This is a genomic window from Bradyrhizobium sp. LTSPM299, from assembly GCF_000938235.1.
Taxonomy (GTDB): Bacteria; Pseudomonadota; Alphaproteobacteria; order Rhizobiales; family Xanthobacteraceae; genus Bradyrhizobium.
In genome coordinates this window covers 561,077-618,747 of record NZ_JYMU01000049.1, presented here as the reverse complement: position 1 = coordinate 618,747, position 57,671 = coordinate 561,077, and the positions used below count along the sequence as shown (strand labels likewise).

Here is a 57,671-nt window from a genome sequence, read left to right as displayed (position 1 = left end):
GCACCGGCTGAGTTGCCCGACATTACTGTGGGCGCGCACCATGGCCGAGCTGCACCGGCGCACGCAGCGCCGGCACGAATCCGGCGCGTTCCTGCTCGGACACGACCACGGCAGCCGCCGCGCCGCAGTCGATGTCGTCTATTATGACGATCTCGACCCGGCCGCCTACGCGAGCGGCGTATGCATCCTTCGCGCGGACGCCTTTGCCAAGCTCTGGTCGATGTGCCGCGCGCGCAAGCTCGCCGTGGTCGCGGACATCCATACGCATCCGGGGACGGCCATTCAGAGTGAGTCCGACCGTACGAACCCAATGGTCGCGCAGCCCGGCCATATCGCCATCATCGTTCCCGACTTCGCCGCGCCGCCGGTTCGCTACGAGGATTTGGGCATCTACGAGTACCAAGGCGAGCACCGCTGGGCTGAGCGCAATCACCGCCGCTGCCGCCGATTCGTCTACACCGGATTTTGGAGTTGATCCCATGACCGCTCTTATCGATCACACGCGACTGCACCGCACGGCCAAGTACTTCATGGACAGCGGCCGCGCGGTAACCCACGACGACGCGATGGACATTCTGCGCGGCTTCGGCGCTTCGATCCGCGTCGGCCCGGAGGCCGCCACCTCAATCGCGCACCAAGTCGCGCTTCTCACTTTGGTCAATCTTTCGCGCCGGACCTTGCTCGGCGGCGTCGAAGTGCTCGGCGCGCCGGATGCGCCCTTGCTCATTCCACTTGCGCGCGCGCGCAGCCTCGCAGATGCCGTGGTCGAACTCGGTGGTACGCTGGCCACGACCGGCAATCCGCTTTGGCCGGTCGCGCAGATCGGCACGGTGTTGCCGTCGGGGGACATCACGGCATGGCAACTCACCTGGCAGGGGTGGCGCGGCGGTGTCGTGCCGCGTCATGACACGCGCCGCCTGTCCGACGATACGGCGAACCCACTCGCCGCCGCCGTGGCGGCGGCGGCGACCGCAGCGGAGCTGTTTGCCTGGCACGCAAAAGATCATCCGATGGCCGGCCGGCGGGCCGCCGGCCTCTCTGTCTGGAACCCAGGCGCGGACTGGCTTGGACAAGACGCGAGCGAGCCTGTTCTCTCCTACTTGCCCTCTTCGCTGTGGTTGATCGGCCTTGGAAATCTTGGACAGGCATTCGCATGGTTGCTGACCTGCTTGCCTTATGCCGACCGCAGCAAGGTTGAGCTCACGCTCCAGGACTACGATCTGATCGCGGACTCGAACGACAGCACGTCATTGCTGTCGTCCTTGCCGTTGGTCGGAGCGAAGAAAACCCGCGTCGTCGCGAGCTGGCTGGAGGCGGCGGGATTCAACACCGCGCTTGAAGAGCGTCGCTTTGGACTGTGGACGTTGCGCGGTCCGCACGATCCGGCGGTGGCCTTCTGCGGCGTCGACAACGCGTCGACACGCGCCGATCTCGGCAGCGCGAAATTCGAGCTGGTGGTGGAAACCGGGCTAGGCGCCGGTCCCGGCGGCTTTCGAAATTTCTCGCTGCACACCTTTCCGTCGTCACGGCGGCCCGACCAGATTTGGCGCCGCGAAGATGTTGGAAGCGCACTCGACGTCTCCTCAATGCCCGCGTACAGCGCGTTACGAGAATCCGGGCTCGACACCTGCGGCTTAGCCCAGCTCGCGTCGCGCACTGTCGGCGTGCCGTTCGTAGGCTTGATCGCCGCCGCCCTCGCCCTGTCGGAACCCCTGCGCCGGCTGCATGGCGCCGGCGGGGTCGAGCTTGCCTCGGGATCGGCCCTCAATCTCGATGATATTGAATGTATCCGCCTGCCGTTTTCGGCCTACGCGTTCGGGTACTTGCCAGCATTGTAGCCGGGGCCGACGCCTTATGCGCGTTCACGGACGGCTGTGCGAACACCGATGCCGCGCTCGACGACGTCGAAGTGGTGTCCATGCGCACCGAACCTGACGCGGGAGGCTACGTGCCCGCGCGCTAACGGTACACCTCAGAAAAATGCTTGCCTTCACATGAATCACTCGTCAACTGTAACGTGTTCGATCGACGGAATTCCCGGCCATTTTTGATCCTCGTTGAGTTTATGCCGCAATGTCACGACGCAGCGGCGGAAAGGATTGTCTCGATGTCGGCGTTCGTCTGGCTCGATTATTCAGAGCGCGATCGGCGCAAAATGCTCGACGTGGTCGATCTTTTCAAGGAGCACGATACGCGTGACGAACTCGGTCTCGGCGCTATACGGGACTCATTCGCAGATCAGTTCTTTCCCGGCACAAGCACGATCATGACGCGTGCAAGATACTTTCTCCTCGTCGCCTGGACCTATCAACGGCTGGAGAGGCAACGCGTCACCTCGGCGCGAATGCCGGAGCGTGCCCGGCGGGCCGAAACGGACTTGATAGAGGCTATTGAACAATCGGACGACAAGGAAGGAAATATCGGTAAATACGCAAAGACCGCGCTGAAGCGCCTTCCCAGCAGCGTCTATTGGCACGGGTTGACCGTATGGGGGATTCGGACGTTTGCCGGCGCGCAGTCCCAATATCACCGCAGCCTTGATCGGAGCTATGCGCAGCTCCATCGCCATGGCGGCCGGGTTACGGAGCGCGATGCCGAGCACGATGATCTCATAGCACCGAACTGGCACGCCGGCCTCGTTCTGCCGCCCGAGGCGTTCCCGGACGAATGCTCGCTACGTCTGACGCGCGCCGAAGCTCAGTATCTAAGCGAGCGCATCCGCCTCAGTCCGCAATGTGCGGGTACGCTTCTCGCCGAGCTTGTCGCACGTCACCGCCATCACGAGGATGTCGATTTCGTGTGGCAACTTCCGTATCTTGCCGAAATGCCGTTAAAATTGCGCGAGATGTTGGAGCATGCCCGCAATTTTTCGGAAATTACCCACGGCGCACCGTTGCTCTACAATCTGATCCTTGCCGAGCAGGAGCGCTGGGACGAGGGTATTGAGGAATATAGGGAACGCTTTGCGGCGTGGGCACAACTCGTTACGGGCCGCTCTTCAATCCTGAAGGCATGGAAGCGCGACCGTTTTTGGGAGCTCGCCCGTGCCGGCAATCCTCGAATCAGCGCTCCGACTTATGATTTCAGCAATGCGTGGTGGGATCGCGTATTGGGCGCCGACCCCGCCACCTTGTGCGACAGCCAAGCCGTTCGCACCCTCATCCGTGACCGCGAGCATAAGCTCAAAAAGGACCTCTCCCGGATCGGCAATCCCCGCGCACGGGAGCTTTGGAACGGCGACTCGGGCTCCGCCCAATTAGAATATCGGTGGCTCATCAGCCAGCGGCTCCTTGGAGACATTTTCAAAGGCCTAGAGGCGTCCGATGCTTAGGCCGGATGAACGCGCGCATTTGCTTGAGCTACTCCGGCCGCCTTCGGGCTGCCAGCTCGATCTCGCGGTCGGCACCACCTTCTCGCTCGATCTGATCAGCGCCCTTATGCTTCCATTGTCCTTCGCCTTTTTCGACTGGGAACAGCCGGACGGCGAACTGGCTGCCGATCCGCTGGCTTTGCTCGAAGCGCTGCGACGCTATCGAGATCGCTTCACCATATTTTGCCAGTCGGGTCAGATCCGATTGCCACCAAAGTATCCGCCGCTCCTTACGTTCCTGGAGCCCTGCATCTACGACGTAGAGCCCCCGGATAAAGAGGGCATCTTTCATCCGAAGGTATGGGCGCTTCGCTTCAGGGCCGAGGACGGAAGCATCCGATATCGCGTGCTGTGTCTGAGCCGCAACCTGACCTTCGATCGCTGCTGGGATACAGTTGTCGCGCTTGACGGCGAACTTACGGATCGTTCGAACGCCATAGCGGCTAACCACCCGCTCGGCGAATTCGTTGCCGCGCTCCCGGGTCTTTCGCAGCGTTCTCTCTCGGCCAAGCGCCGGCAAGGTGTGGCAAAGATCGCCGACGAATTACGCCGCGTGCGGTTCACCTGGCCGGACGGCTTCGATGAGGACAAATGCCGTTTCTGGGTGGGAGGGCTCGATGGCCGAGCCGCCGCGCCATTCGGATCACGGAGGGATAAGAGTCTTATCGTCTCGCCGTTCCTCTCGAATAGCGTGGTGCAGGACTTCATCGATTCAGGCGGCGAAACTCATTTGGTGTCGCGTCCCGAAACCTTGCAGGAGCTCAACCCCGCAGCGTTAAACGGTTGCGATAGCCTCCACTTTCTTGCGCCACAGTTGGCCGATGGAACTGATGACGATGTCTCCACGATCGGGCGGGGTGAAGTGCTTGACGGCCTGCACGCCAAGCTTTTTGTGATCGATCATGGTTGGGACGTGAGCCTATTCAGCGGCTCGTTTAACGCGACCGTCCATGCGTTCAAACACAACGTAGAATTCATGATCGAGCTGGTAGGACGAAAAAGCCGCTTCGGTGTTGACCAGTTTCTACGTCAGGCAAAAGGCGAGACGAACTTTGCAGACCTGCTGCAACCCTATGACGCGAACACAGCGTCCGCGCCAATCGACCTCACGGCGCAAAAGCTTGACGATCTGTTCCAGGCTGCCAAGAAGGCCGTCGCGGCAGCCAGCCCTCACCTCGTCGCCACGCCTGCCGACGAGCCGGATCTTTTCGATATGAGCCTTAAGTGGGCCAAGCCATTGCGCTTGCCCGACGCAATCGTTGACATTCTCGCGTGGCCAATCTCCCAACTCGCCAATCGGGCGCTGCCGCTCGGAAGCCCCGTTGTGTTTCCACGACTGTCCTATACAGGACTGACGCCGCTGATCGCCTTCGATGTAACCGCCAGGGTCGGCGAAGCGAAGGCACACTGCACTTTTGTCATGAATCTTACGCTCGACGGCGCACCCGCCGATCGGGAAGATCGCGTTCTCCGATCGCTCATCGAGAGTCGCGACCAGTTGCTGCGCTACATCCTTTTTCTCCTTTCGGCCGGGGATGAAGCAGCCGTGTCGTCCGGAGAGTTAGCGGGTCTTCTTCAACCCGTGAACGGCGCTACGGAGCGCGCGGCCCCATTGCCATCTCTACTCGAAACCATGCTGCGTTCCCTGCATCAGGGACCGGCGCAACTCGAACGGGTCGAATCGCTCCTTGAGGCCCTGCGACGCGGCCCCAACGAATCCGAGTTACTCAGCCCGGAATTTCAGAAAATCTGGGAACCAATTTGGGACGCCGCTCAGCAGGTGAGGTCGAAATGACGGATCGGCCAGATACCGCTGCCGTCCTCGCCGGCCTCAAGGACTTCCAGCGTACGACGGTGGACTACGTTTTCGAACGGTTCTACGGCCAGCAACCGACTCGACGCTTTCTCGTCGCGGACGAGGTGGGATTGGGCAAGACGCTTGTTGCGCGAGGCGTGATTGCGCGAACGATCGACCATCTGTGGAGCACGGTGCCGCGCATTGACATAATCTATATCTGCTCAAACGTTGATATCGCCCGACAGAACGTGCAGCGGCTTGCCATTCCGGGATGCGAGGTCGCGGCGCAGTCAACGCGACTTACCCTGCTGCCGCTTCACATGCACGACCTGCGCCGTCATCGCGTGAATTTCGTTGCGTTGACACCGGCCACTTCGTTTGAGCAAACCGGCGGTGGCGGGCGCATCGATGAGCGGGTCCTGCTTTACTGGCTGCTGGACCGCGCGTGGGGCATTCACGGGACGCGGGCTTCGCTTTACGTAATGCAAGACTATGCATCGACGGCTTCATTTGAGCGGGCAGTAGACGCATTTGATCCTGCGATGGTCAACGAACAGATCGCTGCCGAGTTTGTATCCCGCCTTGCCGAGCAGGTGAAGGAAGAACAGACGGCCAAGAACCCTGACATGCGGCAGCGATTCGAGGCCCTGTGCCGCATCTTCTGCCGCAGCGACGCCAGGCCTGAGCCGGGCGCTACGAAGCTGCGCACGCAGTGGATCGGCGAGTTGAGGCGGATGCTCGCCCGCGTATGCCTCGCAACGCTGGAGCCTGACCTGATCATACTGGATGAATTTCAAAGGTTTAAACATCTGCTCGAAGAAGAGTCGGAGGCAGGGGAGCTGGTGCGCGATTTGTTTGACTCGCAGTCCGAATACGGCGCGCGCGCCCTACTGCTCTCGGCGACTCCGTATCGCGGGCTTAGCTTGCATCACGAGACCGACGACGATCACTATGGCGATTTTCTCACCCTCCTGCGTTTCCTTGAAAACGGCGATGCTGCGGGCTGTAAGCAGGTGCTCGCAGACTATAGGGCCGCCCTACCCGCGATCATGACCCCGGAGGGTTTGGCACAGCTTCGGAACGCGAAGGAAGCGCTGGAACAGCGGCTCCGACGCGTAATGGCGCGCACGGAGCGATTGGCGACCGCGAGCCAGCGCGGCGGGATGTTGCTGGATTCGCCGCCGACGGACGGATCGCTCCATACCGTCGACGTTCGCGCGTTTCTCGGCGCGCAGCGCATCGCCGACTCGATCGGACAGGGAGACCTCGTCGAGTATTGGAAATCATCACCCTACCTGTTTAATTTCATGGATTCCTACGCGCTAAAGGACGCGTTCAAGAAAGCGGCAGACACAAGCGAGATCGTGAAGTTCGTTCGGGAGTTCCCAGACACCTTTCTCGATTTGGAGAAAGCCCGCTCATATCAGCCGCTGGAGCCCGCAAATCCGCGCTTGCGCGGGTTGCTTGCAGAGACCGTCGATCGCGGAATGTGGCGGCTCCTCTGGATACCGCCATCACTTAGCTACTATGCCCTGGCGGGGCCTTTCGCCTCGCCGGAGTTGGCGAAGCTCACCAAACGCCTCGTGTTTTCTGCCTGGCACATGGTGCCGCGGGCCGTGGCGTCGCTTGTCTCTTACGAAGCCGAACGAAGGATGATGCGTGCACCACATCCCCGGGCCCGAATGACACAAGAGGATTGGAAGAAACAGCGGGGACTCCTGCGCTTTGGAACATCCGCCGACCGCCTCACCGGGATGCCGCTCTTATTGTTGGTGTACCCATGCCTGACGTTCGCGCGCCATTGCGATCCTAGAGATCTGGCGCGGGGCCGTTCCCTCACCGCTTCCGAGGCACGCTTGGAGCTAGCTGCGCGCCTCGGCGAAATGGTCGAAAGGTTGGGAATCGCCTACGAGACCGGCGGCAACGCCGACGAGCGTTGGTATTGGCTGGCGCCGATGTTGCTGGACTTCGCGGAATTTCCCGCCGCTGCGCAAGCCTGGTGGGAGCGAACCGAGCTTGCGCAACTCTGGGCCGGCGCCGACGCTGGCGAGGAGGATGCCGGCTGGTCGCGCCATGTGGACGAGGCGCGAGAGACGCTCAATACCATCCGGGACGGTAAGCATCGTCTCGGGTCGCCGCCAGAAGACCTTTTTGATGTGCTTTCGCTTGCCGCCTCTGCGGCCCCGGCGACGGCAGCTCTTCGTGCTTATGTTCGGACAGGCGAGAACGACGCCGCGCTTAGCCTCTCCCTTCGTGACACCGCCGCGCGGTCGGGAAGGGCTTTCCTGTCGCTCTTCAACCACGCCGAAGTGATCGAGACGATACGGGCAGAATTTCGAGGCGAACCCTACTGGCTGCGTGTCTTGGAATACGCCCACAATGGCGGACTTCAGGCCGTACTGGACGAATATACGCACCTCCTTCGCGAATCGCTTGGTTGCGCCGACGCGCCGGTTAGCGCGATGGCCGAGAAGGTTGCCGCCGAACTCATCGGGGCACTTACGCTTCGCACTGCATCGCTGCGCGTTGATGAAATCTCGGCACCGCCTTACGCGCGCGAGGCAAAGATCAAAAGCGAACCGATGCACATTCGCTTTGCCATGCGCTTTGGTGACGAACGTTACGATGAAGAGGTTGAACCCGGCGGCCTGCTTGCTACTGCCGGAACGCGCAAAGAACGCGTGCGAGCGGCATTCAACTCACCTTTCTGGCCATTTGTCTTGGTCTCGACCTCGGTAGGACAGGAGGGGCTTGATTTTCATCATTATTGCCACGCGATCACGCACTGGAACCTGCCGTCAAACCCTGTAGACTTGGAGCAGCGCGAGGGCCGGGTACATCGCTACAAGGGGCACGCGGTCCGGAAAAACGTCGCCGCAGCTTTTGCGACGGAAGCTTTAGACCGCCCGGCCTCGGACGTTTGGGAGACGGTGTTTGCAATTGGCCGGGCTAACCGGCCGAGCCAGGAAAATGACCTTGTCCCCTACTGGCTTTTTCCGGGCGATGCAAAGATCGAACGCCATGTGCCCGCGCTACCGTTCAGTCGTGAAGCCGAGCGTATCCATGGACTCCGCCGTTCGCTCGCGATCTACCGCATGGTTTTTGGCCAGAGCCGACAAGAAGACCTGATCGCCTATCTCCTGGCGCATATCCCCGAGCAAGACCGGGCCGGGATCATGGCCGAACTTCAAATAGACTTGAGTCCGCAGAGCCACACACAAGTCAACGAATGAAGCCCAGATTGCCGGCCCTTGACCGCCTATGAGGGCTTTTGCTCCGCGAGCGCCGCTGCGATATCGCGATAGAGACTCTCGTCCGTGACATACGCGCCGAGATTATCCAGCACATATTGCTCAGCCCGCCGCAATACATCCGCGTCGAAGCTGACGAATCCGAGAGGGACCGCAAAACCGCGCGGCGTCTCGACGGGCGCGTGCGCGATTGCGGCGACCGCCACGTGCGGCACGATCAGGATTTCGAGCGGACCCGGAAACCGTCGGTGGTCGCTCGTAGCGACGATCTCAAACGCCTTCTCCATATAGCGTGGCGGACGCGGCGCGGTGAGACATATCGATTTTAGCGCGTCCGTCTGGCCGTCAGCGCGCTGGCCGCTCCAGCGCGTGCGGATGCCGGCGACCGTTTCATCGAGAAGTGTCGTCGCATTCCACGACGGCACCTGCGGCACGAGCCACAAGAGAAAGCGCGGCGCCCCGGAATGCTGGCGGGACCCGTAGTCGAGCACATCGAGAAGGCGCTTCCGGTTTTCCGACAGGAGCAGCGAACCGGCGATCGGCGCCGTCTTGCGGTCCGCCCGCACGTCGCCCGCGCGTGTAATCGCCTCGCGATAATAGCGCTCGACCGCGAGCCCGTCGCGCCGGGTGAAGTCCTTCAGGAATTCCGGCGCGAGGTTGATAAGGATATTGTAGGCTTCGGCGTCGCCTTCGCTTCGCGACTGTTTCAGCCCGTCGACAAACGACGCCACGGCGCTCACGATTTCCGGCCGGTCCGCTTGCTCGTGCTCGGGACGCCAGAGGATGAGGTCGCTTTCTTCCGAACTCGGGTAGGAGGCCTGAGCGCGCACGACGGTGCGCACCGTGCTCAAAAAGCGGTTCTTGGACGTGACCGGATCGACCGAATAGAGGTCCTTCTTCTCGCCCTTGCTCCGCTCCCGACGGTCGGCGATCTCGGAAAAGAACCTTCGGAACGCCTGCGGAATGCGGGACGCTGCGGACCCGGCGGCCTCTTCGTCAAGGATCGCAAGCTCCGGAAGTCCGAGTTCAAACTCGGTGAGAAACCGGGGATGCTGGGGCGCAAGCGATATGAGATCGAACCCAACCTCCCGGCGCCGCGGCTCGACCGCAAAGATCTCCGGTTCGGAGCTTCCGTCCCGGAACAAGCCGTCGCCGGCCACGGTCAGCCAGAGCCGTCCGTCACGCCGCTCAACGTAGCCCGGCGCTTCCGCTTCAGCGAGCACAAACGACGTCTCGCGCACATTGAAGCCGAAGAAGGCGGCGGCATCATTCTCTGAGATTCCGGGGACCGCTTTCACAAGCCGCAGCAGGAACTCGGTCGTCAGCGACGTGCGTCCGAGCACCGCGACCTTGTGATCAATGAGGAAGTTCCGGCACGGAAGGAGGACATCGTAGACCGCGAGTTCGATCGGACGGTCATCCTCCGGATCGACCAGTCCTTGGCTCTTCAGATGAAGTACGGGATTTTTTCGCACAGCCATCCTTAGCCTCGCTCACTTTTCTTGGCGCGCGGCGCCTTCTTGGCGCTGAGGAGGTCGGAGGCGTGAACTAGCGCCGCTTCGCCGCCGCCGAGCGCCTTGCCGAAATTGTCCGCGAGGCGGCGCATAGGCCCTCCTTGCGGCCATCGCGCGTTGCACCCCACAATCACCAGCCGATCCATAGCCCGGCTGATGGAGACGTTGATTCGATTGCTGCGCGACAGAAATCCCTCCCGCACCGTCGCCACGCCCGACCGCTGAGGTCCGTCCGCGTTATTGCGCACAAGTGAGAGGATGACGATCGGATTCTCTTTGCCCTGGTAACTGTCGACCGTATCGACCTTCACATGCCGCAGCAGCGTGTCGCCGTGTGGCGCCTTCAAAAGTCTGTTTCTCAAATGATCGCGTTGCGCGGCGTACATGCAAATGACACCGACGCCATGCGGATACTGCGTCTGGGTCGTCAGCCATTCGCGGAACGGCTCATGCTCGTACCACTGCGTGAGAAGAGTGAGGAGGCAGTCCGCTTCGACCCGGTTGATGCGGCTGGTTCCTCCCGCCTCCAAGCTCTCGAAACCTTGTTCGCCGAAGCTGTCGGTCGCGATCCAAGTGAGCGGAACGCCAAGATCGCTCGGGAGCACCGAAGGATCGATCTCCGGCTTATCGCGCCCGTGCTCGAGCTTGATCTCCGGGTAAAACGTGTCCGACACAAGCCGTCCGATGGCCGGCAGCATGCGGTACTGCGTTTTCAGCTTCATGCCGGCGACAGACCCGTAGGCGGTCGCGAAGACACGGTCGAAGTCGCTCCGGATAATCTCGCCTTTGGCGAATCCGGTCCTCGCTCCCACCTGCTGCACGACTTCCGGCTTGTGCTGGGGCTCCAATTGCGCCTGATCCCCCACAAGAATAATCCATCGCCCCGCCTGGAGCGGGACCGAGAGTTCGCTCGCCGTGCAGCGCGCGGCCTCGTCCACGACGACGAGATCGAACGGCGTGCTGGTGAGCCCCAGGGACGGGCGGCCGAGTCCGACACAAGTGCCGGCCACAATCTGCCGCGTGCCGGCGAGAAACGGCTCAAAGCTCCGTTGCGCCGTCGATGCGCTCGTCACAAAGTCGCGCGCAATCTTGCCTGCGGTGCGCAGCCTGGCCGCATTGGCCGCATTGACGCCTGGCTCACCTTTGCGCCGCTCCACAAGGGCGCCGACGGTTTTATCGATAAAGGCCGTCATATCGCCCTCGATACCGGTTAGATCGTCCGGCAAGCCAAGGTGCGCCAAATGCGCGCGTAACGTCTGGCGAAGGCCGTCAACGCGGCTCGCGTCGGAGCCGGCACTGCCGAGCAACTCCGCGATCCGTTCGCAGACCGGCCGAACGGCGGTCTCGACGAAGAGGAATTCGTCGACGAGGCCGTCGGGCAGGCCGAGGGCGGCCCCGGCGATCCGCAGGCGTTCGGTTTGCTGGGCGCGAAAGCGATCCTTGAACAGAAGCTCGACGCGCTCGGTATGATAGGGCAGCAATCGATCCGACACGACACCCTCGGCGCCGACGCGAAGAATGCTTGGGTCGCCGCCCGATCTCCGAAACAACGCCAGCACGGACTCCGCCGCGTTGTTCACCGCCTCGTGCGACTGGCTCGCAAGCAACACGTTGCGCACAAGCCCCTTCGCCAAGGCATAGTGCGTCAGCGCCGCGATGAATTTCGTCTTGCCCGTACCCGGAGGTCCTTGCAGCAACCCAAGGGGCCGTATGCCGAGAAGCGCGCTCATCGCTTCCTTCTGGCTCGGATTGAGCCCGTAGGCCTCAACCAACGTATCATCCAAGGGGCACGGTGCAGTGACGGGAAGGAGACGTTGGCGCGGGTCGAATACGTCAATGAGCCCCGGCACACGCGCCTGACGCGACAGTACCTTTTCGATCGCGCCTTCGCGCCGGCGAAGGCTCTGAAGTTCGAAGTGGCTGGTGAAACGCAGCCGCTGGTTCTCCTCAATGATGCGCGTCTGGTTCGGGTTGGCGTATTCCGTCGGATCGATCACGACCACGCCGGGCTTTGACCGCGCGGTGTCAAGTTCGCCGACGCGGCGCCATACGCCCTTGGCGTCGAGTTTCTGGACGCCCACCGTATCGGCCCGGTCAAAATCGAACGTTCCGCTGGAGAGCTCGAACGGCACGACGTGGCGTCTGAGATTGCGGTCGAAGAAGCCTTCCGAAAGCGCGAGCCCTTCCGTGGTGAGTTCGGCCTCGACGCCGATGAGGCTACGCCAGAGTTCGGGCACATCGATATCAACCGTTCGGACCGCTGCGGGAGCCGCCACGATCTCTTCGACAAGCACGTCTTCGGCAACGTCCCCCAACTCCTCACGGTCGCCGGGTTCTTCCTCATCCGCCACTTCGGCGCGCTTCGGCTCTTTCGCCCGGCCGAGCGCTTCCCGCACATCCGTATCTTCCAGAATTGCAGCGAGTTCGCTGAAGTCGTTGAACTCGGAACTCGCGACCGTGAGGTCCGCGGCTATCGATTTGAATTCGTACTTTGAGACGCGCGCGATCCATCCCTGAGTGACGGTCCGGCGGCGTCCCGAGAACGGAACGCCCTTGACGTCAAGACGGATCTCAATTTCCTCGCCGATGCCGCGGATCACGAGCGCGGAGACCTCCCCGCGCGCGCGAAGATAAAGCCGCCCTTCGTCCGGAAAGACGGGACCGGTCTCGGCGCCGCGAAGCGACAATGCAATCGACAGGCGCGGCGCCTCGGCGTCCGGCACCAGCGCGGCATCGAGCGCGTCGACCAGCGGTAAGAGCGTCGCGTTCTGCGGCACGTTGTTCCGGCAGGTCGCGATGGCGCTTGCGATCGCGACCGCAGCGCGCGGATCGATGGGACATTTGGCGAGCACCTCTTCGACGATCTTCGTAACCGCGAAATTGTCACGCTCCTGCCGGCTACCAGCCTCCGGCGCATAGGCGCTCGACGCAATGTCCCCGTCGGACGCAGGCGTAAAATCAATCGTGTCAACCAGAACCGGCTCGCGGGTTTCCCCGTCCCGGACGATAATGTTGTCCGGCTTCAGGTCCCCGTGCGCCGCGCCTCGCGCATGCAGCTCCGTCACGGTCTCGACCAACTGCGCCAGAAACGTCAACGACGTATGCGGATCAAGCCAATTATCCGGTTTTGACGCGAGGCTGCTCGCCAGCGTGTCTCCGCCGATCCAGTCCTGCACCAGAACGATGGCGTCGCCGAGCCACAACACATCCCTGATAGCAGCGCATCCCGGCGCAGGCGACAGCTTCAGGTCCAAGGCGCGATTGAGAAAATCGAGAATGCGGGGACCCTCGCGGCTCGGATCGCCCCAGGCCTGCCGCTTCCACATCTTCACTTTGACGGGCGAATCGTTCTGCTGACTCCGCCAGATTTCGGCGATGTCGGTGGCAGAGATGTCCTCGACGGCAGGATAGGTGCCGAACAGTTGCCGTTGCGACCGGATGCCGCCGCGAAAGCGTTCAAGACCTTCGATCACTTCCTTCGGCGTCGGTCGCGACGCCGTCGCCGCATTGAAGGCTTCGAGCGCAGCAACCGCGTCCGGGAAACGCCGGGTCGGGTCGGTTTCCAAAGCGTTCTCAAACCAGTGATGCAGCGGCTCAAACGCCCGGTCGCCATCGACCGAGGCGTTCCAGTCCGGCGGATTGCCGGGCGAGGAGCTGTCAGGGGCACGCCCGAACAGAATCTCATGAGCCGCGACGGCGGCCAAAAAGACGTCCTTGGCCTTGGCGCTGGAATCGTCGCCGAGAACGTCTTCGGGAGCGGTCACCGTCGAGAGAAACTGATAGCGCGCCTTGCCGAGCGAAGCGACTTCGGGAAACTTCGCCGCGAGCAGATGCGAAATCCGAACGGTCGAAGGCGCTTCGAGCCAGATACTGTGGCTTCCCAAATCCAGATGCGCGGCCTCCGAGGTATGCAGCGCGGCAACGCGCGCGAGTATCTGGCGCGCGAGTTCGATTCGATCCTGGGCCGAAAGGTTGGTCCCTTCGCTGGAGATGAAATCGCGCAGCCGCTTCAGCCGCCGCCGGCGGTCATAGACCTCCCAATAATTGACGCCCTGATTGGGGTCGGCTGCCTTCGGAACGAGAATCCAACTCTCACAATCTTCGTTCCGGTCCCGGAGATAATAGAAGACTTTGCCTTCCCGGCCGGCAATCTCCGCTCGTCCCTCCTCCGTCTGAAATCGCCCGTCCTTGCAGTTCGCGAAATTCCACAGCCTCAAGCTCCCAAGATTTTGGGGCGTGTTCTCTTCTACCGCCTCATATTCTCTGTAAATATCGTTCGGATGCTGGAAGGTGGCCTGATCGGACGTGGCGACATAGCGATCGTAGCGCGAGCGCCCGGGCTTGAACGATCCCGCTTTCACGTTGAAGAACTTGAAGAGGCGATCTTTCCAGACCGCATCGGTTAGCGGGTCCGCCACGATTTGCGGGGCTACGTTGCCGAAGGCCGCGCGGCGAGCTTTCTCCGAGGCGAGCGTCTTCAGGAATTCGTCGATTTCAAAAACGCTGCTTCTTTCCGTGCCGGCGATCTTGGACAAGTTCGCCTTGCCGGTGATGACAACGACCCCGACAATTTTCGGAACCGGGGCGCTTTTGCTGTCCGGTCGCGACTTTAATTGCGTCGTGAGCAAACGCAGAACATCTTTAACGTTGCTGTGAATCTTGGCGACCGGCGACGGCCCGGTATCGCGCCCGTTGTGCAGCCAGTTCCCTGAATCGCTCTCGATCGACCCGGACCAATCCTTGAGGTCGACGAGAAAAATCATGTGATCGGTCACCAGGATCACGTCGAGTTCGCGCGACCGTCCGAGGCCCGTGGCAAGTTCGAGATTCGTAAAGGCATACCAATCTTTCGGCAGGCTTTTGAGGCGCTCGACGCCTTTGACCTCCCGCGCATGAACGCCGCGTCCGCCGTTTGTGACTTGCATCGCCCCCTCCGGCCCGTCTCCCCGGGCGGGAAGGCATGTTGTAAGAAATACACCCTTAGGCTGGATTCGTCTTTGGTTTTCAACCGATATAAGCAGTTACAACCGGGCGGCCCTCACTCCTCTCGGTCACGCTCGGGTTGCTCCCTTAAGTCGCACGTCCATTAGTTCGACATGTTGGTGTCAAGGAGCGCCAGAAGTGAGCGCACCACTACTAGTCGCCGACGTCCGATCGTTGTCGTGACGATACGCCCAGCTCCTATCAACTCGTAAAGCTTCGTGCGTCCCAAGCCGGTCACTTCGCATGCATCGTCAATCGTGCAGGTGAGCCGCTGGGCGAATGGCACCGTGCTCGGTTCTGCGGCTTTCGTAGCGGATAGGCTGACTGGTGGCTGTTGTCCGCCAGTTTTCTCCCGTCGATTGTATCTCACGAGGCCCTCCTATTCGCACAAAGCTCGATGGGACAAGAGTTGTTTGTGGGACGAGCAACGTCAATGCGAACATCCGAGGGCGCTCGCGCACGACAGCGCACGTCAGCGGCGGTTTGAATATTTCCGGACACCAAGGGCGACGAGGAAATTTTTCGCGAATGCGCCAGCCACAGTGAGGCATCGCAACGAGGCCACTCTGCTAATGTCGGCAGCAAATTCCCCAAGCGTTCGCCGCTGTTCACCAGCGTCTTATTCAACCATTATTCAACGAACGCGGCTGATGGCTACCTAAGTGCCTGAGTTTGCTGGCGCTCCCTAGGGGAATCGAACCCCTGTTTCAGCCTTGAGAGGGCCACGTCCTAACCGCTAGACGAAGGGAGCGTTGAGACGGAAGGCAATAGCCTTGAAATCGGCCTCCTGCAAGATGTCTTGTGCGTTGCGGTGGGGGTTTTGTGACCATGCTTTACAGCCTGTAGAGGCCATTCCGGCACGAAAACCGTCCCCCGGCCTCCCACGGTGCCTCTCCCGGCGTATCACGCAGGAATGTCGCGGCACGGATCGCGGCGCGCCCGCTTCGATACGTCACCGCGCCCTCATCGGCGGCCCCGCTTTTGACAAACCAAAATGCGAAACACCTGGCTGTGAAGTCACGCAGCGTCGACGTCTGATAGCATCGCGGCCTCACCATGCAGCGCCATGCCGGGCGCCGAAAAGCAAGAGGAGAGCCTGGAACAGAGCGCAGGCCTTGGCGCACGACAATTCAGCTCACGAACCATCTTGGCAAACAAACATCAGCGCGGCCGCCGGACAATGGAAATGTGTTCCGTCCCTCACACCGCGCACCGGTCAACAGCTTAAACAGAGCGAGGACAGACCATGATCAAGCTTAAAATCAACGGCCAGGACCAGAATTGGGATGGCGACCCGGACCTCTCGCTGCTCTGGTATCTCCGCGACGAGGCAGGAATGACCGGCACCAAATTCGGCTGCGGCCAGGCGCTGTGCGGGGCCTGCACCGTGATCGTCGACAAGCAGGCGGTGCGCGCCTGCATCACATCGGTATCAGACGTGGTCGGCCGCGAGGTCACCACCATCGAGGGTCTGCACCCGACCGGCGATCATCCGGTGCAGAAGGCCTGGCGCCAGGTCAATGTGCCCCAGTGCGGCTACTGCCAGGCCGGCCAGATCATGCAGGCGGCTGCGCTGCTGACCGAGAATCCAAAACCCTCGCACGACCAGATCCGCGAGGCCATGGCGGGCAACATCTGCCGCTGCGGCTGCTATCAGCGGATCGAGAATGCCGTGCATCTCGCATCGACGGGGGTGTGACATGAATATCATCACCAACCCGAAAAAACTCCGCGGCTTCGAGAAGCACATCAAGGTCGAGAACCTTTCGCGCCGCAGCATCCTGAAGGGTCTCGGCATCGCCGGCAGCTTCGTGCTCGCCGCTCCCGTGATGTCGCGGCCTGCCTTCGCCTATGAGACGGGCGCCGGCAAGATGCCGCATGGCGTCGTGGTCGATCCACGCGTGTTCGTGGCGATCGCCCCCGACGGCATCGTCACCATTTTGGCGCACCGTGCCGAGATGGGAACCGGCGTCCGCACCAGCCTGCCGCTGATCGTCGCCGAGGAGATGGAAGCCGACTGGTCGCGCGTCCGCGTCCAGCAGGCGCATGGCGACGAGGTCAAGTTCGGCAACCAGGATACCGACGGCTCCCGCAGCACGCGGCACTATCTGATCCCGATGCGCCAGATCGGCGCGGCGGCACGCGCGATGCTGGAGGCCGCGGCGGCCAAAAAATGGGGCGTGCCGGTCACCGAGGTGAAGGCTGAAAAACATGAGGTCGTCCATAGCGCGAGCGGACGCCGCATCGGCTTCGGCGATCTCGCCGCCGACGCCGCCAAGGAGCCGGTGCCTGATATCGCAGGCCTCAAGCTGAAGGACCCGAAGGACTTCCGCTACCTCGGCAAGGGCGAGGTCTCCATCGTCGACCTCCACGACATCACCACCGGCAAGGCACATTACGGCGCCGATACAAGGCTGCCCGGCCTGAAGTATGCCGTGATCGCACGTCCGCCCGTCACCGGCGGCAAGCTCAAATCGTTCGACGACAGCGCGGCGATGAAAATCTCCGGCGTCGAGAAGGTGATGGAGGTCAAGGGCTGGCCGTGGCCGTCAAAGTTCCAGCCGCTCGGCGGCGTGGCCGTGATCGCGCGCAACACCGGTGCCGCGATCAAGGGCCGCGACGCGCTGAAGATCGTCTGGGACGACGGCGCCAACGGCAAATATGACTCGGCGACCTATCGTGCCTCGCTCGAGGACGCCGCGCGAAAACCCGGCCTCGTCGTGCGCAAGGACGGCGATGCCGATGCGGCGCTCAAGACCGCCGACAAGGTCATAACAGGCGAATATTATCTGCCGCATCTCGCCCATGTCAGCATGGAGCCGCCGGTTGCGGTCGCCAATGTCACCGGCGACAAATGCGAGATCTGGGCGCCGGTGCAGAGCGCCGGCGGCACCCGCGAGGACGTCGCCAAGACGCTCGGCATCCCCGAGGACAATGTCACCGTCAACGTGACGCTGCTCGGCGGCGGTTTCGGACGCAAATCGAAGTGCGATTTCGCGATCGAGGCGGCGCTGCTGTCGAAGGAGCTCGGCGCGCCGGTCAAGGTGCAATGGACGCGTGAGGACGATGTGCATCACGACTTCCTGCACACCGTCTCGGTCGAGCGCATCGAGGCGGGTCTGGACAAGAACGGCAAGGTGATCGCGTGGCGGCACCGCAGCGTGGCGCCGACCATCGCGTCCACCTTTGCGGCCGGCGCCAATCACGAGGCGCCGTTCGAGCTCGGCATGGGTCTGATCGACAACCCGTTCGAGATCGCCAATTTGCAGTGCGAGAATCCGGAAGCCGCCGCGTTCACGCGGATCGGCTGGTTCCGCTCGGTGTCGAACATCCCGCGCGCGTTCGCGGTGCAATCGATGGCAGCCGAGATCGCGCATGCGACGGGCCGCGACCAGAAGGACATGCTGCTGGAGCTGATCGGAAGCCCACGGATCGTCAACCTGGCCTCGGTGAAGGATCCCTGGAACTACGGCGAGCCCTATGACAGCTACCCGATCGACACCGCACGGTTGCGCAAGGTGGTCGAACTGGTCGCCGAGAAGGGCGAGTGGGGACGCAGCGTGCCGAAAGGCCACGGCCTCGGCATCGCGGTGCATCGCTCATTCGTCAGCTACATCGCCACCATCGTCGAGGTGGCGGTCGACGAGAAAGGCAAGCTCACCGTGCCGCGGGTCGACACCGCGATCGATTGCGGCACCTATGTCAACCCGGAGCGCATCCAGTCGCAGATCGAGGGCGCTGCGATCATGGGGCTGAGCCTCGCCAAATATGGCGAGATCAGCTTCAAGGACGGCAAGGTGCAGCAGAGCAATTTCGACGACTTCCCGGTGATCCGGATCGACGAATCCCCTGCCGTAACCAACGTCCACATCGTGCCGCCGGGTCCTGATACGCCGCCGAGCGGCGTCGGCGAGCCCGGCGTGCCGCCATTTGCACCGGCCCTGATCAACGCGATCTTTGCCGCCACCGGCAAGCGCATCCGCGCGCTTCCGATCGGCAAGCAGCTGGAGACGTGACCGAGGAACGTTAGGCGAAACGGGCCGTTCTCATCGATCTGACAGGAGTAGACCGATGAGAACCCCTTCGACGATGTTTTGGACGCTCGCGGCTACCATGGTCGCGGGCGTCTTTCTTTTCAGCGCGCAGGCCGTGTTCGCACAGAGCAATTCGCCGCCAAGCGCGACGGCAACCCGGCCCGCGCGGGTGTTGCCCGACCAGACCTCGGTTCCAGGCAACGGCCCGCCATCGACCACGGGCCAGGCCACCGGCGAGACCAGCCGTGATCCGACCATCAAAAAGATGAATGACGACGAGAAGCAGAAGGTCGACACCAAAGGCAAATAGAAGCGGCCTTGATCAACGCAATCCATTTTCATCATTCCGGGGCTCGCGAAAGCGAGAACCCGGAATCCATCAGGCCCCAATACGTGTGGTGAAATGGATTCCGGGTTCATGCTTCGCATGCCCCGGAATGACAGGTCCCGGACCGGGAAGCAGCGGACTCCCCATCCGCCGCCTTCCGATCGCACTCCCCCATCGTCGCCTTACTTCTTGTCGAGCGCGAAGACCCAGACAACGCCGCCTTGCGGGACGTTGTTCTCGAAGCCCGCAACCTTGCCGGCCAGTGCATCCTGGATGCGCTGCGCGTCGACACCCCAGCCCGACTGGACCGCGATGTATTGCGTGCCGTCGACTTCGTAGGAGATCGGCATCGCCATGATGCCGGAGTTGGTCTTCTGCTCCCACAACAGCTCGCCGGTCTTGGCGTTGAAGATGCGGAAGTTGCGGTCATTGGTGCCGCCGACCATGACGAGGTCGCCGGCCGTCGCGGTCACCGCGCCGAACAATTGCGAGGTCTTGAAGTCGTGCTGCCAGACCTTCTTGCCGGTGGCCGGATCCCATGCCTGCAATTCGCCGAAGTGATCGGCATTGGTGGCAGGTGTCAGCCCGATGTCTTCCGGTTTGGTGCCAAGCCAGAGCTGGCCAGGAACCAGCGGTTGCTTCTCGCCGGTGAAGCCGCCGCAGAAGTTTTCGTTGGCGGGAACGTAGACGAGCTTGGTGTTCTGGCTGTAGGCCGCCGACGGCCAGTCCTTGCCGCCCCATAGCGACGGACAGAACTCGACCCGCTTGCCGAGCACCGGCTTGTGGTCGGGATCGAGAATCGGCCGGCCGGTTTCGGCCTCGATGCCCTTCCAGACATTGGTCTTCACGAACGGCCAGCCGGAGACGTAGTTGATCTTGTCCGGCGTGTTTTCAAGCACCCAGAAGATCGCGTCCCGTCCCGGATGAATCAGGCTCTTGAACGTGCGTCCGTCGCGCTGCAGGTCGACCAGCATCGGCGCATCGACCTCGTCCCAGTCCCAGGAATCGTTCTGGTGATACTGGAAGTGCTTTGTGATCTTGCCGGTCTCGGGATCGAGGCCGATCACCGAACTGGTGTAGAGATTGTCCCCGGCATGCATCGAACCCGGCCAGGGTGCTGCGTTGCCGACACCCCAGAGGACCGTCTTGTTGTCCCTGTCGTAAGTGCCGGTCATCCAGGCCGATCCGCCGCCCGATTTCCAGTCGTCACCGCTCCAGGTCTCGTGGCCCGGCTCGCCTTCGCCGGGAATGGTGAAGGTGCGCCAGAGCTCTTTGCCGCTGTTGGCGTCGTAGGCGACGACATAGCCGCGCACGCCGAACTCACCACCAGAGCCGCCGACGATTACCTTGCCGTCGACCACCAGCGGCATCAGCGTCAAATACTGACCCTTCTTGTAGTCCTGCACCTTGGTGTCCCAGACCACCTTGCCGGTCTTGGCGTCGAGCGCGACGACATGATCGTCCGTGGTGGCGAGATAGAGCTTGTCCTGCCACAGGCCGACACCGCGGCTGGTCGGATGCAACTGGAACAGATCGTCGGGGAGCTGACGCTTGTAGCGCCAATATTCCTCGCCGCTCTTGGCGTTGAGCGCGATCACCTGCCCCATCGGGGTCGCGACGAACATCACGCCGTTATTGACGATCGGCGGCGCTTCGTGACCCTCGAGGACGCCGGTGGAGAAGGTCCAGACCGGCTTGAGGCCCTTGACGTTCGAGGTGTTGATCTGGTCGAGCGGACTGTAACCCTGTCCGTCATAGGTCCGGCGATAGAGCATCCAGTTGCCGGGTTCCGGATTTTCGAGACGCTGAGACGTCACCGGACTGTAGTTTTCGATCGGCCCTGCGACCGCACAAGTCGAGACGATGCACGTGAACGCGACACAGCTCGACAATATCAACTGCTTCCTGGTCATGAGATGCTACCTCCCTGGTCTGTTTTATTTTTTCAGTTTAGGTCGTGCAGAAATCCCGATGCGGCCTCATCCTCCCTGCTGAACACCCACCTTCCCAATGAAATTTGCTGCGACTGATATCGCGCCGTCGGCGACCGTGAGCGGCAGTGCCGCAAGGCGTCGTGGCGCCGGCCCGAATACGACCTGCGCACTCTGCCGCGGGTCGTATTCGGAATTGTGACACATGCATTTGAGAACGGTTTTGTCGCCCTGCTCTTGCTTCACCCAAGCGGTGATCGGGCATCCGGCGTGCGAGCAGATGACGGAGTAGCAGACGACGCCATCAGGTGCGCGGGCGCGCGTGTCGTCGTCGAATTCGCTGGGGTCGAGCTTGACGAGAACGACCTCGTTCAGCCGCGAGCCGTTGCGGATGACGGAGGTTTTCGGGTCCTTCGGCCAGGCACGCACCGGCGGCCCACCGAGTGTCAGGTCAGCGGCCTTGATGACTTCTCCCGCTTTGTCGCCCTCGGCGCGGACCAGCAGATCGGCTTTTTGCGGCCGCTCACTGGCGCCGGGCTGCTGCTCATCGTCCGCGTCAGCGGGTTCGATCGCCGCAAGACAGGCGCAACTTGCCAGCGCCGTCAGCAACAGCGCGCGACGTGTCGGGTCTGCGCACGGAACCGCCGGATCGGATTCTCCGGTCGCTTCGATGGAAACGCTGAGGTTGGACTCCGACATGGCTCAAGCTGAACGTGCAACTCGGCCTAAATGATGGCGGCAAACGTCATCAATTCACGAGCGCTGGTGAAAAAAGCAATCTGCAGCTTTGGGTTGTTTGGCAGTGCAGCGTTCGCGATGGCTGCGGTCAGGGTTCGCTGACGAAGGTCAGCCTGCCGACAGGTTTCAGCGTCTTTGCATCAAATGTGCGTATCTCGGTTGCACCGCCGATATCAAGCGTCACCACCAATCGCTCGCCGGCGACTCCGGTCGAGACGATACGGGCGCCCTTCGGCAGCGCAGCAGTGACGTCGGATACGGAAACGGGGCTTCCCTCGCTGCGATAAAGGCGGTAGCCGATGGCAATCAACAAGACGGCCACCGCCAGTGCCGACGTCAGGCCCGCGACCAGCATCATGCGCCGCACCCGTGCGATCAGCGCGGCCTGGTCGGGGGTCGGTTCGGTCACAGCGGTGTCGGTCATCACAAGGCTCTTCTTTGCAACAGGTCTCTTCGAATAACGGTCGGAAGCTGGAGGTCATCGTCGCCGGCGACGAGGCGTCGGCGCGGCTCGACCGCGTGCTGGCGCAGCGCACCCCCGAGCTGTCGCGGTCCCGGCTGAAGGCGCTGATCCTCGCCGGTTCCGTGACCGTCAAGGACGCCGCAATCCGCGACCCCGCTTATCATGTAGCCCCGGGCGATACGATCATAATCGACGTGCCGGAGGCGGTCGCCGCCGAGCCGCAGGGCGAGGACATCGCGCTCGATATCGTGTTCGAGGACGACGACATCATCGTCATCGACAAGCCGAAGGGCCTCGTCGTGCATCCCGCCGCCGGCCACCCCACGGGAACGCTGGTCAACGCACTGATCGCCCATTGCGGCTCCAGCCTATCCGGCATCGGCGGCGTCAAACGGCCGGGCATCGTGCACCGTCTCGACAAGGACACCACGGGCCTGATGGTCGTCGCCAAGAACGACCAGGCCCACCAGTCGCTGACCGCGCAATTCGCCGATCACGGCCGCACCGGCCCGATGGAGCGCGGCTATATGGCATTCGCCTGGGGTGTGCCGAACCGCCCCCACGGCACGGTCGATGCGCCAATCGATCGCCACCCGCATGCCCGCGAGAAGATGGCGGTGCGCCAGGGCGGCCGCGAGGCCATCACTCATTTCGAGCTGCGGCAAAGCTTCGTCGGCCGCGACGGCAAGCCGGTTGCTTCGCTTTTGGCCTGCCAGCTCGAGACCGGGCGGACCCATCAGATCCGGGTCCACCTCGCCCATATCGGCCATCCGCTGTTGGGCGACAGCGTCTACGGCGCCCATTTCAAAACCAAGGCGGGACAGCTCAGCGCGGTAGGTAAAGAATCACTCACCGCCCTCGGCCGGCAGGCCCTCCATGCCTATCTGCTGGCTTTGGAGCACCCCCGGACCGGGGAACTTTTGCGCTGGGAACGGGCTTTGCCGGAGGATTTGCTTCTCCTGCAACAGGCGCTGACAGCGGCGGTATGACGCACCCATTTCTGGAAAATCCAGTTATGACAACAGGTTATAACTGCCACACGGGGACGTGACGTCAGCAATCCTTCCCTATTCGCGCCCATTTGGTGTATGTTGCACCTGCGTTGAATATCCAACGCGGAACATCGCAGTACGGCCGGCTTTAACACAGCGGCCGCCTGCCGGGCCCGCCGCTATCGGGGGCCTGAACCACTGGAGGGCGCACGAATGGCCCGTACAGCTACGTTACCGGTTCTCAATGGAGAATCCGGTCTTTCCCGATACCTCGCCGAGATCCGCAAGTTCCCCATGCTGGAGCCCCAGCAGGAGTACATGCTCGCCAAGCGTTGGCGCGAGCATGACGATCGCGACGCGGCGCATAAGCTCGTCACCAGCCATCTCAGGCTCGTGGCCAAGATCGCCATGGGCTATCGCGGCTACGGCTTGCCGATCTCCGAGGTCGTCTCGGAAGGCAATGTCGGCCTGATGCAGGCGGTGAAGCGATTCGAGCCCGAGAAGGGCTTCCGTCTCGCCACCTACGCCATGTGGTGGATCAAGGCGTCGATACAAGAGTACATCCTGCGTTCCTGGTCGCTCGTGAAAATGGGCACCACCGCGAACCAGAAGAAGCTGTTCTTCAACCTGCGCAAGGCGAAGAGCAAGATCTCCGCGCTGGAAGAGGGCGATCTCCGCCCCGACCAGGTGAAGCTGATTGCCAAGCGCCTCGGCGTGACCGATCAGGACGTGGTCGACATGAATCGCCGCCTCGGCGGTGACGCGTCGCTCAACGCCCCGATCCGCGACGATGGCGAAGCCGGCGAATGGCAGGACTGGCTGGTCGACAACTCGCCCAACGCCGAAGCCGTGATGGCGGAAAGCGAAGAGTTCGATCACCGCCGGCAGGCTCTCAACGGTGCGATCGGCGTGCTCAACCCGCGCGAACGTCGCATCTTCGAGGCGCGGCGCCTGGCGGATGAGCCGATGACGCTGGAAGACCTCGCCGCCGAGTTCGGCGTGTCGCGCGAGCGCGTGCGGCAGATCGAGGTCCGCGCCTTTGAAAAGGTGCAGTCCGCGGTCAAGGGCACGATCGCACGGCAGGAAGCAGCTTTGGAAGCCGCGCACTAATCTTCGCGGAAACCAGCCAACAGATACGAAAGCCGGCGGCAACGCCGGCTTTTTGTTTTTGTCCGGTGATACACGCACCCCGATCGAAGGCGTGTACTCATAAATCCGCCTGCCGACGAATGTCCGCATTAGCCTCGGGGGCGGACAAAACAGGCGCACTTGGTCATATCGGCTAGGGCCAAAAGCGGAAGCTTTCGCCCACCCTTTGACAAAGCGCTACGGTTGAAAAAGAAGATGGCGGAGTTACGCTGTCGGGACTGGAATAAAGCGAACAGGACCGCGCCGCGTGAACCCCAACGAAATTGACGTCGCCAGAAGGGAAATCGGTGAGCTTGCCCGTCAGATTCTCGATGGCGAGCTTTCCTACATCGAAGGGGCGCGCTCGATCTGGCATCTCGGCCGAGAGGCCAACCTTTCGGAGATGGACGCTGACCTTTTCAAATTCCTGGCTATCGATAGCGAAACCGACGCACTGCCAATTGGTGCAGAGCGCACATTGTGGAACCGTGAGGCGCTCGAAAGACTTCAGCCCGAGATCGAACACGCCGAGACTTGGGCGAAGAAAGCTGGTCAAACGGCCTGCGAAAACCTCGTTAAAAGGTTCGGCGGGAGTCCAACGCTATATAGCGCAGAAATCATCACGCTCTGGCGACCGGTCGGACCGCAGGAGCTTGAACTCATTCGCCAGAGCGGCATGCGTGCGTTTCCGCCGCGGTTGCCCGAGCAGCCGATATTTTATCCGGTGCTAACCGAAGAATACGCCATTAGGATCGCGCGCGATTGGAATGTACCGGCAAGCGGCTCCGGCTTTGTCACGCGCTTCGCCGTGCTGCGGGATTATCTGTCACGCTTCGAGGTGCAGGACGCCGGAGGGCGATCGCATCAGGAATACTGGATTCCGGCCGAACATCTTGACGCCTTCAATGCGGCTATTGTCGGCGAGATCGAAGTGGTGGCGAGCTTTCCGTAACGGTTGTCAGCAAGAGCTTGGCCAAGTCCGCTTTGAGTCAGACGACGATATCCCTGAGGTCGGGTCGGGTTCGTCCTCGAAAGCGGGCGTCCCGGATTTTAATGAGTACGTGCTCTACTCCCCCACTCCCGCGCCATCGTCGCAAGCGCGCGGCCCTCGCAATAGCGGCGTCCTTGACGTCGATCCAGTCTGCAGGATGGGTGGAGCGCAGCGATACCCATCATCCCACCGCGCGGCAACAAGGTTGATGGGTATCGCTTTGCTCCACCCATCCTACGAAGCTGCGTGTACCCACAAATCCGCCTGCAGTTGTCGACCAGGACAGAGGGATCGAGTCACTCGGCCTCGGCCATCTTCGGTCGAGATGATTGCACCTGCGCGTTGGTTGCCGGCGGCCGGTTCGACGACGGCGCCGGATCCGGTGATCGGAAGGCAGCGTCGGGCGGCGCTCCCTGGGACGGATTGGCAGCGGGGGCCGGAAGCACGATCACTTTGGCTCCGACTTTCACCCGCTCATAAAGGTCCGTGACGTCCTCATTGGTCAGCCGGATACAGCCGGACGAAACCCGCTTCCCGATCGTATCGGGCTTGTTGGTGCCGTGAATTCGATATTCGGTCTCGCCCAGATACATCGCCCGAGCGCCGAGCGGATTACCGGGACCGCCTGCCATGAACCGCGGCAAATAAGGCTGGCGCGAAAGCATGTCCGCAGGCGGACGCCAATCCGGCCATTCTGTCTTGCGCGCCACGGTCTGTTCACCGGACCATGCGAAACCTGCGCGGCCGACACCGATGCCGTAGCGCATCGCTTGCTGGTCGTTCAGAACGAGATAAAGGAATGTGTTTCCGGTATCGATGACGACGGTGCCTGGCGTCTGGTGGCTGACGTAGTCAACCACATGCCGAACAAATCGTCCGGGACCCTCAGCGGCTTTTGGTGTTTCAACCTGAGGCTTCGGAACCGGGATTGGAACCGGAGGCGGCGCTGAAGCAAGAACCGGAGTCGCTACGTGGGCTGGAGCCGACGGGGCCAGAACCTGGTGCACGGACGGTTTCGGTATCGATTGAACATTCGCCGGGTGCGACAGCAAACCGTAGCCCAATGCGGCGGCGGCCACGGCGCCAATTGCCACTCTTCCCGCCACTGGTACTGCGAGCGTCGCTGTCTTTCCACGTTTGGCCCGCTTGCCCATATCTTCTCTTCCCTTCGTCCCTTGCTTGGAAGAGGTACCCAGCAAATTTTAACAAGCTTCGAAGGGATTTGGCTCAGGCTGGAAATCGTTGAGCGTCGTTAACGCGCCAGGTCGGCTAAGGGGCCAACAGGCGACATTCGCAACCGGACGGTCAGAAGCACATCGATGCACCAATCGGCTTCTCGCAGTGTCTCGAGGCCTTGCATCCGGTTATTGTTCAAGCGAGATAGGCTTTGGAGGTCCGCCAATGCTGCTCGAAACCGGGTTCCGAGGCGGCGCATTGGCGCTGCTCGGCTTACTTGCGATCATTGGTCTTCCTGGCACACTTCGATCACCGATCGGTCGCGCCACACTGCTGTTCGACCTGTGCGTAATAGCGTTCCTCATCGAAACAGCTCCCGGAATACACGAAGGGCTGGTCTGGTGGGTCATTCCACTGCGGATTCTCAGCAACTCAATCGCCGGCGTTTTCGTTGCGTGGGCCGAGACAATCTTCGGTGATGCATCCCAGTCGACGCGATCGCGGTGGGCGGTCTTCGTTGCTCTTTTGCCGCTCGCAGGCGTGGCAACCTTGTCAGGCTCAAGCTTGGCGTGGAATGCGACGCATGCTGCGGCGCTCATCGTGGTCGTCGTCGAAACCGCTCGGGTACTTGCAGGACGTAAAGCAGACCTGGTTGAGGGGCGACGACGCTTCAGGATCATTTTCGCCTGCGCTGTGGGTCTGGTCATTCTGGCAACAACGATGCTCGACGCAGCCGGCGTCAGCTGGCTCCCCGGTCTCTCGGCCGTGCTGGGCCTGGCCATCGTCGCCGCTATGATACGTCTGCGTGCCGTCATGCCTGAGCCAACGCTTGAACCGGCGCCGGCCGCGCGAGGGGGCCTTGCGATCCCCATCGCGGCACCGGAAATGAGCGCGGAGGAGCGCCAACTGGCGGAGCGGCTGCGGCGGGCGATGGGGCAAGACCGCGCCTACCGCGACTCGGACCTCTCGGTGGATCGACTGGCCGAGCAGTTGGGCGTTCCTGAATATCGTCTCCGGCGAACGATCAACCAGCGCCTCGGCTATCGGAATTTCACTGATTTCGTGAACGAGCACAGGTTGAAAGAGGCGCGGGAGGCGTTGTCTGATCCTGCGCAATCGCGCGTGCCGGTCCTCACCATCGCCCTCGATGCCGGTTGGGGATCGATCGGTCCGTTTAACCGCGCCTTCAAGGGTCAAACCGGCCAAACGCCCACTGAGTTCCGCCGTCGCGCACTGGCCGATTCCGCAATCGGCCATATTTTGCCAGAATCAGCCAGGTCGGACGCGACTTCTGGCAAGACCCCGACCTCGGCATAAGGCCTGATCCCGGCGCAAACCGGAGGACAGGTCATGCCTGGAGAGAGGCCGAGCCATCGCCTTTTATACATCGACAACCTGCGTTGGTCAGCGATCAGCATGGTCGTCGTCATGCACGCGGCCGTGACCTACTCGCCTTTTGGCGCGTGGTACTACCGTGAGCATCCCGAACTGGGTATCGGAGCGAAGATTGCCTTCGCTGCCTATCAATCCTTCCAGCACGCGGTGGCAATGGGTTTGCTTTTCGGCATAGCAGGCTTCTTTTCGGCCGGCGCCGTTGCACGCAATGGCGTCCGCAGCTTCATCCGCGAGCGGCTAAAGAGACTTGGCCTGCCATTGCTGCTTTATATGACCTTGATCGGTCCGCTGACCGAATATTTCGTCGCAGGGTCGTGGCGGTCGAACCCACTGCGAACGTTCATCCAGGACTGGTGGCTGCACCTTCGTTCAGGGGAACTACTCCACGGCTCGGGACCCCTATGGTTCTGCCTTGTACTTCTCCTGTTCTCGGCCGCCTACGCCGTGCTGTGCCAGGCGCGCCCGATACAGTTCGCTCCGCAGCATCCGCCTTCGGCAAGGGCCGTGTTAGGTTACGCGGCCCTGATTGCCATCGTGACCTTTATCGTCGGCGCTACTTTTCCGAACGCGACGACTGTTCTCAACATCGATGTACACGACTTTCCGCAATACCCGCTCATGTATGCTGCCGGAATTGCCGCATGGAAAGGTGACTGGTTGCGCCAGATACCATCATGTGTCGGAAGGCGTTGGTTGTGGAGTGGCCTTTGGGTTGGTGGTGCGATGTGGATCGTCCTGGTCGCTGCGGGCGGTGCCATGAGCGGCGACGTGTCCCCCTATGGCGGCGGCTGGCACTGGCAGGCTGCCGGCATCGACGCCTGGCGCTCATTCACCTGTCTTGCTCTCTCGTTAGGAGCAATCGTCCTCTACCGAGACCGCTTTGACGGCCAAGGACCCATCGCTCGCTTCCTCACGCGCAATGCGTTTGGCGTCTACGTCTTGCACGCGCCGATCTTGGTCGCGACTACGCGTTTGCTGCACTTTTTACCTGCTTCCATCGGCCTCAAATTCGCGCTCGCCAGTCTGGGCGGCATCCTGGCAAGCTTTCTCATTGTCGGCTTTGTGGCCCAGCGAACACCTGGTTTGCGCGCTGTTCTCTGAACGTCGGCTATGGGTCAGACGACGATATCCCTGAGGTCGGGTCGGGTTTCCGCTTCGTCACCCGAAAGCGGGCGTCCCGGATCTTAGTGAGTACGCGCCCTACTCGCCCCACTGCCGCGCCATGGTCGCGAGCGCGCAGCCCTCGCAATAGCGGGCGTCCTTGAAGTCGATCCAGTTGTGGGCATAGACGCGGTCGAGCGGGATGCCGTAGCGCGCGCGCAGCACCTTCACCAGCACCCGCCACGCGGCGATCTGCGCCTCGGTCGGGCCGCGGGTGACGTCGGGAAAATTACCGGCGAACTCGACGCCGATCGAGGTGTCCTTGTTCACCTGGTGATAGGTCTTGCTGTTGTCGATGTACTTGTTGTCGTTGCGATCGGCGCCGTCGGTGTGGGTCGGAACCAGGTTTTCCGCGACCGCCCAATAGACCGTACCGTCGGTTTCGACCCAGACCATGACGCCGCGCCGGGTCGGATTCTTGTGCTGCTCCGCGGCACCAAAGCGCGCCGAGCCGGCCGGGCCCTCGGTCTGGTGCACGATGATGTTGCGCCAGGTGTGGGATTTGGCGACGTCGCCCCAAGGCGATAGCCACACCATCTTCAGCCCGGGAATGTCGGGCGTTCCTTTCGCGCGCGCAATGCTGGCGAGATCGGGCGTTTCAGCAGAGGCTGGCGCAGACAGGCCGAACACGAAGAGCGCGGCGACGAGGCGAAGCGTCATGCGGACAGATCCGGTGCCGCCACGCCATAGCACGCTCACGCGCGCCTGCGCAGCAGATCGACCATGTCCGGCGCCAGCGTCGGCGCTGTTGGCTCGAAGGTCGCGTAGCCGTTCTTGCCGCCCTTCTTGGCGTCGTAGAGCGCGTGGTCGGCGGCGGCCATCAGCCGGTCGGGATGCAGGCCGATCTCGCGGCTCCATTGTGCGACGCCGATCGAGATCGCGATCGGAATGTCCTTACCGGTGCACTGCTCGGCGTCGGCGCGGACGACTTCCAGCACGCGACGGGCGATCATTCCGCCCTCGCGTAGCGTCGAGGACGGCAGCACGATGCAGAACTCGTCGCCGCCGGTGCGGGCCAGCATGTCGCCCGGCCGGAGCCGGGTCTGCGCCATCAAGGTGAAATGCTGCAGGCAGGCGTCGCCGGCGGCGTGGCCATGGGTATCGTTGACGGCCTTGAAGCCGTCGAGATCGATCACCAGCAGTGCGAACGTCTCGCCGCTGCGCTCGGAGCGCGCGCATTCCTCGGAGAGCCGCTGCAGCAGATGGCGGCGGTTGCCGACGCCGGTGAGGTCGTCGAGCAGCGCGAGGTCGGCGACCTCGTTGCGCAGCCGGTCCATCGCCATCAGCAGGAAACCGAAATTCAGCGCCATCGACAGGAACACCAGCACCAGGATGGCGAGCGCCTGACTGGCATTGAAACGAACGTAAGAGAATTCACCCGGCTGCACCAGGGCGCCGACCAGGCGTAGGCCATAGGTGGCGATGATCACGGTGGCAACGATCGCAGCCAGCCGGGCACCCGGGGAGACGCGTCCGTTCTCCGGCGCCAGCAGCAACTTCACCGCCAGCGCCATCGGTGCGACCTGCGCGGCCGTATAGACGACGATGCGCATCGGCATGCTGTCATAGGCGAAGATGAAGATACCGAGGCCGGCGAAGGCGAGAGCGCTGATCAACACGGTCGCGTGCCAGCTCACAAGCCGGCCGTAGAAGCACCTGACACCCATCTCGGCAAGGCAGGCGGCAAGGACCAGGAGCGTACCCGCGACAAGCAGCGGCAGCAGCGAGTCCGTCATGACCACGCGGAGCATTGCGCAGGCGGCGCCGCCGGCCGCGGCGAAAGCCGACGCCGTCCAAAACCGGGCCGCGCCGAATGCGGGATAGCTGCGCGTCACATAGGCCCAGATCAGGCCGAGCGCGAGAAAATTGATGACGAACACCGTCCAAAGCGTCGGAACGCTCAACATCGCTTTCGTGCGAGCCCTTTGGGCTTCGCCTCCCCTGTTATCGACCCGCCCGCCCTTGAGGCGCTCCTCCGACGACAATCCCCGTTGTCTTGGCGACAAGATGCGGCCGCGCCGCTTAACGGACTCTGACCCGCCGCCCGCCAATCCATGCTGTGGTTTTGAATTGATGAAGACCGCGCACGCGACGTTTGCGCAACGTTAAGCATGACGCGGACGCTCAAGCTTTTGCTGGTGTCGTGACGAACTTCGCGAAAAAGGTCCCGAAAACGCATAACAGCTGTGGATAACGTGATGACAGCGGCGTGACAGCACGCGGCAGCAGCCTGCGAATCTGCTGAGTTTGTTATTGAGGATGTTGCGAGGCTGGCCCTCCGCCAAGCATGCCTCGGAGTCGCGTTCAATCCATTAAACCCTGAGAGGATACTATGGCTAAGAAAGCGAAGAAGGCGAAGAAGGCGAAGAAGGCCACCAAGAAGAAGAAGGCCAAGAAGTAAACCGACATCGCCCGGGTAGCGGCTTTTGCCCTGCCCGGGCACCCAGTCCGGAAAATGAGATCTCGAAAGCAGCAGGCGCAATGCCTGCTTTTTTATTGCCTGCTTTTCATTGCTTGCGTCCCCCGCACGGTACGCGGTCAGCGCTCCGCAAAGGCGAGCTTGGCGCCGAGCAGGGCGAACCCGGCGGCAAAGCTGCGCCGCAGCCACGCCATCGCCTTCGGCCGTGTGATGACGCGATCGCGCACCGAGGCCGCGAACAGCCCGTAGATGGCGAACACCGCAAAGGTCATCGCCATGAACACCCCGGACAACTCGGCCATCCGCGCCAGCGGATGGGCCTCGTCGACCGCGATGAACTGCGGCAGGAAGGCCAGAAAGAACATCGACAGTTTCGGGTTGAGGATGTTGATCAGGATGGCGGTGACGATCACCCGCCCGCTCGAGCGCGGCTTGACCTCGGTATCGACCGACAGCGCCCCGCGCTCGCGCAGCGCCTGCCAGGCCATGTAGAGCAGATAGACCACGCCGCACCATTTCAGCGCCGCGAAGGCCACCGCGCTGGTGTGCAGGATGGCGGCAAGCCCGAGCATCGCCGCGACCATCTGCGGCACGATCCCGAGCGTGCAGCCGAATGCCGCCGCCGCCACGCTCGCCTTCGAGCCCCGCGTCAGCGCCACCGCCAGTGTGTAGAGCACCCCGGTGCCGGGCGAGGCGACCACGATCAGCGTCGTCAGCAGGAAGGACAGAGTCATCTCAAGATCCCCTGTGCGTTCAGTCCAGATGTTGCTTCAGATAGTCCAGCACGCGCGGAAACGCATCCTTGCGCGCCTCGGGGTCGGTCCCGATCACCGGAATCGCGCCGTTGCGCATCTGATACTCCGGCAGCTCCTTACGCGGCAGATTGGGCGCATCGAAGGCGTGGACGGCACCGGGATAGCTCTTCAGCTCGACCGGATTGCCGCGCGCCTTTGCCGTCGCGATGAAGTCGGAACACGGTTTGTAGGGCGTCCACACATCGGCCTCACCGATCAACACCAGCAGCGGCACTTTGGTGGTCCAGCTGTTCGGCTCGACGTCCGTGTACGGCTTTGATTGATACTGATCGGCGCAGGCGCCGGGATAGAACGACACCGCCACCCTGAAGTTCTGGACCCCGAAATCCTGCGCCAGCGTGGCGGGACGGCCGATGCTCTTGTCGTTGATGGTGAGCAGCGTCACGCCGCCGCCCTGGGACCAGCCCATCAGAGCGATGTGGTCGGCCTTCACGAAGGGCTGCGCTTGCAGATATTGCAACGCGCCATAGGCATCCTTGGGACGGTCGCGCCACATCCTGCGGCTGTCGGGCCCGCGCGAGCAGGTCTGGCCGAGGCCGCGCGGCGTCGCGCTGTCGACGATCAGGGTGACATAGCCTTGCACCGCGAGCGCCCGCGCCCAGGCGCGGTAGAGGCCAAGGATGCGGCCCTTCTTGTCGTTGAGGCCGGAGCAGCCGTGCATCAGCACCACCGCCGGCCTTGGCGTGTCCCTTGGCGCATCGCCTTCGGGGCGGGTGAGATAGCCGATCAGGTCGGTCGCGCCGTTGAGTGAGGGGAAATTGACCGTCGTCTGCGCTGTCGCGGCGGAGGCCGCGAACGCCAGGATGACCATAACAAGCGCGATGAGCGACCACAGGCGGGACATCAGCCGGAAATATCACGCCGTCCCCGCTGGAGGAAGCGGCGCACCGGCACTCCGCCGTTGGCCTGCGCTGACAACTTCGTTATGAGGAACTGCTGTTCAGATGGAGGGGCCTTCCCATGACCGCGATCCGTGGATCCGCCGCCGCTGTGACCGGAGCCGCCAGCGGCATCGGCCGCGCGCTTGCGCTTGAACTGTCGCTGCGCGGCTGCGACCTCGCGCTGGCCGATCGCGACGAGGCCGGCCTGCAGGCGCTCGCCGCCGAGATCGGAAAAGCGAGCCAGCGCAAGGTCAGCGTGCACCGCGCCGATGTCAGCGAGCCCGCGGAGATCGCGGCGTTCGCGGCAACCGCTGTGACGGCGCATCCAGCGCTGAACATCGTCATCAACAATGCCGGCGTCGCCCTGCTCGGCCAGTTCGGCGAAATCGAGCAGGCGCAGATGGAGTGGCTGTTCAACATCAATTTCTGGGGCGTGGTGCACGGCACGCGCGCCTTCCTGCCGCAGCTGGCGCGGCAGCGCGAGGCCCATATCGTCAACATCTCCTCGATCTTCGGCATCGTCGCGCCGCCCGGCCAGAGCGCCTATTGCGCGGCGAAATTCGCCGTCCGCGGCTTCTCCGAGAGCCTGCGGCATGAGTTGGCGATAACGGGCAGCCCGGTCAAGCTCTCGGTCGTGCATCCCGGCGGCGTCGCCACCAACATCGTGCGCAACTCGCGCACCGGCGCAGGCGTCACCGACAACGCCCGCCGCGTGCAATCGATCGAGCGGTTCGACGCGCTGGCCAGGACCACGCCGACCGCGGCCGCACTGCGCATCATCGCCGGCATCGAGAAGAACCAGCCGCGCATCCTGATCGGCAACGACGCAAGATTCATGGACCTGCTGCAACGCTTCCGTCCCGGCACGTATTGGAAGGTGATGCAGCGGCAGATCGAGAAGGCGACGGCGAAGGTGGCGGCGGTTGTAGCCAAGTAACCAGTGTCGTCACCCGCGAAGGCGGGGACAAGGGCGATTTCTATCCCTCGTCATTCCGGGGCTCGCGTAGCGAGAGCCCGGAATCCATTCATCCACAAACTATGCGGCCCGATGGATTCCGGGCTCGCGCCAAGAGGCGCGCCCCGGAATGACGACGGTGGAGATGGCCCGCCCGCCCTCACCGCCCCATCAACTGATCCGCAAAATACCCGATCGTCTTGCGATAGATCACCGCCCGGTTCCACTCGCGCATCGCCTCGAAATTGGGGGTGCCTTCGCCGTAGGGCGCGCCCATCTTGAAGCCGCTGGTGTGGAGCAGGTTCGCGGTCGAGGCCAGCACATCTGGCACCGAGTGGCGCAAATCGACGCGACCGTCGCCGTCGAAATCGACGCCATACTTGATGTAGGACGACGGCAGGAATTGCGTCTGGCCGATCTCGCCGGCATAGGCGCCGATCATGTCGTTGAGGCGGAGGTCACCACGCTGCAGGATCTTGAGCGCGGCGAGCAATTCACCCTGGAACAGTTCGGTGCGGCGGCAATCGTGCGACATGGTGGCGAGCACACGGAACACCGGCAGTTTGCCCATGTCGCCCTTGCCGAAATCGGTCTCCAGTCCCCAGATCGCGACCAGGATCTGGCGCGGCACGCCATACTGCGCCTCGATCTTCGCCAGCAGCGCGGCGTGGCGCTGCAACAGCGCGCGACCGCCATTGATGCGGCCGGGCCCGACACGGGTCGAGACATACTGCTCAAACGTCTTGTTGAAGGTGTAGCGCTGTCGCCGGTCGAAGGCGAGCACGCTGCCATCCTCCGTCACGCCGCCGAGCGCCTGCGAAATCACGTCCTGCGAGATGCCGGCCCCAGCGGCTTCCTGCGAGATGGACTGGACAAAGGTGCCGAAATTGCCGCCGCAGCGGGCGGCGTAGGAGGGTGTGGCGAGCAGCAAGGCGCCGAGTACAACCGCCGAACGACACCTGAGCATACAAAATTCCCCCTGCTTCGCGTCGCCGATCATGCCACGGGGGAAACGATGCAGTCAAAGCGTCGGGACACGTGCCGCACCCGGTGTATCCGCGGCATCCCGCCGCCGCAGATCGGCTCGGTCATTACAGACCGCCCGCTCCCTCGGCGCATTGACCAGGCTGACCAACTTGTAGCTGATGATCAGGAGCAGAAACCAGGAGCCGAGCTTGTCGAGCGACACCATCGACCAGCCGAGCCGCTGCGACGGATAGAGCCAGGTTTTTGTGAAGGTTCCGATGTTCTCGGAAAACCAGATGAACAGCGACACCAGCACGAGCCCGAGCAGCAGCGGCATCGAACGATCCGCGTGGCAGACCTTAAAATAGATTTGGGTGCGAAAAAACAGGATCGCCGCCGCGGCGAACAGCAGCCAGCAGCGGCAGATGTAGCTGCCGATACAGGAATACATGAAGCCGGAGAACAGCGGCACGCCGCCGATCCGGAAAAAATTCGGCTCCGGGTAAATCCACGAGCCGACCGAGGTCTTGAAGATCTCCATCGCGGTGCCGACGAGGTGATAGATCAGGATGATTTTCGCCTCCTCCCAGGTCTCGAGCCGTCCCGCGAGCAGCGTGATCTGGACGGCGAGCATGCAGAGAAACAGGAAATCGTAGCGCGCGAGCGCCGCGTTCGCTGGATAGTAGCGCCAGCTGCCGATCATCAGCGCCACCGCGATGCCGCCGAACAGGCAGGCCCAGGCCTGCTTCACGCCGAAGCGCAGGAATTCGTAAAGCACCGATGTCCAGCGCCGCCGGGCCATGACCAGGCCAAGACGATGTTCGCCGGCGATGAAGCGACGCAGCGGCGGCCAATTGGCCGCAGCGCTCGGGATGCGTTCGGGACGTTCGGTCTGCCGTGTAAGGGGTGATGCACGCGACCGAAGGTGGCGGCAGATCACGGTCGCAGCGGGGCGGAGTTTTGCAGATTTTGCTCAGGTCGTGAGCTGTCGCTCCGCCTCCGCAAAATCGATCTCCGCCCACCGCTCGCAAATCCTACCGTCGCGGACACGCCAGAACGTCATGCCGCGGAATTCGACGTGCCTGCCGGTCCGCGCGATGCCGCGCCACGGGCCGCGGTGGATGCCGCGCCAGATGAAGCGGCCGGCGACGATGTCGCGCTCGGCGACCAGGCATTCGGCGACGACGGACAGGTTGGCGAAGCTCTCATGCAGCAGCGCCGAATGCGCGCTCACCTCGTCGGCGCTCATCATCTTGCCCGAGGCGTGGTCGAAAAAGTCGGGCGTGAGCTGGGTGCGGATCGCGTCGGGATCGTGGCGGTTGGTCACGGCCTCGCAATGCGCGAGCACCAGCGCCTTGTTGGCGTCGAGGGTGGCGTTGGACATCGGATGATTGCTTCTCAAAATGTGAGTTGCAGAAATGGCAGGATGCGCCTCATACGCGAATCGCAGGTCGCCGCGCAAGTGACGATGGTCAGAAAGTCAGGGACTTTCGCTGCGGCAAAGTGGAAGGAGCGGCAGGCTTTCGTGGGTCGTTCGGATCGCACCCGATGCGAAACCGGGCTGGGACAGGACAAGTGGTCCGTCGGTGGCATGCAAGCGCATCGGGCCGCCGCCGCTTCGAAACGGACCGGCCGTTGCCGCCGCCACCTCGCAAGAGCCTTCCGTGCAGGGCAGATCGGCGCCAAAACCCGCGTAATTTGCTTTGACAGCGCCGCCGCTATCGGGGACAAGCCCGCATGCCGAAAAAACCCGGGACCAATCCCAAAGGCGAGTTCGCCTTCTTCAACGTCTTCTATGAAGACGGTTCGCAGCGGTCCAACCGCCGCGTGCCCTCTGAGCTGCTCGGCGGGCTCGACGGCGACGAGCCGGCGCGCGCGTTCATTCATGAGCAGGACCGCGAAATCGCCGAGAAATCCGGCCGCCCGCCGCTCGAGATCAAGAGCCTGGAGCGGGTCGGGGCGAAGAAGAAGTAGCGGGCGGGTCTCGCCGTCAGACCGAACCACTCTGCCACGCCACATCTCTCCTTCGTCATTCCGGGGCGCGCGCAGCGTCGAGCCCGGAATCCATCAGGCCGCGCATTTTGCGGTCAAATGGATTCCGGGCTCGACGCTGCGCGCCGCCCCGGAATGACGAGGGATTGGTGGCGATCCGGCAAAACAAAAACGGCGGGCATTTGCCCGCCGTTTTGATTTGAATGGACGCCCGTGAGCTTAGTTATCCAGGAACGACCGCAGCTTCCGCGACCGTGACGGGTGCTTCAGCTTGCGCAGCGCTTTCGCTTCGATCTGTCGGATGCGCTCTCTGGTCACCGAGAACTGCTGGCCGACTTCTTCCAGCGTGTGGTCGGTGTTCATGCCGATGCCGAAGCGCATGCGGAGTACGCGTTCTTCGCGGGGGGTCAGCGAGGCCAGCACGCGCGTGGTGGTCTCGCGCAGGTTCGACTGGATCGCTGCATCGATGGGCAGGATCGCGTTCTTGTCCTCGATGAAATCGCCGAGGTGCGAGTCCTCTTCGTCGCCCACAGGCGTCTCGAGCGACAGCGGCTCCTTGGCGATCTTGAGGACCTTGCGGACCTTCTCCAAGGGCATGCCGAGTTTCTCGGCGAGCTCTTCCGGGGTCGGCTCGCGACCGATCTCGTTCAGCATCTGGCGCGAGGTGCGGACGATCTTGTTGATCGTCTCGATCATGTGCACGGGGATGCGGATGGTGCGGGCCTGGTCGGCGATCGAGCGGGTGATCGCCTGCCGGATCCACCAGGTGGCGTAAGTCGAGAACTTGTAGCCGCGGCGGTATTCGAACTTATCGACCGCCTTCATCAGGCCGATATTGCCTTCCTGGATCAGGTCGAGGAACTGCAGGCCGCGGTTGGTGTACTTCTTGGCGATCGAGATCACGAGACGGAGGTTGGCTTCCACCATCTCCTTCTTGGCCTGACGGGCTTCGCGCTCGCCCTTCTGCACGCCGTGCACGATCTTGCGGAATTCGCCGATCTCGAGGCCGGTGAGCGCGGCCAGCGACTGGATCTCGTGACGCAGATCCTTGATGCGGTCCTTCTCGTGATGGACGAAGTTCTTCCAGCCTTTGGCCGAAAGTTTCGAGACACGGTTGAGCCAGCGCGGATCGAGCTCCGAGCCCTGATAGTTGCGTAGGAAATCCTCGCGCGCGACGCCGTGGCTGTCACCGAGGCGCAAAAGGCGGCCCTCGAACGAGACCAGCTTCTTGTTGATGTCGTAGAGCTGCTCGACCAGCGAATCGATGCGGGCCTGGTTGAGGCGCAGCGACTTCACCTCGACGATGATCTCGTCCTTCAGCTTCTTGTACTTGCGCTCCTGCGAGGGCGACAGCGATTCGCTCTGCAGCTGGTTGGCAATGTCCTGCTCCTGCAGGCGGCGCAGCTTCTTGTACTCGGATGCGATCTTGTCGAAGGTCTCGACCACCTTCGGCTTCAGCTCGGCCTCGATGGCGGCGAGCGACATCTGGTTCTCGAACTCGTCGTCGTCCATGTCGGCTTCGGCGGCGGCCTCGGCCGGATCCTTCTCCTCGCCCTCAGGCGCAGCACCTGGAGGCACGGCGCGGAACGGGGTCGGCGACGGCGGCGCAGCGGGCGGCGCGACATGCGCGGGCGCGGCGGAGTCAGCACCGTTGCCATTGGCTTCGGCAGTTGCACCATCGGCACCGGGACCGGCGATCAGGTTCGGATTGATGCCGCCCTTGGATTCGGGGCCGGCATAGGTCGCTTCGAGATCGATGATGTCGCGAAGGAATATCTTTCCTTCGTTCAACTCATCGCGCCAGATGATGATGGCCTGGAAGGTCAGCGGGCTTTCGCAGAGGCCCGCGATCATCGCCTCGCGGCCGGCCTCGATGCGCTTGGCAATCGCGATTTCACCTTCGCGGGACAGCAATTCCACGGTGCCCATCTCGCGCAGATACATCCGCACGGGATCGTCGGTGCGCTCGCCCGGCTCCGACTTCTTGACCTCGGTGACGGCCTTCTGCGTGACCTCGACAAGCTCGTTGTCGGTCTCGTCGTCGGCGTCGTCCTTGTCGTCCTCGCCTTCGGTGTCCTCGGCCTCGGTGACATTGATGCCCATGTCCGAGAGCATCGACATGATGTCCTCGATCTGTTCGGGCGAGGTGGTGTCGGAGGGCAGCACTTCGTTGAGCTGATCGAAGGTCACGAAGCCGCGCTTCTTGGCCTGCTTGATCATCTTCTTCACCGCGGCATCCGACAGGTCGAGCAACGGCGACGGCGCGTCGGCGGAATCCTTTTCAGGCGTATCCGCTGCCTTGTCGTCTTTTTCCTTGTCCTTAACCTGCAGCGTCTTTGCCTTGGTGGCCATTCACTAAGCTCCCGAAACGCGGTCGTGCAAAATGGCGCCACGCACGCACATCCGCACAAAATCTAGAATTTGCTCTCGACGCACAAAGGGCGGCGCAGATATCGCCACCCCCGTCATCCGTCTCGATGGTTTCCATCTGCAAATAGCCGCGAGGCTATTAAGTTTCGCTTAACCCTGTTTTTGCAGCCAAACCATGGTATTGGCGAGTCTTTTCGCAGGTTTGGTTCACGCCGTCCGCATCATTTTTTCATCAGACACTGCGCTGGAACCGGCCTGACAATTCCCCGAACCCCTCAATCAGGGCCTCGGTCCCATCGGCTTCTGCCATCCGGGCCTGGATATCCTGCAACCATGCCAGATTGGCTTCGCTGGAATCTTCAGCCAAAGCCACTTCCGCGTCCTTCATTTCCCTAAGTAAGGCGTGGGTTTTCTGATGCAAGGCAACGAGTTGGCGCCAGGTCGATAAAACATCCTCGCGCGCCGCGCCGGTTCTTGCGCCCCACACCGCCTGGGTCGTGATCGCCCGCTCAACCCTTTGAAGAACTTGAGAAAATCCACCCGCCTCAAGGTCGGCGCGCATTTTCTCGGCCTGTTCGTCCTCGTCGGGGGAATGGTGATGGTCGTTGGCAAAGGCCGCGATGATGCCGGCGCGCAGCTTGTGGGCCTCGGGATGGGCCAATTCGAGGGCGGCCACCTCCTCCAGATGGTCGTGCAGCAGCCAGGGGTGGTTGATCAAGGATTCCAGGATCAACGCCTCACGGCGGGAGATCGCACTGCGCTGGCCGCGCATGATCGGGCTGTTGGCGAGCTGGGCGCTCGCCGCCTGGTAGGGACCGCCGGCCAGCCCTGACGCGGTGCTCTTTTGGGCAAAACGGCCGCCCTGGCCGGAGCCGCGGGGGACGAATTGGCGGGGTGATTCGCGGCCAGAGCCGCCCCCGAAATTGCCTCTGTTGTTGCCGCTGTAATTGCCCCTGTTATTTCCTCCGTTATTTCCTTGGCCATAGAAGCCGCGCCCGCTCTCGGGAGCAAAGGTGCGCTTCAGGCGCTCCTGCATATCCTGGCGGTAGTAGCGGCGCAGCACCTCGTCGCGGATACCGTTGGTCATCTCGCCGATCCGGGCCTCCAGCGCGGCGCGGCGTTCCGGCGTGCTGAAACCACCGCCCTCGATCTCGCGCGACCAGATCATGTCGGCGAGCGGACGCGCCGCGCCAATCACCTCCTCGATCGCGCCGCGGCCGCCGGAGCGGGCGAGATCGTCGGGGTCCTGCCCTTCCGGCAGCAGCGCGAAGCGCAGGCTCTTGCCGGGCTTAAGCTGCGGCAGCGCAAGGTCCGCCGCACGATAGGCCGCCTTCTGGCCGGCGCGGTCGCCGTCGAAGCAGAGGATCGGCTCGTCCGCCATCTTCCACAGCAGCACGAGCTGGTTTTCGGTCAGCGCCGTGCCGAGCGGCGCGACGGCGCCGGGGAAACCCGCGGTGACCATCGCGATGACGTCGACATAGCCCTCGACCACGATCAAGGGCGAGCCGTCATGCGCAGCCTGGCGCGCGGTGAAGAGGTTGTAGAGATTGTCGCCCTTGTGAAACAGCGGGGTTTCCGGCGAGTTGAGGTATTTGGCCGGAACGTCCTTCTCCAGCGCGCGGCCACCGAAGGCGATGACGCGGCCGCGGACGTCCGTGATCGGAAACATCACGCGGTCGCGGAAGCGATCGAACGGCACCGGCTTGTCCTCGCCGGACACCAAAAGCCCAGCCTCCACCATGTCTTCGGTCGAGATGCCTTGTGCGCCGAGATGCTCCTTCAGCGCAAAGCGATCCGTCGGCGCGTAGCCGATGCGGAACTGAAGCTGCGTTGCCGGCGTGATGCTGCGATCGGCCAGATAGCCGCGCGCTTTCGCACCGTTGCGCGAGGCCAGCGTGTCGGCAAAGAATTTCGCGGCGAGTTCCATCACGTCGTGCAGCGTGCGGCGGCGCTGCTCGTGGCGCGCGGCATCGGGGGTCGCCGCCGGCAGCGGCAAGCCCGCGATCGCCGCCAGCCGCTCGACCGCCTCGGGAAACGAGACACCCTCGGTTATCATCAGGAAGTCGAAGATGTTGCCGTTCTTCCCGGACGAGAAGTCGAACCACGCCTGCTTGTGATCGTTGACAAAGAAGGAGGGCGTCTTCTCCTGCTGGAACGGCGACAGGCCCTTATATTCGCGCCCCGCCTTCTTGAGCTTGACGCGCCTGCCCACGACTTCCGAAACCGGAAGCCGGGCACGCAGCTCGTCGAGGAATTCGGGCGTAAAGCGCATGGGGCTCAAGTCAGGGCGAATCGGTCATCGATATATTGAAGCGTTGTTCAACGTATCAAGATTCTCCGGCTTCTCCCGGCTATTCACACCCCCGTCATTCCGGGGCGATGCGAAGCGTCGAGCCCGGAATCCATTCATCCACATCGTTGGTCCATGGATTCGGGGGCTCAGCCCTTACGGGCTGCCCCGGAATGACAGAGACGGCTTGCCCCGTCCCCGGTTCCGCGCTTGGATGGGGCCATGTTCACGACATTCAGGGGCGGACAGAGCGGCGGCTGGAAGGTCACTTCGGTCGCGCGGATTAAAGGCGAGACGCTGCCGAAGGTAGCGGCGCTCTCGATCGTTGCGAGCGAGGCGATCGCGCTGCCGCTGTTGCCGTCGCAGACCTCGTGGCGGCTGGCCGGCGTCGCCAGCCATCTGCGCTACACCGAGAAAGCCGAGAAAGAGCAGCTTGCCGCCGTGCAGGCCGAGCTCGGCCGCAGCGAGGCGACGCATGCGGCGCTGATCCCGATCAAGAAATCGGCGGCTTGGTGGGATCGGACCCAGGAGGAGCGGCGCAAGATTTTTGAAGACAAGTCGCGCCATATCGCCGGCACAATGAAGTATCTGCCGGCGATCGCGCGCCAGCTCTATCATTCGCGCGACCTCGGGATGCCCTTCGACTTCCTGACCTGGTTCGAATTCGCGCCCGAGCAGGCGAGCCTGTTCGAGGAGTTGGTCGGCCAGCTGCGCGCCACCGAAGAGTGGACTTATGTCGAGCGCGAGGTCGATATCCGTGTGGTCAGGGAAGATTGACGACCATCGTTGTCATGCCCAGGCATCCACGTCTTTCCTCAACGGGCTGTGCATTGCAAAGGCAGCACGAGCGATAGGGCGGGCTCGTTAAAAGCCAATCTGTATAACGAGCCGTTCGGCAACCGGGGGAGATGGTCCATTGAATTCATTCATTGGCAGCGCAATCATAACTGCCATCTCAATCGTCGTACTCACCATCGCTTTTGGAGGTTCTAAAGACTGGCATTCGTTCAGCACGATCGGAAGCCTTCTAGCCATATTTTGGGGCATCCCGCTCTTTGTCGTGTTAGCGGTCTGCCACTTGGTCTACAAAGCACTCAGGCGTCCCCGCGCGACACCACCACCGCACGAGTCAAAATAATTCATGAGCGCATCGTGCTGTACGCGCGGTGGTTAATGCTCGAGAAATTTCCCCGATGCTATCAGCGGCAGCTGTGCCACCGGCCAATTGTAAATATAGGTCCATGCCTCGCCGGTGCTGCCGTCGGCGAGCGTGACCGGCAGCATCTCACGGACATACTCGGTCGGCGGCGCAAAACCCTCGCCGCAGGCTTCATACATGTCGAACTCGCGCAGCAGGATGTCGGGCGCGCGCAGGCGGAATAACTCGCCATGCACGACATCGGCTGTGACGTCCGACGTCACCAGGCCGGGATAGTGCTTCACCAGATAGAGCCGGCCGCGGCACTGCGCCTCGCCGAGGAAATCGGAATTGGCGGCGAGCAGCTTCGCCATCGGATGGTCGAAGCCGCGCATCAGCGTGCCGTAGACGAAGAGCAGGTCGGAGATCATGGCTTACCAAGTCATTCCGGGGCGATACGAAGTATCGAACCCGGAATCTCGAGATTCCGGGTCTGGTGCTAACGCACCATCCCGGAATGACAGAAAAATCCGGGACACGCTAGGCCGCCAGTTCATCGGTGACGACGACGAATTTCGCCAGCGTCATGCGGCCAAAACTCGTGGTGAGCGCGACGTCGGCGGCGTCGCGGCCGGTGCCCATCAGGATGCGGCCGATCCGCGGGTGATTGTGGCGGGCGTCGAAAGTGTACCACTGGCCGGAGAGGTAGACCTCGAACCAGCCAGAGAAATCCATCGGCGCGGGATCGGGCGGCACGCCGATATCGCCGAGATAGCCGGTGCAGTAGCGCGCCGGAATGCCCATGCAGCGGCACAGCGTGAGCGCCAGATGCGCGAAGTCGCGGCAGACGCCGGCGCGCTGCTCGTAGACATCATGCGCCGACTTCATGTGATGGGCGTGCTCGTAGCCGAAGGTGACGTGGTTGTGCACGAACTCCACGATCGCCTGCACCCGCGCCCAGCCCGGCGGCGTGGTGCCAAACAACGACCAGGCGATGTCGGTCAGCTTGTCGGTCTCGCAATAGCGGCTCGGCATCAGATAGAGCAGCAGTTCGTCGGGCAATTGCTCGATCGGCACCTGCTGCGCGGCCGGATTGACCACGTCAGGCAGGCCGGAATCGCGCACCAGCGCCTCGCCGCGGAAGGTAACGTCGCCGGCTGGCGCAACCAGGCGACCGCAGACATTGCCGAAGCCGTCGCGATAGAAGCCAATCGGCACGCCTGATACGGTGACGATATGCTCGGTGCCGACGATGTCGGCGTAGCGCGACGGATGGATCGACAGCATGATCACCATCGGCGTCGGTTGCGCGGCCGTGTAGGTGATCTCGAAGCCGACCTTGATCTGCATCGTCAGGCGGTCTCCCGCTCCGCGTCCTCGCCGACCGAGACCACGTTGATGTCGACGTCCATGCGCAGGAACGCATCTGCCGGGCCCAGATAGACGCCGTGCAGCGGAACCGCCTGGCGCGGATCGCGGGCGACTGCGACGCGGATCAGGTCGCGGGTGCCGACGATGCCGTTGGTCGGATCGAACTCGATCCAGCCCGCGCTCGGCAGATAGACCTGCACCCAGGCATGGGTCGAGCCCCCACCGACATAGCCATGCGCAGAGTCGCTTGCGCTCGCGAGATAGCCGGAGACGAAGCGCGCGGCGATGCCGAGCCGGCGCAGCGCCTCGATCATGAACAGCGCATAGTCGCGGCAGGTGCCGGACTTGGTCCGTAGCGTGTCGAGCGGATGTTGGGTGCCGTGCTCGAAGCGCTTGCGATAGCTGAACGTCTCGCGAATGCCGTGCGTCATGTCGCTGAGGATATTGAACGTCGGCGTCGGCGCCACGACGTCGAGGAAGCGACGTGCCCAGGCCGACACCTCGCCGTTCGGATCGCCATATTGCGGCGTGATGAACTGCTGCAAGTCGGGGAGTTCTTCATCGCCATAGAGAAACGGGTAGAAATAGGCGGGTTCGTCCGGCGTCAGCGCGAACTCGTGGGCCGGATTGTGCTCCACCGTCGCCGTCGAGACAAAGGACAGCGCGTCGGCGCGCTCGTCGAAATTCGCGATCGCGACACTGTTGCCGAACACGTCATGGATCCAGCGCAGCGACATCGGCTGCGGATCGATCACGAGCTCGCTGCCGAGCACGCGCAGATCATGGCTGTCGCGCGGGCGCAGCATGATGCGGTGCTCGCCAAACGCCACCGGGCGCTTGTAGCGATAAACGGTCTTGTGATGGATCGTCAGTAGCGGCATCGTCGAACAATCATCGTTATTTCGGACACTCTAATCTATAGGGAATGCTGCTCATTTCCAGACCGGCATGCCGCCTGAATAGGCAAAACTGAGGAAAAGCCCCTTGAATCGCGTCGCTGATCCTTCTTTTCCGCTCGCAAAGACCGACCTTCCGCCGGTTCTCGAACGCAATCCCGCCAGCTCCTCGCCGTTCCTGTTCACCTGCGACCATTATGGCCGGCTGATTCCCGCAGCCCTCGGCGATCTCGGCCTGCCCGAAAGCGAGCTCGTGCGGCACATCGCCTGGGACATCGGCATCGCCGGCGTCGCTACGCTGCTCGCCGACCAGCTCGGCGCGCATCTGGTCGCGCAGCGCTATTCGCGGCTCGTGATCGACTGCAACCGCCCGCCGCATGTCGCAAGCTCGATCCCGCTGATCAGCGAAGCCACGACCGTATCAGGCAACGAAGGGCTGTCGCGCGACGACGCGCAAGCGCGCCGCGCGCAGATCTTCGATCCCTATCATAGCCGCATCGATGAGGTCATCGACGCGCGCGCGCAGCTGGGCACGCCGACGGTGCTGGTGTCGCTGCATAGTTTTACGCCCGTCTATGCCGGCATCGCGCGGCCCTGGCACATCGGCACGCTCTATCAACGCGACACGGTGCTGCCGCCGTTGCTCCTGAAACATCTGCGCAACGAGAGCGATCTCGTGGTCGGCGACAACGAGCCCTATGCGGTCAGCGACGAGACCGACTACACGATCCCCGTGCATGGCGAGAAGCGCGGCCTGATGAACTCCGGCATCGAGATCCGCCAGGACCTGATCTCCGACCACGCCGGCGAGACGGCGTGGGCCGATCGGCTGGCGCGGATTCTTGCCGAAATCGAGACGACGCTGCGCAAGGAAGCGTTGATCTAGGCGCCTATCGGAGGATCAGCGGTCATATTCACCTTCCTGGCTTTCGCAGGAAGCGTCAGGCGAAGCCCTTGTTCATCACCCGCAGTCGCTGTGCGAGCGTCCTCATAACCTTGAGCGCGAAATAGGGCGTTTGACTCACGAGGAAGAGAAATTGCTTTTCGGAGATCGGCACAAGCTCGACGTCTGTGATTGCGATGGCAGTCGCGCTCCTTGGCTCGCTGTCGATCAGCGCCATTTCGCCAAAGATGTTGTGAGTCGAAAGCTCGGCGATGGCTCTGTTGCCGACTTGAATGCGAACCTGACCGCTCCTGATGACGAAGAGCTCGTTGGCCGGTTGCCCCTCGCGAAAAATCACGTCGCCTGCTTTTACGCTGCGCGTCTCGACATCATTCCCCGTCAAGACGCTGAAGCTCGCATCGGTCGCCATTTCAACTCCTGTGCTGCGAAGAGCAGATGCTTGAGGTTTCGGGAACGCCCTGGAACCTGGTTGGATCGCCTGCTCCGGTCGATCTCCACATTCATAATTTCGGGCCGGAAGCGATCAACCCATTTCGACGGCCGGGGATCTCGGTGTCGAGGGATGCGATCTGCTAGAACAGATGAGCAAAGACAAAGTACAGCGTGCCCGAAATCAGCATAGCGACCGGCAAGGTCAGCACCCAGGCCATCGCGATATTGCGGATCGTCGACCATTGCAGCCCCGACCCGTTGGCCGTCATGGTGCCTGCGATGCCTGACGATAGAACATGCGTCGTCGACACCGGCAGACCGTAGCCATCCGCCGCCGCAATCGTTGCAGCCGCTGTGATTTCGGCACACGCGCCTTGTGCGTAAGTCAAATGCGTCTTGCCGATTTTCTCGCCGACGGTCACCACGATTCGCTTCCATCCGACCATCGTGCCGAGGCCAAGTGCAATCGCGACCGCGATCTTGACCCAACTCGGGATGAATTTCGTCGCGCTGTCCAGCGATCCTTTGTAGCGCGCAATTGTTGCAACGTCGTCGCCGCTGAGCTTGCTCTCGTCACTCTTCATAAGGAGCCGAAGGGTTTCGGAAACCAGGTACATATCGTTGCGCGTATTGCTGACCGTCTCAGCCGGGAACTTTGCGAGCGACCCGTATTGTGCAACCTCGTCGCTGATCTCCCGCATCAGCTTGACCAGTGACGGGTAGGTGCTTTCGTCGAGCTGGCGAAGCGCGATATAATTGGTCACCGCCGGGCGCGCGTTGCCGGTGACGCGGCGGTCGGCGCTTTTGCTCTCGATGACTTTGCCTGCGGCAGCCGAGTTGTTGGCGAACTGCTCGATCTGGCTGGCGGGCATCGCACGATTCAGCGCGTAAGCCGTCGGGACCGTGCCGATCAGAATGAGCATAATAAGGCCCATGCCTTTTTGACCGTCGTTGGACCCGTGGAAAAAACTGACCAGGGTGCAGGTGAGGATCAGGACGCCTCGTATCCACCAGGGAGGGGGCTGGTCGCCCTTTGGCTCGGCAAACAGTGCTGGCGTCGCGCGCAAGAGAGCGCTTTTGAGCGCAAAGAGCAGAATCGCGGCGAGCGCGAAGCCGAACAATGGCGACAGGAGGAGGGCTTTGGCGATGTTGCCGGCCTGGGACCAGTCCACGCCCGAGGTCCCCTCTCGGCCGTGCATCAACGCGTTGGTGATGCCAACGCCCATGATCGATCCAATCAGGGTGTGCGAGCTCGAAGCCGGCAGCCCGAAATACCAGGTGCCCACGTTCCAGATGATCGCCGCGATCAGCAGCGCGAATACCATCGCGAAGCCGGCACTGCTGCCGACCTGAAGGATCAACTCCACCGGCAACAGCGAAACGACGCCAAAGGCGACTGCGCCACTCGACAGAAGAACACCGATGAGATTGAACACGCCCGACCAAACGACGGCGACATGGGCCGGCATCGAGCGTGTGTAAATGACGGTCGCGACGGCGTTGGCCGTGTCGTGAAAGCCGTTGACGAATTCGAAGCCGAGCGCGATCAGCAATGCGACGAAGAGCAGCAGGAATGCCAGATACGAGGTCTTCCCTGCGCCGGTGGCACCGACATCCGCGTAGATGCTGTACGCGACGAACAAGAGAGCAGCACCGATCACTCCCAGGTAGATAATACCCGTCAGGGGATGAAAGCCTTTTTCAAGATCCGGGCCTCTCCCGAGAGCAGGCTCGATCGAACCGGGCAACGCGACATCGCTCATGAATTCTCTCTGGGAAATGTAATTGGGGGCTATGGCGTGTGACATTAGGACTACGCTTACATGACAGTGATATGACAGTCATGTGATGGCGCCCGTTTGGCGACCGTCGCGGCCACCAAGCGATGCCGCACATCGAACCGGCGGGTCCGCGATTCATCAAGCCGAAACAATGGGTTACATGCGCAACAGAGGCGCCAGTTGGCGCTAGCCGAGCTGGTAAGTCTGCTACGGCCAACAGAAGAAAGTCAGACGTTTGGCTGCACGCGCCGTCACAGCCATTTTGGTACGTCAGTTCGGACAAATTGGCGAAGCCGATCGATCAGCAACGTAGGATTCGGGTCGACGCAGATTGAATGCCGATATCCGAATGCCCTGGAGATCCAGCCGCTCTACCCGACCGCTCGCTCAACGGCCGGCACATTCTCGACGAGGTCACCTCCCGTCGACAGGTGCGCTTCAACGTCGTTGCGGAATCCAACTCGTTCGAGATGCTGCGGGGGTTGGTCTATCGATGTGATCTCGTCTCCTTCCAGATCGAGATCGGTGCACCATCCGCCGATCTGGGCATGGGCCTGGTTGCCTGTCCCATCGACACGCGCGACATCCCCCGCGGGCCGAACTGGTGCTGAGTCAGTTGCGAGGGCGCGGCCTGTCCATCGCAGCGGCGACATTTTCGGAGGTTCTGGCGAAAAGCCTGCACGATTTGGGTACACGCGCCTCATCTCGTCATGAGCGATGATCCGTCAGATCCGAGCGACTTCCGCTTCGGGTCAAACGCCGCAATGGGGATCTACGCGGACCGATGTTCGCTCGGCTGCCGACAACCGACGTCGCCAAAGTTGGGGGTTGTTCGTCCATGTGAGGCGGACGAATCAGAAGTTCGCTTGCATGGCGCATGATGACCGTCAGGGAGGCCATCCAGGGAGGCCATCTCGAAAGACGGCGAAGATTATTTCTACCTGCCCTGCGGTAGAATCATGGTGATCGTCAGAGGTGACTCTCCTCTTGCGGCGCGGACAATCTGGCGGCAATTTTCGCGAGTCGAGTATTTGTTATGGTGGGGTCAGGGTCGCACGCCGGTTGATCGACGATCCATGCCCTGGAGGACGCAACTATTTCGCTTCGCACGCCTCTGGCGCTTCTCCTGATATCCCTGGGTACGATTGCAGCGGTGTGGTGGTGGCTGGCCACCCCCATCAATTTGGTCCGCGCACCGATCGACCCGAATGCCAAGCTGCAATGCATCGCGTACGCGCCGTTCCGCGCTCACCAGACGTCCGAGTCGCCGGCGACGCAAGTGTCGCGGGAACAGATCGCGGAGGATCTCGCCCAGCTTGCCAAAATAACCGATTGCGTCCGTACCTATGCGACCGATCTGGGTCTCGATCAGATCCCGGAGCTAGCGGCCAAGGTGGGGCTGAAAGTCATTCAGGGAATTTGGCTCGGAGGGGACCCGCAAAAGAACGCGACACAGATATCGACGGGCATACGCCTCGCCCGGCAATATCCGGGAACCATCATCGCGCTTGGGGTCGGCAACGAGGTCATGTTGCACCGGGCAATGACTGCTTCCGACCTTGCCGCCATCATTCGCTCGGTCAAGGCGCAGGTGACCGTCCCCGTCACCTATTCCGACGTCTGGGAGTTCTGGCTGCGCTACCGCGAACTTCAAGACGTCGTCGATTTCATCACCATTCATATCCACCCATATTGGGAAAATGATCCGGTCCCGGCGAAATTCGCCGCCGCTCACGTCGACGCCATCCGCATGCGGATGGCGTCGACGTTTCCGGGCAAGGAAGTCCTGATTGGAGAAACGGGTTGGCCGAGCGAGGGGCGGATGCGCCGGTCGGCGCTACCGTCGCGGATCAATCAGGCCCGGGTGATCTCGGAGATCCTCGATCGTGCCCAGCGCGAGAATTTCCGCGTCATCCTGTTCGAGGCCTATGATGAATCGTGGAAGCAAGAGCTCGAGGGCACGGTCGGTGGATCCTGGGGCCTGTTCGATTCCGTGCAGCGCATGCTGAAATATCCGCCCGGCATCCCCGTCAGCAATTATCCGCTCTGGAAGTTGCAACTGAGCAGCGGAATGGCGCTGGCGGTCCTGATCTTCGGTGCGGCATGGCTGACCTTGCGCCGCAAGCCGCGGCAGCCCCGGCTGGTTTCATGGCTTGCGGTCGGAATATCGGCAACCACAGCCGGAATCCTGTTTGGGGTGGCCGCCCAGAAGATGTTCTATGAAAGTTACGGCGCGGGCAGCTGGCTTCTGTGGGGCACGCTTCTGGTGGTGGCAACCGCTTCGCCGGTGTTCGGCGCCAGCGCCCTGGTGTCGGGGCGCGCACCGCCGACATTTCTGGAATTGCTGGGACCGAAGGACGACCAGAGTCTATCACTGCTGACGCTCCTGCACGGACTGGTCTGGATCGTCGCCATCGTGATCACCACGCAGACCGCGGTCGGCTTTGTGTTTGACCCGCGCGAAAAGGATTTTCCTTTCGCGGCCCTCACCATGGTGGCGGTTCCTTTTGCGGCCATGGCGCTGCTCAACCGGCCGAAGAAGGGAATCCGCCCGATGGCGGAATCGATATTTGCCGGTGTGTTTCTGGTGGCAGCTATCTATGCGGGACTTAGCGAAGGGGCGGACAACTGGCAGTCGCTGTGGACTTGTGCTGCCTATATACTGCTCGCGGTTACGCTGTGGCGGGCGCGGGCTTGAGAAAATGTTCGCTCGGGTGCTGATAACCGACGTAACCAAGTTTTGGGCATCAGTCTTGGGCGTCAGTCTTGAGCGTCGTTCGGACGGCCGCTTCCGGACTTAAATACTCGCGGTTATCACGTCGCCGTCGAAAGCCGAGCGGCTGACGACATGGAATGCTTCGCATGCCATTTGGGGCCGGGCCCGCGCATGTAGTGGAGCTCGGGCCGGTAGCGATCGCGAAAGCACTTGATCAAATTCTGCCAACCCGCCGTGATCGCGTTCAAGCCGCGGCGAAGGGGCAGGAATGGTGGCCGCTCCGATGCCATGGCACCCTCTCAGTGCGGCTTGCCGAGAACGGATGCAAAGGACAGGACAACGATCTCGTCGCCGGCCTCGTCGCTGACATGCATGGTCCAGTCGCGCCAATCTTCCAGGCTGATCGTTGCGACGAGCGACCGCATCATGCAGGTGGCCGCCTCGCACGCCTCGGCGAGGCTGGCGGCGGAGCTGCCGCGGCGATCCATCAACACCCCTCGTGTGTTGGCGCAATGGAGATAGACTTGGGCCATGTTCGCGTTCTCCGCCTGAGCAGGCTCGACCCTGCACAATGGAGCATACGCGGCCGCAGCAGGGTCACCCGTGATCCAGCTCACACAAGCGCGCGGCCTGGCAGGCTCCGAGACCGCAGGGCGGCGCGTCGATGCGGACTAGGATGCTCTCCCGGTCACGCGCCCGTCGCGGGCGACCAGCGTCCCCGCCTTGTAGACGGATCGTCCTTGCGGCGGACCAACGACGGCTTCGGGAACATGCGCCGCGTTCAACGTCACGAAATCCGCCTTCGCGCCCACGGAGAGGCCGTAGCCTTCGAGCCGCAATGCCTTGGCGCCTGCCGCCGTGACCATGTCGAAGGCGATCCGCAATTCCTCATCCCTGTAGAAACCCGAGCGGTAACCGATCGTCGTCGCGCGATTGAGCATATCGCCGTCTCCGTAGGGCCACCAGGAATCGCGGATGTTGTCGTTGCCGCTGAACACGGTGACGCCGGCCTGCCTGAGCGCGGCAACCGGAGGGAAGGCCCGACTGCCGGGCGCGTTGGTCATGATGGCGACGCCGGAACGCGCCAGCACATCCGCGACTTTCCCGAACACGTCCGGCGCCACATCGCCGAGCGAATAGGCGTGGCTGACCGCGACATGGCCTTCCATGCCGAGCGCGCGGGTTCTAGCGGCGATCTGCTCGATCTCGAACACGCCGAGTGTGCCGTGGTCGTGCAGGTGAATGTCGACGTCGACGCCGCGCTTCTCGGCGACGCCAAACACGACGTCGAGATGGCGCTCGACGTCGCGGTCGAAGCTTGCGGGATCGAGACCGCCAACCAGATCGGCGCCGATCCCGATCGCCTGATCCAGCAACTCCGGCGTACCCGGGCTCTTCAGGATTCCGCTCTGGGGAAACGCGACGAGCTGAATGTCAATCAGGCCCCTGTACTCCTCGCGAACCCCGAGGATGGTCTCGAGCGATTTGAGGCCGACGGAGCCGTCGACCATCACATGGCTGCGCATCTGCGTGGTGCCGTGCGCGATGCAGAGGTCGAGCTGGTTTCTGGCCCGCACGTCCATCGGCGCGGCCTCGGCCATGTTCTGCGCCTGGAATGCGACCCGCTCATGCACGTCAAAGCCGTTGGTGCACGGCCTGTGCGGCCGCCACACGTCGCCATAGAAGCTGGTGTCGAGGTGGATGTGACCTTCGACAAATCCGGGCACGACGAGTGCGCCGCCGAGGTCGATGGTCCCTGGCGCCACCGGTTGGTCGTCCAAGCCTGTAATAGCCGCGATGCGCCCATCGCGCACGGCAAACGCATGAAGCGCACCGTCGTCGAACCGTGCATTGATGAAGTTCTTGTCGGCCATCATGTCCTCTCCATTCCCGGACGCGTTCGCCCGGCGGACGACCGCGCAAACAGCGCGCACTGCGCCATCTAATGACTCAGACCGCGTAGTTCACGTCTGTGCGGTAGGCACTTTCGCGATGATTGCGCCAATAGAGGTCCTTTATTCTCTCGAAGACAGGCCCTGGCCGGTCATTGCCCAGGATCGTTTGATTGACGCGCACCACCGGAACGATGCCTCCCGCGGTACTCGTCAGGAATATTTCGTCCGCAGCTTCGATGGCTTCGCGGGGAATCGGCTCGATTGAGGCCTTGTATCCGAGTACCCCACAAAACTCGAGCACGGAACGGCGCGTGATGCCTTGAAGACTACCGCGGTCTGACGTGCGAACCTTGCCGTCCTTGACGATGAAGACGTTGAACCCCGGGCCTTCGGTGACGATACTCTCATCGCACAGTACGGCCGTATCAAAATCGTGGTCGTGCGCTTCCATAAGTCCGCTGGTCAGATCGTTCCATTGATAGTTCTTCACCGTCGGATCGACCGCACGGTCCGACACACGAGGAACGGACGATATCCACAGCCGAACCCCGCGCTCCTTGACCTCCTTTGGAACGATATCCACCCATGCAATAGCGTAGGCCAGGAAGTGATTTTCGCAGTCGGACGGACGACGGGAACCCGCGATGCGTGGCAGGCCGCGCAGGGTCACCATTGCAACGTAAGCATCTTTCAGGCGCGACGTGGCCACGCAGCGATGCAGGATTCGCTCGATCTCTTCACGCGACTCGGTTGGTTTCATGCGGCGGGCACGCATCGATCGCTCGAACCGATCGAGATGATCCGCAAGGCGGAAGAAAGCTCCGTCGGACACGTGGACAACATCGTAGACAACGTCGGATCGCGTGAAGGCCCAATCCAGCGGCGAGATCGACGCCTTGGCGACCGGCACAAACGCACCGCGGACGTATGCTGTCCCCTTGCTGAAATCATCATCTGACATGAGTTTGCACCTGCGCTTTCGAGAGAATTATTCCCTCCAAACTCCACCGGAAACTCATGAATGACAATAGCGAGAAGCTGTCCTGTCCAGCTGATCGACGGTCGTGTTCAATAGGTGGGAGGGGTCACAGCCGTGATAATCTCACAAGCCTCGCGACCCGCATTTCGGAAGCGGCGAGGAGGGAGTTGCGGCCACGCCTTAGCCGAGATCGTGCAGATCCTTGCCCAGCGGCGGCGTCAGGCGAAACGACGAGAAGACGACCTTCAGTCCGGCCCGCTCGGGCGTGCAGGCCATCGGCCCGACAAGGTAAGAGCTTGCCTTGGGAAACGGCGCCAGCCGCAGCAGCGGCCAGAGTTTGCCATCGGCCGAGGCCTGCAAGCGCAGCACGCCGTTCGCGACGGTCGCGCGTAGCCGGAAATCGCTGGCGTCGTGCCCATAATGTGCGCTCGCCCAGTCCGATCGTCCGTCGGTCAGAACGCTGCCAAGCATGGCATCGCCGTCCGAGAACTCGATCCCGGCCTTGACCCAATGCTGCGCGTCGATCCGCACCATGATGCCCGCCTGGTCGTACAGCGCGCGAAAGTCGCCCTGGACGCGCAACTCGGCGGTGAACGCCTCGCCGGTCCGGAAGCCGAGGAAATGTCCGTTGTCGCGGTTAAAGCCGTAGTGGGTCTCGCGCCAGAAGTCGGTGGCCTTGTCGGTGACGATCTCGAGGCTGTCGCCCTGCGCCGACCATCGTTCCGGTTCGTTCAGCCATACACCATCGTCTCGGAGCAAGATCGGGCTGTTCATGTTGACCTCGGTTGGCCGTTTCAGGCCGGTCGTACGCCAACATAACTTCTCAATTGAGGCGCGATTGCATGAGCACCCAAGGAGTTCGGTTTTGAACTGACTACCCGCCGCGGGTCGCGGCGAACAGCGCGGCGGCCACGAACAGCGCCGAGACCGCCCATAGCACCCAGGCAAACCGGCCGTCGCCGCGCGCGTCGAGCGCGGCTTCCGCGGGATTGGCGGGATTGACGTGGACCTCGACGGCCGCGCCATCCGGATAGCGCGACAGCAGGCGCTTCAGCATCCTGTCCGAGGCCGAGGCCGAGCCGGCTCCGACGCGGGCGCATTCGTTGGTATAGCTGACATTCTGATAGGCGTAGCTGTAGGACACGCGCCTGCCGAACATCTCGGTCCCGCGCCCGCCGCCTTCAGACGCGGCGCCGCGATACTCCTCCATCTCGGACACATGGATCGTACCTGCCACCACCGGCCAGTGGCTGGCGGCCCAGGCCTGCTTGCGCACGGCAAACCCGAACAGCGCGACGACGAAACCGAACGCGCCGAGACCGATCACCATCCCCGACCGATCGGGGCGCGCCATATGTCGCGAGAGAAGATCGTACAATTTGTTGAAGCCGAAGGCCGAACCGAACACGATCGCGAGCACGATTGCGCTGCCGATGCCGAGACAGCCCCACAGGCCCTTCGGCAGCTCGCGCTCCAGTACTGCCTGGTCCGGATGCCGGGGATTGTAATAGACGGTCACGATGCTGCCGGCCGGGTATTTCGCCAGCGTCTCGGCGACCTCCGAATTGCCGAGGTCTTCACCGATGCTGACGCGGTTGCAGCGCAGCTTCCTGCCGTTCGCCGTATATTCGTAGACGACGTTGGCGAAGTTGCGCTGCTCGAGCCGCTCGCCATCCTCGCGATCATCGTCGGGAACTTTAACCTCGCGCAGTTCGACGGTCGAGGTCACGACGCAGCCGGCAGTCTGCGGCCAGCCCTTGGCCTCGCGCACCTGCCAGGTCTTGACGACGGCCGCAATGACGATCAGCCCGAGCGGCGCGAGCAGCATCGCATAGACAAGCCAAGGCAAATCAGGCACGGGGGATTCCCTTCAGCGGTGGCAGCGCCCGGTTGGACGCAGCCCACGCGCGAAGGGTTCAAGCCGCCGGCGGGATTTATCGCGCCCGGGTCAGCGCCAGCCAGATGCCGCCGCCGATCATGAAGCCGCCGGAGATGCGCGACATCAGCCGCGTCCGCTCCCTGGAGAAGAACTTCCGGGCGCGCCCGGCGAGCAACGCATAGGCCCCGTCGGTCATCGCGGCGGTTGCCATGAAGGTAATGCCGAGCAGCGCGACCTGGGGAATGTGCGGCTTGTCCATGTCCATGAACTGCGGAATGAAGGCGCCGAAGAACACCAGCACCTTCGGGTTCGACAGCAGCACCAGAAAACCCTGCAGGAAGAAGCCGCCGCGCGGCGGTGGCGGCGCCTCATCGGTGCCGACGCCCTCGACCGGCGAGCGGATCAGCTTGATACCGAGCCAGACCAGATAGGCGGCACCGGCAAAGCGCACCCAGTCGAACCAGTAACCCATGGTCGCCATCAGCGAGGTCAGGCCGACCGCGACGATACCGATCACGATCCCGAGCCCGACCTGGGCCCCCAGCACGTTGATCAGCGCGGCGCGCGTGCCGTAGCGCAGGCCATTGGCGATCACCATGGTGACGATCGGACCGGGCAACAGCGCCAGCGCAATGCAGGCGGCGACGAAGGCGAAATAGGCTTGCAGGGACATGGGGACTCTTCTGTGTTTCTCTCGTCATTATGCACGCGAAGGGCGCAGTTGGAAACGGCTGAACTCCCTCGCCCCGCTCTTGCGGGAAGAGGGTTGGGGTGAGGGGCTCCCTCCGCGAGGTGGTGCGAGTAGATAGACCTGTACCCCCTCACCCGGATCGCAAGAGCGATCCGACCTCTCCCCGCAAGCGGAGCGAGGTAAAGAACACTGCACTCAACGACCTTCCATCGCCACGGTCATCCATCGCTTCAACTCAGCGGAGTCCAAAAAGCTCAACGCCGCCCTCTGCACCCGCGTCGCATCGCCCCTGCCCTGCGCGGCCGCCACCAGGAGATCGCAGCGGTGCGACAGCGCGATGCCGATCGCGGTGCGCTTCCCCTCGGGCATCTCGATGTCATACGCCCGCACGCGCCCACGCATGTCGGCGACGTCAACGGCATCGCCTGCCTTTAGCGCCACAAACCGCGCGCTGATCATGTCGATATCGGCGACGCGATCGACCTCATCGTCATCGGCGACGCCGGTTCCGCAGTTGCAGAAGCCGAGCTTGGGCCGAACATAGACCTCGATGCCTTCGCAATCCGTCGTGCCGCAGCGAAACGCGCGGCCCGCCGGCCAGCCGTCGCGCGGGAACGGCCAGGCAATCTCGCGCCACGCGCCGGCGCGTGGCGGCGCCATCTCGTAAGCAGCGACGGCGGAGAAGCCACCGAGCGCCAGACACATCGCCGCAATGACGGGCCACGAGCGCATCATCGCGTCCTCATGGCAGGCCGGCGACGGCGCGCGCTTCACCGGTCAATTCGAGGATATGCAGGCCGGTGTTGGCGCGATCGACCGCGTAGATGTAGCCGCGTTCGTCGGTTTCGAGGTTGTTGGTCTGGATCGCGACCTTGCAGCGGTCCTTGCCGTCGATGGTCACGCAGCGCTTGTCGGTCGCCGCAGTGATCGATGGAATGAAATAGCCGACTTCCCTGGGGTGATAGGGATCGCGGATATCGAGCGCGCGAACGCCGGCATTGAAGAAGGCGATGAAGGCCATCTTCTTGTAGTAGACCGGCGCCATGCT

The 57,671-nt window shown here is 62.6% G+C and carries 48 protein-coding genes and 1 tRNA gene (2 of these 49 running past the window's edge); 19 read left to right on the top strand and 30 right to left on the bottom strand.

Annotation, left to right across the window (positions count from 1 at the left end):
• The 5 genes from UP10_RS26145 to UP10_RS26125 form a co-directional block, all read left to right on the top strand.
• A protein-coding gene (locus tag UP10_RS26145; protein ID WP_044590032.1) for a Mov34/MPN/PAD-1 family protein crosses the window boundary here: on the top strand, window positions 1-475 show its 3' portion. Its footprint begins 35 nt before the window's first position; the window shows 475 of its 510 coding nt (coding positions 36-510); its start codon lies beyond the left edge, outside the window; the stop codon is at window positions 473-475.
• Window positions 476-479: 4 nt separating this feature from the next.
• Window positions 480-1,838 (top strand): BilD N-terminal domain-containing protein, encoded by a 1,359-nt coding sequence (locus tag UP10_RS26140; RefSeq protein ID WP_050043808.1) that lies wholly within the window; start codon window positions 480-482, stop codon window positions 1,836-1,838.
• Window positions 1,839-2,107: 269 nt separating this feature from the next.
• A complete protein-coding gene (locus UP10_RS26135; protein ID WP_044590140.1) occupies window positions 2,108-3,331 on the top strand; it encodes a DUF6361 family protein in 1,224 nt (407 codons plus the stop codon).
• The gene (locus tag UP10_RS26130) at window positions 3,324-5,165 is read left to right on the top strand and encodes a phospholipase D family protein (protein WP_044590031.1); all 1,842 of its coding nucleotides are present in this window, start codon (window positions 3,324-3,326) and stop codon (window positions 5,163-5,165) included. Before UP10_RS26135 ends, UP10_RS26130 begins: the two co-directional genes overlap by 8 nt.
• A complete protein-coding gene (locus tag UP10_RS26125) occupies window positions 5,162-8,401 on the top strand; it encodes a helicase-related protein (protein ID WP_044590030.1) in 3,240 nt (1,079 codons plus the stop codon). The genes UP10_RS26130 and UP10_RS26125 overlap by 4 nt, the downstream gene beginning before the upstream one ends.
• Before the next feature lie 26 nt (window positions 8,402-8,427).
• Here UP10_RS26125 and UP10_RS26120 read toward each other — a convergent pair whose 3' ends face one another.
• The 4 genes from UP10_RS26120 to UP10_RS26105 all read right to left on the bottom strand — a co-directional run bounded on the left by UP10_RS26120 (window position 8,428) and on the right by UP10_RS26105 (window position 15,667).
• Window positions 8,428-9,900, bottom strand: coding sequence for a hypothetical protein (locus UP10_RS26120; protein WP_044590029.1), 1,473 nt, complete (start codon window positions 9,898-9,900; stop codon window positions 8,428-8,430).
• A gap of 2 nt (window positions 9,901-9,902) precedes the next feature.
• Window positions 9,903-14,858 (bottom strand): AAA domain-containing protein, encoded by a 4,956-nt coding sequence (locus tag UP10_RS26115; RefSeq protein ID WP_044590028.1) that lies wholly within the window; start codon window positions 14,856-14,858, stop codon window positions 9,903-9,905.
• 161 nt (window positions 14,859-15,019) lie between these two features.
• Entirely contained in the window at window positions 15,020-15,202 is a 183-nt protein-coding gene (locus UP10_RS46725; protein WP_044590027.1) for a helix-turn-helix domain-containing protein, read from the bottom strand.
• A 390-nt stretch (window positions 15,203-15,592) separates the two neighbouring features.
• Window positions 15,593-15,667 (bottom strand) — tRNA-Glu (locus UP10_RS26105).
• Window positions 15,668-16,162: 495 nt separating this feature from the next.
• Here UP10_RS26105 and UP10_RS26100 point away from each other — a divergent pair.
• From UP10_RS26100 to UP10_RS26090, 3 genes are read left to right on the top strand one after another with little or no spacing between them, the layout of a single operon-like run.
• The gene (locus UP10_RS26100; protein WP_044590026.1) at window positions 16,163-16,615 is read left to right on the top strand and encodes a (2Fe-2S)-binding protein; all 453 of its coding nucleotides are present in this window, start codon (window positions 16,163-16,165) and stop codon (window positions 16,613-16,615) included.
• 1 nt (window position 16,616) lies between these two features.
• On the top strand, window positions 16,617-18,932 hold the full coding sequence (locus tag UP10_RS26095; RefSeq protein ID WP_044590025.1) for a xanthine dehydrogenase family protein molybdopterin-binding subunit: 2,316 nt from the start codon (window positions 16,617-16,619) through the stop codon (window positions 18,930-18,932).
• 55 nt (window positions 18,933-18,987) lie between these two features.
• A complete protein-coding gene (locus UP10_RS26090; RefSeq protein WP_044590024.1) occupies window positions 18,988-19,260 on the top strand; it encodes a hypothetical protein in 273 nt (90 codons plus the stop codon).
• 200 nt (window positions 19,261-19,460) lie between these two features.
• Here UP10_RS26090 and UP10_RS26085 read toward each other — a convergent pair whose 3' ends face one another.
• The 3 genes from UP10_RS26085 to UP10_RS26075 all read right to left on the bottom strand — a co-directional run bounded on the left by UP10_RS26085 (window position 19,461) and on the right by UP10_RS26075 (window position 22,371).
• A complete protein-coding gene (locus UP10_RS26085; RefSeq protein WP_044590023.1) occupies window positions 19,461-21,191 on the bottom strand; it encodes a methanol/ethanol family PQQ-dependent dehydrogenase in 1,731 nt (576 codons plus the stop codon).
• A gap of 66 nt (window positions 21,192-21,257) precedes the next feature.
• Window positions 21,258-21,908: a QcrA and Rieske domain-containing protein gene (locus UP10_RS26080; protein WP_044590022.1), complete on the bottom strand. Its 651-nt coding sequence runs from the start codon at window positions 21,906-21,908 to the stop codon at window positions 21,258-21,260.
• 127 nt (window positions 21,909-22,035) lie between these two features.
• Window positions 22,036-22,371 (bottom strand): hypothetical protein, encoded by a 336-nt coding sequence (locus UP10_RS26075; protein WP_044590021.1) that lies wholly within the window; start codon window positions 22,369-22,371, stop codon window positions 22,036-22,038.
• Between the two features lie 47 nt (window positions 22,372-22,418).
• Here UP10_RS26075 and UP10_RS26070 point away from each other — a divergent pair, with 47 nt between their 5' ends.
• From UP10_RS26070 to UP10_RS26060, 3 genes are all read left to right on the top strand, one after another.
• Window positions 22,419-23,399: an RluA family pseudouridine synthase gene (locus UP10_RS26070; RefSeq protein ID WP_044590139.1), complete on the top strand. Its 981-nt coding sequence runs from the start codon at window positions 22,419-22,421 to the stop codon at window positions 23,397-23,399.
• Window positions 23,400-23,615: 216 nt separating this feature from the next.
• Window positions 23,616-24,512, top strand: coding sequence for an RNA polymerase sigma factor RpoH (rpoH, locus tag UP10_RS26065; protein WP_044539017.1), 897 nt, complete (start codon window positions 23,616-23,618; stop codon window positions 24,510-24,512).
• A gap of 694 nt (window positions 24,513-25,206) precedes the next feature.
• On the top strand, window positions 25,207-25,482 hold the full coding sequence (locus UP10_RS26060; protein ID WP_245321871.1) for a hypothetical protein: 276 nt from the start codon (window positions 25,207-25,209) through the stop codon (window positions 25,480-25,482).
• 335 nt (window positions 25,483-25,817) lie between these two features.
• Here the strand turns inward: UP10_RS26060 and UP10_RS26055 are convergent, their stop codons facing one another.
• Entirely contained in the window at window positions 25,818-26,675 is an 858-nt protein-coding gene (locus tag UP10_RS26055; protein WP_044590020.1) for a L,D-transpeptidase, read from the bottom strand.
• A gap of 247 nt (window positions 26,676-26,922) precedes the next feature.
• Between UP10_RS26055 and UP10_RS26050 the strand changes: the two genes are divergently transcribed.
• Window positions 26,923-28,014 carry a helix-turn-helix domain-containing protein gene (locus UP10_RS26050; RefSeq protein WP_050043806.1) on the top strand — a complete coding sequence of 364 codons (1,092 nt, stop codon included), beginning with the start codon at window positions 26,923-26,925 and terminating at the stop codon, window positions 28,012-28,014.
• 33 nt (window positions 28,015-28,047) lie between these two features.
• Window positions 28,048-29,193 carry an acyltransferase family protein gene (locus UP10_RS26045; RefSeq protein ID WP_082077248.1) on the top strand — a complete coding sequence of 382 codons (1,146 nt, stop codon included), beginning with the start codon at window positions 28,048-28,050 and terminating at the stop codon, window positions 29,191-29,193.
• Window positions 29,194-29,292: 99 nt separating this feature from the next.
• Here UP10_RS26045 and UP10_RS26040 read toward each other — a convergent pair whose 3' ends face one another.
• The 4 genes from UP10_RS26040 to UP10_RS26025 all read right to left on the bottom strand — a co-directional run bounded on the left by UP10_RS26040 (window position 29,293) and on the right by UP10_RS26025 (window position 33,331).
• A complete protein-coding gene (locus UP10_RS26040; RefSeq protein ID WP_044590018.1) occupies window positions 29,293-29,913 on the bottom strand; it encodes a peptidoglycan recognition protein family protein in 621 nt (206 codons plus the stop codon).
• 35 nt (window positions 29,914-29,948) lie between these two features.
• A complete protein-coding gene (locus UP10_RS26035) occupies window positions 29,949-31,160 on the bottom strand; it encodes a GGDEF domain-containing protein (RefSeq protein WP_044590017.1) in 1,212 nt (403 codons plus the stop codon).
• A 631-nt stretch (window positions 31,161-31,791) separates the two neighbouring features.
• Window positions 31,792-32,406, bottom strand: coding sequence for a LysE family translocator (locus UP10_RS26030; protein ID WP_044590016.1), 615 nt, complete (start codon window positions 32,404-32,406; stop codon window positions 31,792-31,794).
• Between the two features lie 19 nt (window positions 32,407-32,425).
• Window positions 32,426-33,331: a dienelactone hydrolase family protein gene (locus UP10_RS26025; RefSeq protein WP_044590015.1), complete on the bottom strand. Its 906-nt coding sequence runs from the start codon at window positions 33,329-33,331 to the stop codon at window positions 32,426-32,428.
• Between the two features lie 116 nt (window positions 33,332-33,447).
• Between UP10_RS26025 and UP10_RS26020 the strand changes: the two genes are divergently transcribed.
• Window positions 33,448-34,305: an SDR family NAD(P)-dependent oxidoreductase gene (locus UP10_RS26020; RefSeq protein WP_044590014.1), complete on the top strand. Its 858-nt coding sequence runs from the start codon at window positions 33,448-33,450 to the stop codon at window positions 34,303-34,305.
• A 178-nt stretch (window positions 34,306-34,483) separates the two neighbouring features.
• On the opposite strand, the gene UP10_RS26015 is transcribed toward UP10_RS26020, so the two are convergent.
• From UP10_RS26015 to UP10_RS26005, 3 genes are read right to left on the bottom strand one after another with little or no spacing between them, the layout of a single operon-like run.
• A complete protein-coding gene (locus UP10_RS26015) occupies window positions 34,484-35,290 on the bottom strand; it encodes a lytic murein transglycosylase (RefSeq protein WP_044590136.1) in 807 nt (268 codons plus the stop codon).
• Window positions 35,291-35,344: 54 nt separating this feature from the next.
• Window positions 35,345-36,229, bottom strand: a complete 885-nt coding sequence (locus tag UP10_RS26010) for a DUF817 domain-containing protein (RefSeq protein WP_245321851.1) — start codon at window positions 36,227-36,229, stop codon at window positions 35,345-35,347.
• A 33-nt stretch (window positions 36,230-36,262) separates the two neighbouring features.
• A complete protein-coding gene (locus UP10_RS26005) occupies window positions 36,263-36,673 on the bottom strand; it encodes an ester cyclase (RefSeq protein ID WP_050043804.1) in 411 nt (136 codons plus the stop codon).
• Between the two features lie 353 nt (window positions 36,674-37,026).
• Between UP10_RS26005 and UP10_RS26000 the strand changes: the two genes are divergently transcribed.
• Complete coding sequence (locus tag UP10_RS26000; RefSeq protein WP_044539007.1) at window positions 37,027-37,263, top strand: hypothetical protein; 237 nt, start codon at window positions 37,027-37,029, stop codon at window positions 37,261-37,263.
• A gap of 237 nt (window positions 37,264-37,500) precedes the next feature.
• On the opposite strand, the gene rpoD is transcribed toward UP10_RS26000, so the two are convergent.
• Together rpoD and dnaG are read right to left on the bottom strand one after the other, a co-directional pair.
• Window positions 37,501-39,633, bottom strand: a complete 2,133-nt coding sequence (gene rpoD / locus UP10_RS25995; protein WP_044590013.1) for an RNA polymerase sigma factor RpoD — start codon at window positions 39,631-39,633, stop codon at window positions 37,501-37,503.
• Between the two features lie 250 nt (window positions 39,634-39,883).
• The gene (gene dnaG / locus UP10_RS25990; RefSeq protein WP_044590012.1) at window positions 39,884-41,923 is read right to left on the bottom strand and encodes a DNA primase; all 2,040 of its coding nucleotides are present in this window, start codon (window positions 41,921-41,923) and stop codon (window positions 39,884-39,886) included.
• 240 nt (window positions 41,924-42,163) lie between these two features.
• Here dnaG and UP10_RS25985 point away from each other — a divergent pair, with 240 nt between their 5' ends.
• Window positions 42,164-42,718, top strand: coding sequence for a chlorite dismutase family protein (locus UP10_RS25985; protein WP_044590011.1), 555 nt, complete (start codon window positions 42,164-42,166; stop codon window positions 42,716-42,718).
• Window positions 42,719-43,111: 393 nt separating this feature from the next.
• Here UP10_RS25985 and UP10_RS25980 read toward each other — a convergent pair whose 3' ends face one another.
• The 3 genes from UP10_RS25980 to UP10_RS25970 form a co-directional block, all read right to left on the bottom strand.
• Complete coding sequence (locus UP10_RS25980) at window positions 43,112-43,510, bottom strand: gamma-glutamylcyclotransferase family protein (protein WP_044590010.1); 399 nt, start codon at window positions 43,508-43,510, stop codon at window positions 43,112-43,114.
• A gap of 109 nt (window positions 43,511-43,619) precedes the next feature.
• Window positions 43,620-44,429 (bottom strand): transglutaminase-like domain-containing protein, encoded by an 810-nt coding sequence (locus UP10_RS25975; RefSeq protein ID WP_044590009.1) that lies wholly within the window; start codon window positions 44,427-44,429, stop codon window positions 43,620-43,622.
• A 2-nt stretch (window positions 44,430-44,431) separates the two neighbouring features.
• Window positions 44,432-45,331, bottom strand: a complete 900-nt coding sequence (locus UP10_RS25970) for a transglutaminase family protein (RefSeq protein ID WP_044590008.1) — start codon at window positions 45,329-45,331, stop codon at window positions 44,432-44,434.
• Between the two features lie 103 nt (window positions 45,332-45,434).
• Between UP10_RS25970 and UP10_RS25965 the strand changes: the two genes are divergently transcribed.
• Window positions 45,435-46,232, top strand: a complete 798-nt coding sequence (locus UP10_RS25965; protein ID WP_044590007.1) for an N-formylglutamate amidohydrolase — start codon at window positions 45,435-45,437, stop codon at window positions 46,230-46,232.
• Window positions 46,233-46,287: 55 nt separating this feature from the next.
• On the opposite strand, the gene UP10_RS25960 is transcribed toward UP10_RS25965, so the two are convergent.
• On the bottom strand, window positions 46,288-46,659 hold the full coding sequence (locus UP10_RS25960; RefSeq protein ID WP_044590006.1) for a Crp/Fnr family transcriptional regulator: 372 nt from the start codon (window positions 46,657-46,659) through the stop codon (window positions 46,288-46,290).
• Window positions 46,660-46,822: 163 nt separating this feature from the next.
• On the bottom strand, window positions 46,823-48,445 hold the full coding sequence (locus UP10_RS25955; protein ID WP_044590005.1) for an inorganic phosphate transporter: 1,623 nt from the start codon (window positions 48,443-48,445) through the stop codon (window positions 46,823-46,825).
• Window positions 48,446-48,798: 353 nt separating this feature from the next.
• Here UP10_RS25955 and UP10_RS25950 point away from each other — a divergent pair, with 353 nt between their 5' ends.
• Entirely contained in the window at window positions 48,799-49,074 is a 276-nt protein-coding gene (locus UP10_RS25950; RefSeq protein WP_044590004.1) for a type 2 periplasmic-binding domain-containing protein, read from the top strand.
• Window positions 49,075-49,616: 542 nt separating this feature from the next.
• Window positions 49,617-51,161 carry a glycoside hydrolase family 17 protein gene (locus UP10_RS25945; protein ID WP_044590003.1) on the top strand — a complete coding sequence of 515 codons (1,545 nt, stop codon included), beginning with the start codon at window positions 49,617-49,619 and terminating at the stop codon, window positions 51,159-51,161.
• A gap of 317 nt (window positions 51,162-51,478) precedes the next feature.
• Here UP10_RS25945 and UP10_RS25935 read toward each other — a convergent pair whose 3' ends face one another.
• The 8 genes from UP10_RS25935 to UP10_RS25900 form a co-directional block, all read right to left on the bottom strand.
• Window positions 51,479-51,712: a DUF6894 family protein gene (locus tag UP10_RS25935; protein ID WP_044590001.1), complete on the bottom strand. Its 234-nt coding sequence runs from the start codon at window positions 51,710-51,712 to the stop codon at window positions 51,479-51,481.
• A 138-nt stretch (window positions 51,713-51,850) separates the two neighbouring features.
• Window positions 51,851-53,056 carry an amidohydrolase family protein gene (locus UP10_RS25930; RefSeq protein ID WP_044590000.1) on the bottom strand — a complete coding sequence of 402 codons (1,206 nt, stop codon included), beginning with the start codon at window positions 53,054-53,056 and terminating at the stop codon, window positions 51,851-51,853.
• Between the two features lie 73 nt (window positions 53,057-53,129).
• Window positions 53,130-54,035, bottom strand: coding sequence for a branched-chain amino acid--2-keto-4-methylthiobutyrate aminotransferase (locus tag UP10_RS25925; protein ID WP_044589999.1), 906 nt, complete (start codon window positions 54,033-54,035; stop codon window positions 53,130-53,132).
• A 198-nt stretch (window positions 54,036-54,233) separates the two neighbouring features.
• Complete coding sequence (locus UP10_RS25920) at window positions 54,234-54,827, bottom strand: DUF1349 domain-containing protein (protein ID WP_044589998.1); 594 nt, start codon at window positions 54,825-54,827, stop codon at window positions 54,234-54,236.
• Window positions 54,828-54,927: 100 nt separating this feature from the next.
• Window positions 54,928-55,911 (bottom strand): DUF3592 domain-containing protein, encoded by a 984-nt coding sequence (locus UP10_RS25915; protein WP_156180245.1) that lies wholly within the window; start codon window positions 55,909-55,911, stop codon window positions 54,928-54,930.
• A 76-nt stretch (window positions 55,912-55,987) separates the two neighbouring features.
• Window positions 55,988-56,605, bottom strand: coding sequence for a LysE family translocator (locus UP10_RS25910; RefSeq protein WP_044589996.1), 618 nt, complete (start codon window positions 56,603-56,605; stop codon window positions 55,988-55,990).
• 213 nt (window positions 56,606-56,818) lie between these two features.
• On the bottom strand, window positions 56,819-57,355 hold the full coding sequence (locus UP10_RS25905; RefSeq protein WP_349643977.1) for a hypothetical protein: 537 nt from the start codon (window positions 57,353-57,355) through the stop codon (window positions 56,819-56,821).
• Window positions 57,356-57,365: 10 nt separating this feature from the next.
• Window positions 57,366-57,671: the 3' end of an LVIVD repeat-containing protein gene (locus UP10_RS25900; RefSeq protein ID WP_044589995.1), read on the bottom strand. It continues 1,137 nt past the right edge of the window; only the last 306 of its 1,443 coding nucleotides appear in the window; its start codon lies off the right edge, out of view — the gene reads right to left on this strand; its stop codon occupies window positions 57,366-57,368.

Coding starts and splice junctions, on each gene's coding strand:
- UP10_RS25975 (WP_044590009.1), bottom strand. CDS start 44,429: ATGCAGATCAAGGTCGGCTTCGAGATCACCTACACGGCCGCGCAACCG.
- UP10_RS26015 (WP_044590136.1), bottom strand. CDS start 35,290: ATGCTCAGGTGTCGTTCGGCGGTTGTACTCGGCGCCTTGCTGCTCGCC.
- UP10_RS26055 (WP_044590020.1), bottom strand. CDS start 26,675: ATGGGCAAGCGGGCCAAACGTGGAAAGACAGCGACGCTCGCAGTACCA.
- UP10_RS26075 (WP_044590021.1), bottom strand. CDS start 22,371: ATGACCGACACCGCTGTGACCGAACCGACCCCCGACCAGGCCGCGCTG.
- rpoD (WP_044590013.1), bottom strand. CDS start 39,633: ATGGCCACCAAGGCAAAGACGCTGCAGGTTAAGGACAAGGAAAAAGAC.
- UP10_RS26095 (WP_044590025.1), top strand. CDS start 16,617: ATGAATATCATCACCAACCCGAAAAAACTCCGCGGCTTCGAGAAGCAC.
- UP10_RS26100 (WP_044590026.1), top strand. CDS start 16,163: ATGATCAAGCTTAAAATCAACGGCCAGGACCAGAATTGGGATGGCGAC.
- UP10_RS25935 (WP_044590001.1), bottom strand. CDS start 51,712: ATGGCCCAAGTCTATCTCCATTGCGCCAACACACGAGGGGTGTTGATG.
- UP10_RS26035 (WP_044590017.1), bottom strand. CDS start 31,160: ATGTTGAGCGTTCCGACGCTTTGGACGGTGTTCGTCATCAATTTTCTC.
- UP10_RS25910 (WP_044589996.1), bottom strand. CDS start 56,605: ATGTCCCTGCAAGCCTATTTCGCCTTCGTCGCCGCCTGCATTGCGCTG.
- UP10_RS26020 (WP_044590014.1), top strand. CDS start 33,448: ATGACCGCGATCCGTGGATCCGCCGCCGCTGTGACCGGAGCCGCCAGC.
- UP10_RS26135 (WP_044590140.1), top strand. CDS start 2,108: ATGTCGGCGTTCGTCTGGCTCGATTATTCAGAGCGCGATCGGCGCAAA.
- UP10_RS25920 (WP_044589998.1), bottom strand. CDS start 54,827: ATGAACAGCCCGATCTTGCTCCGAGACGATGGTGTATGGCTGAACGAA.
- UP10_RS25970 (WP_044590008.1), bottom strand. CDS start 45,331: ATGCCGCTACTGACGATCCATCACAAGACCGTTTATCGCTACAAGCGC.
- UP10_RS25960 (WP_044590006.1), bottom strand. CDS start 46,659: ATGGCGACCGATGCGAGCTTCAGCGTCTTGACGGGGAATGATGTCGAG.
- UP10_RS26030 (WP_044590016.1), bottom strand. CDS start 32,406: ATGACTCTGTCCTTCCTGCTGACGACGCTGATCGTGGTCGCCTCGCCC.
- UP10_RS26060 (WP_245321871.1), top strand. CDS start 25,207: ATGCGTGCGTTTCCGCCGCGGTTGCCCGAGCAGCCGATATTTTATCCG.
- dnaG (WP_044590012.1), bottom strand. CDS start 41,923: ATGCGCTTTACGCCCGAATTCCTCGACGAGCTGCGTGCCCGGCTTCCG.
- UP10_RS26000 (WP_044539007.1), top strand. CDS start 37,027: ATGCCGAAAAAACCCGGGACCAATCCCAAAGGCGAGTTCGCCTTCTTC.
- UP10_RS26050 (WP_050043806.1), top strand. CDS start 26,923: ATGCTGCTCGAAACCGGGTTCCGAGGCGGCGCATTGGCGCTGCTCGGC.
- UP10_RS26120 (WP_044590029.1), bottom strand. CDS start 9,900: ATGGCTGTGCGAAAAAATCCCGTACTTCATCTGAAGAGCCAAGGACTG.
- UP10_RS25930 (WP_044590000.1), bottom strand. CDS start 53,056: ATGATGGCCGACAAGAACTTCATCAATGCACGGTTCGACGACGGTGCG.
- UP10_RS26090 (WP_044590024.1), top strand. CDS start 18,988: ATGAGAACCCCTTCGACGATGTTTTGGACGCTCGCGGCTACCATGGTC.
- UP10_RS26125 (WP_044590030.1), top strand. CDS start 5,162: ATGACGGATCGGCCAGATACCGCTGCCGTCCTCGCCGGCCTCAAGGAC.
- UP10_RS25980 (WP_044590010.1), bottom strand. CDS start 43,510: ATGATCTCCGACCTGCTCTTCGTCTACGGCACGCTGATGCGCGGCTTC.
- UP10_RS26115 (WP_044590028.1), bottom strand. CDS start 14,858: ATGCAAGTCACAAACGGCGGACGCGGCGTTCATGCGCGGGAGGTCAAA.
- UP10_RS25905 (WP_349643977.1), bottom strand. CDS start 57,355: ATGCGCTCGTGGCCCGTCATTGCGGCGATGTGTCTGGCGCTCGGTGGC.
- UP10_RS26040 (WP_044590018.1), bottom strand. CDS start 29,913: ATGACGCTTCGCCTCGTCGCCGCGCTCTTCGTGTTCGGCCTGTCTGCG.
- UP10_RS26025 (WP_044590015.1), bottom strand. CDS start 33,331: ATGTCCCGCCTGTGGTCGCTCATCGCGCTTGTTATGGTCATCCTGGCG.
- UP10_RS26005 (WP_050043804.1), bottom strand. CDS start 36,673: ATGTCCAACGCCACCCTCGACGCCAACAAGGCGCTGGTGCTCGCGCAT.
- UP10_RS26045 (WP_082077248.1), top strand. CDS start 28,048: ATGCCTGGAGAGAGGCCGAGCCATCGCCTTTTATACATCGACAACCTG.
- UP10_RS25925 (WP_044589999.1), bottom strand. CDS start 54,035: ATGTCAGATGATGATTTCAGCAAGGGGACAGCATACGTCCGCGGTGCG.
- UP10_RS26085 (WP_044590023.1), bottom strand. CDS start 21,191: ATGACCAGGAAGCAGTTGATATTGTCGAGCTGTGTCGCGTTCACGTGC.
- UP10_RS25955 (WP_044590005.1), bottom strand. CDS start 48,445: ATGAGCGATGTCGCGTTGCCCGGTTCGATCGAGCCTGCTCTCGGGAGA.
- UP10_RS25950 (WP_044590004.1), top strand. CDS start 48,799: ATGCCGATATCCGAATGCCCTGGAGATCCAGCCGCTCTACCCGACCGC.
- UP10_RS26130 (WP_044590031.1), top strand. CDS start 3,324: ATGCTTAGGCCGGATGAACGCGCGCATTTGCTTGAGCTACTCCGGCCG.
- UP10_RS25985 (WP_044590011.1), top strand. CDS start 42,164: ATGTTCACGACATTCAGGGGCGGACAGAGCGGCGGCTGGAAGGTCACT.
- UP10_RS26080 (WP_044590022.1), bottom strand. CDS start 21,908: ATGTCGGAGTCCAACCTCAGCGTTTCCATCGAAGCGACCGGAGAATCC.
- UP10_RS26140 (WP_050043808.1), top strand. CDS start 480: ATGACCGCTCTTATCGATCACACGCGACTGCACCGCACGGCCAAGTAC.
- rpoH (WP_044539017.1), top strand. CDS start 23,616: ATGGCCCGTACAGCTACGTTACCGGTTCTCAATGGAGAATCCGGTCTT.